This is a genomic window from Flavobacterium sp. MEB061 (assembly GCF_000834715.1).
GTDB lineage: Bacteria > Bacteroidota > Bacteroidia > Flavobacteriales > Flavobacteriaceae > Flavobacterium > Flavobacterium pectinovorum.
In genome coordinates, this window is sequence record NZ_JXQR01000059.1 from 173,015 (window position 1) to 230,685 (window position 57,671).

Genomic DNA, 57,671 nt, shown 5'->3' on the forward strand with positions numbered 1-57,671 from the left:
GCTTTTGCGCCTAAATATACTTTAGGAAATGTGTCTGAACTTTTAAACAAATCATTCAAACAACAGGATCAAAGTTATTATTGGAACATTAAAAACTATCTGACTTATAATAAAACGCTAAATGAAAATCACAATTTTACTTTCTTATTAGGTCAGGAAGCTCAGGAAAGCCGTTATGAATATTTAAGCGGTTACAGAACGGGTGAGTTTTTAAATAAGAATTTTACGAACTTAAACATTGGCGATATTGATACTGCACTTAACGGAAATGGTTCTGGCAGATGGTCGATGGCATCTTATATTTCGAGATTAAACTATAGTTTTTCTGACAGATATTCTTTCTCGGCTTCTTTAAGAGCAGATGCTTCGTCAAATTTTGGTCCTAACAACAAATGGGGATATTTTCCATCATTTTCAGGAGGTTGGACAGTAAGCAACGAAAAGTTCTTTGAGCCTTTATCAAAGACTATAAATTATTTAAAATTCAGGGCAGGTTATGGTCTTGTTGGAAATCAAAATATTCCGGCAAACAGATATCAAACTATACTATCGTTACTTTCATCCCCGTTTGGAGGTGTTTCGCCAACAATTGATAATTTAGGTAATCCGGATATTAAATGGGAATCTCTTAAATCTTTCAACGCTGGTTTTGAATTAGGATTATTTGATAACAGAGTAAAAATAGATTTTGACTATTATGTTAAGAATTCATCCGATTTCCTGACTAAACAAATCAACGATGAATCAAATCAAAGTGCACTTAATTACTACCTCAACACAGGTGAAATTGTAACTAAAGGAGTTGAATTTACATTGAATACGAGAAATATTGTTACCGAAAATTTCACCTGGGACAGTACTATTATTTTATCTAAATACAATAATGAGCTGACCAGTTTTCAGGGTCAGGGCAAATCTTTGTTAGGAAAAGTACAATTTGATTTGTATAACGTTACCAGAACTACAGAAGGACAGCCGGTAGGACAATTTTATGGATATGTTACCGATGGATTATTTAAAAATGCTGCCGAATTAGCCGCAGGACCAACTCAGGAAACAGGAACAGGAATTGGAGATATTCGCTTTAAAGATCTTAACAGCGATGGAAAAATTGATAGTAAAGATCAAACGGCCATAGGAGATGCAATTCCTGATTTTACGTATGCATTTACCAATAACTTTAAATATAAAAACATCAGTTTATCTGTTGTTTTAACAGGAAGCCAGGGTAACCAGATCTACAACTTTACACGTCATTATACAGATGGTATTTATCCGGGATTTGGAGATCGTTTCGGAAACGTTAGTACTGAGGCGCTGCAGGCTTTTGAACCTGGTGTAAATGAAAATACTGATGTTCCGAGAATCACACTTAATGATCCAAACGGTAATGGCAGAATTTCGAATCGATTTGTTGAAGACGGTTCTTATTTAAGAATTCAGAATGTTTCCCTGAGCTATGATTTACCAGAAAAAATATTCGAAAACTCTATTTTTTCTAAAGTAAGATTGTACGCAAATGTTCAAAATTTATACACGTTTACTAAATACTCCGGTTTTGACCCTGCCCTTGGAAATTTAGATCAAAATATAACCCTGAGCGGTATTGATTTAGGAAGATATCCTGTGCCAAGAACAATTTCTATGGGAGTGAATTTAGAATTCTAAAATTGATAAAAAACACATTTAACTTAATGATTCATAATCGTTAACATAAAAAAAAGTAGTTATGAAAAAACTTTTTAAACTTTTTATGATGGGAATGCTAATACCATTGCTGTCTTTATTTTCCTGTTCAGATGATTTTTTGGATGCACCATCTGAAAATCAATTAACCCCGGCAGATTTACCCGAAGGAGTTACCGCTTTTGACGGAATCGCTGAGAGTTTGTACTTTAAGCCGTGGTTTACTTTTAATGATAAATTCCTGATTGCTGTAGGAGATATGTATGCGGGAAATGCCTTTTCGTTTGATGGTGCTTATGCGCAATTTAAAGATGCACAAGTAACCTCGCAAAACCCAATTCTGACAGAAGGATATGTTTCGTTATTTTCGGTTGTCGATCAATCCAATAATTTAATGAGTCTGGTTGAAGAAAGAAAAAGCGAATTGCCTGATGCATCTTATAAAAAAGCGATTGCAATATCCAGATTTATGAGAGCCAATGCGTATTTCTATCTCGTGAGAACTTTTGGTGCTGTGCCTATTATTAGTAAAGCAGGTTCTGCTGCACAGCCAAAAAGAAATCTCGTTGCTGATGTGTATAAATTCATAAAACAGGATTTGGAATATGCTGTTGAAAATTTACCTGAAAAACCATTAAAAAAAGGGTATGTTACTAAATATGTTGCGATGGGGATTCTTGCAAAAGTGCATTTAACCTTAAATGAATACGGAGAAAGTTTAGCCTTAACGCAGCAAATTATTGGAAACCAATATAAGTTAATCCAGGAATACGGAAACTTATTTAGCAGCCCTGAAAATAATAATAGCGCAGAGAGTATGTTTGCCCTTCAATGGAAAGCGATTGCTACAGAATGGGGAACACAAAATACCAATCAGGCCTATATAGTTCCGGGAGGTACAGGTATAACGGGTGGTGGTGACGGCTGGGGAGTTTACCTGCCTTCTATCTCACTACAAGCAGGATTTGAGCCAAAAGATACCAGAAAAAAGAACACGATTATGACTGATGGTGACTTTTATCCTGAATTATTAAAAAATCAAGGTGGTTTCACATACAAAAAAATCCTTTCTTCTACAGGAGCTAATTTCAGAAAATACATTGTAGGTTCTGCAGCCGAAAGAAACGATGTGTTTTTTATGAGAACATCACAAAACACGATTATACTAAGATATTCTGATGTTTTATTAATGCATGCCGAAGCGATTTTGGCCGGAGCAGGTTCTACTACTTCTGCAGATGCTTTAATCGCTTTTAATGAAGTGAGATCAAGAGCCGGATTACCAGCTAAAACAATACTTACAAGAGATGATCTGTTTAATGAAAGAAGAGTTGAATTTGCACTTGAAGGACAATATTTCTTTGATTTAAAACGCCGTGGTATTGCTGAAGCTACAGCAATTATTTCACAGCAGGAAGTTGGTTTTTATTCTGATGATGCCAGAACACAGTTGGTTTCCAGAAAGATAACTCCGGCAAACAATTATTTTGAATTGCCATTACCTCAATCTGCTATTGATACTAATCCATCATTATTAGAACCGCCGGTTCCTTTTAACTTCAATTAATTTTTATACTATGATCAATAAAATAAAATATAGAATTATAATTCTTTTGGCTCTGGTTTCTTTTACAGCTTGCCAAAATGATGATAATAGTACTGTTGCAACTATAGATGCAATGGTTGCTGAACCCGGAGATTTACTTAATCAGGCTTTCCCGTCAAATAAAGTCAGGGTCGAAGGTGAAGGTTTAGCGGGATTAAAAAAGATTACGCTGGATAATAAAATTAATATCAGTTTTAATCCTAATCATAATTCAGATAAAGCGTTTATTTTTACTGTTCCATTTGATGACAAACTAGGAAGCCGATTTGGTGTACAACCCATTACATTTGAAACTGCTACTGGTTCTTTTACAAAAGAAATTGAAATTTTACAGCCTGTTCCTACCATTACAAAAACAATTCCTGAAATAGCAACTCCGGGATCTCCGCTTGAAATTGAAGGTACATGGTTTTATAATATTTCTTCGATAACCTTAGACGGAAAAGCAATAAATTATACTTCAAAATCATCTTCTTCAATTATTATCGGTGTGCCTGAAGATGCAGTCTTTGGCTCAGAGTTAGTACTTACAACGCCAGGAGGTATAGCAAAAAAAGTAATACAGATTCCTCCTCCTGTTACTCCGGAAGTTATTGTTATCGTGTCTGATTTTGACGGAAACGGTGTCAGAACAAGTTGGAATTCTTATGGCGATATCGATACTTTTAACGCAAATACTACAGGTGGCCCAACAGGTAATTACGCAACACTTGCATGGACTGGTTCAACTGCCAACGGTTACAACGGAAGCAGCGCCGGAGGGGGAACTAGTTTTCTAAGTGCATCAAACACTGATGCTGCAAAAACTTTTATAGATATTGATGTAAGTGCCAATGTCGCAGGCGCTCAATTTGCCATACAATTAAACACCATTGATGGTAAGGATTATGGTTATAATTTTAAAGTAACCGATACAAATTGGACAACAAAAACCATAACCTTAGCTGATTTTAAAGATAATTATGGCTTTGGACTGCCTGCCACTACGCTGGACGCTTCTAAAGTTAACGAAATCAAAGTAGGAATTGTACAGAGTGATACGCCAAATCCTAGTGTAATAAAATTTGATAATATTAAAATTCGTTACGAATAATTGAGGATTGTTTGCTTTAACAAAAAAGAGGCTGTCATTAAAGCAGCCTCTTTATACAAGTAAATTATAACATAAATAATAAAGAAAATATAATAAGAGTATTTCAAAGATATTCTATAATAAAAAAACAGTATGAAAATTAAATTTTTACTAGTGCTCAGCAGTATCTTCTTTTTTTTAACTGCCTGTTCTAAAGATGACAATGAAACTGTTGAAACTTTAGAAAATCCAGTTGCAAACGCACCAAAAGATGTGAATGACAATGGTTTTAAAGCTAAATGGAATTATGTTTCCAATTCTAAAAGCTACCTTTTGGATGTTTCTACAACCGAAAATTTTACAGCATTTGTACCCAATTACAATGCAAAAGAAGTGACTGATTTAAATGAAGTTGTAGTTGGTTTAACAGGAGGCACGCAATATTATTACAGAGTAAGAGCGAAATCAGAAACAGAGATTTCAGATTATTCAAATGTTATTAGTGTTGTAACTACTGGCTCTAACGGTATTCCTGAAGATCCTACTTTTTTAAAAGTAAAAGTCAATAAAGTAGCAAATCCATTTTTTGTTGGTATGGCAATAAAGGCTTCGCAATTAACCAGCGGAAGCCCTTATGATGTTATTTTGAAAAATGAGTTTAGCAGTATTTCTGCCGAATATGAAATGAAAATGGATCAAATTTCTACTGCAAGCGGTGTTTATAACTGGACGGTGGCTGATCAAATTGTTGCTTACGGAAATTCAAATGGCATCAATGTTCACGGTCATGCTTTAGTATGGCATAATTCAGTACCAAAATGGTTAACCGATTTTTCAGGTACTGATGCTGAATTTGCTGCAGAAGTAAAAAAATATATTACGGATGTTGTTACGCATTATGCCGGAAAAGTAAAATCCTGGGATGTGGTTAATGAATCTGTAGATGACAATGGAGGCAATATGCGAAATACTATTTTTCTTAGACGAATGGGCCCTAATTATGTAAAAGATTGTTTTCAATGGGCAAGAAATGCAGCAACTGCGGCAGGTGACACCAACTTATTATTGTTTTATAATGATTATGCAACATCTACAAATATCCCAAAACAAGATAAAGTTTTTAGCATTATAGATGATTTAAAAACAAGTAAACTTATTGATGGTGTTGGTTTTCAAATGCATAATACTTATTTAAGCCCAACAAAAACTCAAATCGAAACAGATATTAACAGAGCTGTCTCAAAGGGTCTGAAAATTCACGTTTCAGAATTAGACATTCAAGTCAATCCATTTAATGACATTTCTACTTTTACAAATGAAAGAAGGTTAGCCCAAAAAGCAAAATACAAGGAAATGGTAAAAATCTATAATGCAATTCCGGCAGCAAATAAATACGCTTTAACGATTTGGGGAATGAAGGATAATGAATCCTGGATTCCGTATAGTACAGATCTGAATCATGTTGGAAATGACTGGCCTTTATTGTATGACTCCAATTTTGCTATCAAAAGTTCGCATACCGGATTTCTGGAAGGTTTAGATTAAATTTTAAAGCATAATACTTTACTATACTATTAATATAACCACAAAAAATTATGAAAAAATTAAATTTATTATCATTAGCATTATCCTGTGTTTTAGGATTTGCATCCTGCTCAGATAGTACAAATCCTGTATTGGCAGAAGAGCAATTGTCAAGTGTAAATACGGCTCCAAGTACAGGCAAAATAGCCGCTGCACCCTGGGTGAAACAATTTGAAGACACATTCAATGTAGGCTCTAATTTGTCACAATGGACAAAAGAACAGCGATCGGATTATAATTCCTGGTATTGTGACTATAATAGTTCGGTACCTACCACACAATGGAGAGATGGAAAACAATGTTTAGAAATCAAAACAACCAAGTTAAGTGCTACCAAATATCAATCTGGTTTCATTAGTTCTCATTACCAATACAAACCGGAAAACAATACAGAGTATATGCTTTCTGCTAATATTAAATTAATAGCGATGGAGGGCGGAACCTACAAATCTTTCTCAGATACTTACGGTGCATGGCCGGCCTTTTGGTCTGTACAGCAAAACGCATGGCCAACTAAGGGAGAAATTGATATTCTGGAAGGGTACTCTTTTGCACCAAATGCGAGCCGTTATACTTCAAATATTTTTTATGGAACTTCTTCCGGAAACAATTTATTAGGAAACACTGCCGAAAGAAACTATCCCGGTAGTTTTAATTTAAACGGAAATAACGGATGGCATTTATATGAATCCTTCTGGAAAATGCAAAACAATGTTGTCACGGTAACCATAAAAGTTGACAATGTAACTGTTGCAACATACACGAACAGTAGTGTAGCCAATCTTAATTTAAATAATTTTGGAACACATTCGATTATTTTCAATATGAATGTGGGTTCTAAAGACTCTAATTTTATAGACCCTAATAAAATTAACTTATTTTCATCTGTAATGATGTGGGTAGATGATGTTACGGTTTACAAAAGACCACTCTAAAATTATATCGCAATCAATAACACAAAAGCTTCAGAGAAATCTGAAGCTTTTTTTATGTTCATCTTTTTTTATAATATTCATTCATAATATACCAAGCCTTCTTTTTTTCTCCTTTTTCAGATAACAATCCTTTTCTATTGTATCCTTTTTGATAGACCTGATTCATTCTGCCCAATGATTTATAATCAAATAATAGCAATGGCGAGATGCCGCATAAGTTTGGAATTGTCTTAAACATTTCAATTTGATCGATATAAACCTGTTTCTGATATTCTTCTGTCCAGCCAGAAGCTTCATCTGTAGGCCCTGCATTACTTCCATAAAGAGCTTCTGCGCCAAACTCTGAAATAAATACTGGTTTATCGGGATAACTAAAATTCCATTTTACATCTGATGGTTTACCTTGCCAGGGATTATACCAACCGATGTATTCATTAATACAAATGAGATCAGAATATTCATAGAGCTGATCTGACACATTGAATGCGTTATTGGTGTAAGATTGTGTATTGGCAACATGGCTGATTAATCGGGTTGAATCAATGGCCCTGCATTTTTGAGTTAGTTCAACAAGTGCATTATTTCGGTTTGGTGTACCCGGATAGGTTTCATTTGAAAGACTCCAGATCACAACCCCACAGCGATTTTTGTCCCGATGAATCATTTCTTTTAACATTGTTTCCATTTTTTTTGGAACGAGACTGTCCGAAAATTGAATATGCTGGTATATGGGAAGTTCGCTCCACACCATTAGTCCCAATTTTTCAGCCTCTTTAATCATGTTTTCATTGTGCGGATAATGCGCCAGACGAACAAGATTACAGCCTAATTCTTTTGCGGAATTCAATAACAGCAAGGCATCCTCTTTTGAATATGCTCTGGTTCCTTTATTTGGATTTTCTTCGTGGATATTAACGCTCTTCAGGAAAATTGACTTTTTATTCAGCAATACTTTATTTCCTTGCACCTCAATACATCTGAATCCTATTGTATCAACAATGGTATCTGTTTCAGCTTCAATGATTACTTTGTAGAGCTTAGGATTTTCAGGAGACCAAAGCTTTAGATTTGAATCAAACTCTAAACTGGCGCGCCCTTTACTATCTGATTCCGTTTTGTAAGTTTTGTTGAGTTCAGGAATTTTTATTTTAATTTTTTGTTTTACGTTGCTTCCATTTAGCTGAACCCATCCCAATACCTTATTCAGGCTTCCTTTTTTTAACTGTACAGCATAATCTTCTATAAATGTTTTACTGGTTTCAATCAAATTAACGTCACGGGTAATACCTCCATAATTGAACCAGTCGTATCCTACACCGGGCAAACCATTCTGCAAACGCACATTATCTGCTTTAACGATTAGTGAATTTTGTCCTTCTTTTACTTTGCCCGTAATTTCGAACTGAAAAGGAGTAAATCCGCCTTCGTGGCTTCCTATTTTTTCACCGTTAAGATATACGTCTGCCAAATAATTTACCGATCCGAAGTTCAGAAACAGCCTTTTTTCATTATTAGATTTATAATCGAATACTTTTTTGTACCAAACAATACCTTCAAAATAAGTCAGTTCGCATAATTGTGAGTTAAAGTCGCCTGGTACTTTTAGCATTGGTCCGCCATCAAAGGAATACTCCACAAAGTCGGTTTTGCTTTTTGGTTTTTTTTCCAGCCAGACCTGCTTCCACTCTCCTATTCTTGTAGGATCAAGAATAACCTGCCACTGGCCATTTAAACTTGACAAGTGTCGCGACTCAACATTGACCATTGCTGTTTGAGCCTGTAAATAATTGCCCAGAAACAGCATAATCAGAACCAATAATCTAGTTTTTTTAAACACTATTTTCCGCGCTTTTTTATTCATAATTTAATTGCTTTAAATGCTTATTACAGGTATAGTTATAGTAAATATATAAAATCTATTGACTAATGAACATGGTACGGAATAGATTTAGTGGTCGGAAATATTTACTGGAGTTTTGGTGTAAATCCGCAAGCTAATTTAATTTTTGAGGTACCCAATAAATTTGTACCAAAATAAAACAGCCCAATTCTTTCGAATTGGGCTGTTTTAAAATTACATGGATATTATTAAAAATTCGCTTCTTCTGTTTAAAAGATGTTCTTCCTCACTACATTTTACACCATCTTTACATCTGTTAAGTAATTTGCTTTCGCCATATCCTTTTCCTTTTAATCGATTAGCGGAAATGCCTTTTTTTACAAGCCACGCCATAATAGATTTTGCTCTTTTATCAGATAAAACCATATTTGATTTTACAGATGATCTGCTGTCTGTATGCGAACGAATATCTATTTTCATTTTTGGATATTCCTGCATTACGGCAAATATTTTCTCTAATTCAATTGCTGCTTTATCTGTAATATTCCATTTTCCTAAATCGAAATATATCATCGAAATATTTAGCGTTTTGGCCAAATCTGTTCCAATTGCAATTGGTTTTACTTCTTTAATTTCTATTTTTTCTTTTTCTAAAGTAAAATCTAACTTATTATCAACAGCGTATGAAATCGTAACCTGATTTTCTTTTATTGGATAACCTTCTCCAATTACACGAACTGTATAGGCTTTGTTGCAGTTAACTTTGAAAAAATAGCTGCCGTCTTTACCTGTAAGTACTTCTTCTAAAACCTGAAGCTTTTCATCAAGCAAAACTACTTTTACATTTTCTAAAACAGTATTAGAATTACCATCAGAAACAGTTCCTTTTAAAGTTCTTTCGCAAACTAATTTCCTTGTCTCGGTAAATTTATAAATATCATCATAGCCCATTCCTCCTTTTTTATTAGAAGAAAAATATCCATTACGTGTATTGCTGTCAATGATAAAAGCAAAATCATCAAATTTGGTATTTACCGGTTCACCGATATTCTGCACTTTGTCAAAAGTTCCGTTGTCCAGTATTTTTGAAACAAATATGTCCAGTCCGCCAAGTCCGGGACGCCCGTCGGTTGCAAAGTACAATTCGTTATCTCCTGAAATAAAAGGAAAAGTTTCTCTTCCTTCCGTATTAATATTGGATCCCAGATTTTCGGGTTTTCCAAATGTTCCATCGTTATTAATTGTTACGCTGTATAAATCAGACTGACCTAAACTTCCCGGCATATCTGATGCAAAAAATAATTGCTTTTCATCTAAACTTAACGCCGGATGAGCTGTACTATAAGCGTCGCTGTTAAAAGGTAATTCTGTAATATTATCCCATTTACCATTTAAGAAACTAGCCTTATACAGTTTTAATAAGGTAATATTCTTGTCGTCTTTTCCTCGTTTTCCATCCAAAAAATTATTTCTTGTAAAATACATCGTCTTGCCATCTTTTGTAAAAACAGGAGTCGATTCATTAAATTTTGAATTAACATTTGTATTAAGCAAAACCGGAGTGCCAAGATTACCGTCTGGCTGAATGGCTGCAGTATATAAATTTGTAAAAGCTCTGTTTGTCCATAAAAATGTCTTTCCTTCTTTCTTTCTAATTTTACGTGCAGAACCAAATATTAAATTATTATTTAAAACAGCACTTCCAAAATCTGATTGTTCTGTATTAATGTTTGTATTTACAATTTCAAATCGGCCAGAGTTTAATTTGATCTGCTCTAAATAATTTCTGTTATTTTCAAATAAAATTCCTCTGGTATCTGTATTTACTTTTTTATTGAATTCGTCAAGCATTTTATCTGCTTTTGCGTAATCTCCTACTGCTTTAAGAGACTGTGCATATCTGTACAAATATTCCGGTTCCTGCTTGGGATTCAGAAAGAAAAGTTCATCATAAGAAACGACTGCTTTTGTTAATTCAGCATTAAAGTAATAAGCATTACCTAATCTCTGAAACATTTTTTCGTCTTTATATCCTTTAGCGGCAAGTTTTTCGTAAATCGAAATTGCATCTGCATAGGCATAATTATCATATTGCTTTTCTGCTTTTTGCAAAAGTGCCTTTTGAGCCATTCCGCTAAAAAAGCAAAAAGACATTAGTACGGTATAAATTATATTTTTTATTTTCATGACTAGAAAAATCTTGGTGATGTTATTCGGCTATACTTATTCAAAAACTCAAAACGCAGGAATATTTCATGCGATCCTGAATTGTAGTTCACTAACTTAGTTGTTTCGCGATCGTAGGCATAACCCAGATATAAACTGTCTGTGATCTGAAATCCGGCCAGCGCACTTACTGCAGCACTCCATCTGTACGAAACACCAACAACAAACTTGTCATTAAACATGAAATTTGCCGAAGCATCAACCTGAAACGGTGAACCTTCTATCATCTTAGCCAAAACTGCGGGTTTGAACTTTATTTGCTCATAATGATCCAGATTAAATACATATCCGGCAATCAAATAGTAGTTTATCTGCTCTTTATAAATTGCAGTTTCATTATCATCGTAACGATTTGTTTCTATAAAATTGGGTACCGATAAACCAACATATCCTTTGTCTGAATGCAAGTATACACCAGCACCAACATTAGGTGAAAATTTATTTTTAAAATCCTGAAATTGCGGATCTCCCTGATTTTCCGGGTTTAACTTTGTAGGATCCAGTTTGAATAAATTTGCTGATCCTTTTATACCAAAAGAAAGTTTGGCTGTAGCCGATGTTGGGATAGAATACGAAAAATCTGCTGATATGTTGTTTTCATTTGTAGGACCAATTTTGTCATTTACTAATGAAACTCCAAGTCCTACATTATTACCTACAGGTGTATTTACAGAAAAACTGCTTGTTTCGGGTGCACCATCTAACCCAACCCACTGTGTACGATAAAGTCCTAAAACACTTATGACTCCTCTTGAACCCGCGTAAGCCGGATTTATACTAATGGTATTATACATATATTGTGTAAACTGCGCATCTTGCTGAGCAAAACTTGCAACCGAACAAAACAATAAAACTAAAACTAATTTTCTCATTTATTTTATTTTTAAAATAATGGCTTAGCTTTCACTAAGCCATTTAATTTGTATAGTATGTTACTTGGTAAGGTATAAATACCCAGCCTCTTGCTGTAGGTTAGATTGCTTATCTTTATATCTAATGATGTAATAATAAGTACCTTCAGGTAATCCGTTTGAGTCTTTAATAGTAGCGCGACCTTCTGAAACACCTCTAAAAGCAATGTCTGCATTGTTATAATGTTCTCTTTCGAATACTAAAACGCCCCAACGGTTGAAGATCTGTACGCTATTGTCAGGATAACATTCTAAGCCCTGAATGTAGAATCTTTCGTTTTGATTATCTCCATTTGCAGAAACAGCATTAAAGATTTTAATCACACAACCACCTAATTCTAAAATAGTTGGTTTATCTCCTTCAGTATCACTAGAATCTGATTTATCCGAAACAATTATTCCGCTTTTCGTCGTACCTGATGCTGTTGCCTGATTGCTTATGCTTCCAGAATCAACATCTGCCTGAGATAAAGTATAGGTTCCTGTTATTGAAGAGTTATCAGTTTCTCCAACTGCCAGATTAATAGGACCTCCGTTCATAACAATTCCAGGTAAAGGATCTGAAACCATTATTTTTTCAAGAGCAACATTTCCTTTGTTTGTTATTGCAAAATTATAGGTTAAAGTCTCTCCGGCTTCAGCAAATCCATTTCCATTATCATCATTCAATACAACCGTTTTTACTATTGCAATTGCAGGAATTTCAACAAAAATCTTAACCGTGGCAGTAGTACAATTTGATCCATTGGCTACTTCGCATATTTGATACGTTAGTGTATGCTCTCCTCCTTTTGTACCTGGTGCTATATTGATTGTACCATCATTATTAAGGGTAATTCCTGTTGGCCAGTCAATACCTTTTACTATAACATCTGAAGGTTTAACAGGAACACCGTTTAAGGTATCATTATCTAAAACATTGATTACTTCTAATGAACCATTAAGTCCGTCAGCAAGCGTTACCTCATCTTCATTACCTGCGTGAATTCCGAATGTTGGCATCGCGTTACAACCAGCTGATGCTGCAGGATAATTAACTACAACAGATTGTGTAGGATTTAATGTAAACTGCATGGTAACGGCAGGTCTTGTTAATTCAAACCCGTCATTTCCTTGTATCCATTGTCCGTTTACCAATACCCATCCCGGCCAGTCTGTTGGTTTATTATTACTATCAACGACTGCTCCCGGCCATAAAACAGTACCACTTAATGGCATATTATTTTGGGTTGCCACAATGTTGTTAGCACTGTCTATCCAATTAATAGTTAATAATCCTGTTGGTGTAAAATTATCTGCAACAACATTATAAGAAACATACGGAGCATTATTATCACAATAACTATTTGCCGTTATTGTCATAGTAGGCGCTACAACCGAAACTGTAACGGTAGCAGGACTACAGTTTGAAGGATTCGCTTTTTCGCAAATTTCGTATGTTAAAGTATAGTTTCCAGCCGGAGCATTTGGAATCAATTCTACAGTTCCATCAGGTTTTAATGTAATTGTTCCTGTTGGATCAGGAGTCAATTCATGTAAATCAACATCTGTAGGTATTAGGGGATTATTGTTTAAAGTATCATTATCAAATACATTTACAATTGTAACTGTTTTATCAATTCCTACTACAGGATTTACCGGATCATTTACGGCATTCAAAATTGTTTTTTCAACCACAATTGTTATTATTGCCGGCGTTGCATCAATGGAACCGTTATTATCTGTTGCTGTAAAAGTAAAAGTTTCGTTCCCTGAAAATGCTCCGCTAGGATCGTATGTAAGCATACTAACTTCTAAAGGTGTCAATACCTGATTTACCGTTACAGGTGTTCCTGATAGTGCTAAAGTTCCATTAGCTGGTAATGTCAGGATTGTATAACTTACAACAGTTCCATCTGTATCTGTTGCTGTTAAAGGATTGATCGCTGTTGCTCCTGCTGTTGACGGGATACCAGCATTAGTATCGTCGTTTGCAACTGGTGCATTATTTCCAACAGGAATTGTAATTGTTCCCGCTGATAAATCTATCGCACCAAGGTCATCTGTTGCCGTAAAAGTAAAGGTATCGTTGCCTGTAAATGTTCCGCTTGGTTCATAAGTAAGCATGCTTGCTTCTAAAGGCGTCAAAATCTGATTTACGGTAACCGGAACCCCTGCTAATGCTAAAATTCCATGAGATGGTAATGTTAAAACTGTATAGTTTGATATCGTTCCGTCAATATCTGTCGCGCTTAATACGTTTAGGGCTGTAGCTCCTGCCGTTGATGAAATTGGGGTATTTATATCATCAGCTGCAGTCGGACTATCATTTACAGCATTAACTGTTACAAGCTGGTTTGCCGTAGCAGTTCCGCCATTTCCATCACTGATCAGGTAAGGAATACTAATGGCTATTGCTGAATTGAAATTTGCCGATGGTGTGAAAGTAATCACACCTGCAGCTGAGATATTTACTGTTCCGTTAGTTACAGGAATTGTTTGTGCGCCACCTGTAAGTATTGTTCCGCCAATTGAAGTGATACTCAATGTATCGCCGTCAAGATCCGAATCCAATGCCAATGGGTTTAAGGTTACTGTAGCATCTTCTGCAACAGTATAAACGTCATTTACCGCTACCGGATTATCATTTACTGCCGTAACTGTAATTAATTGATTTGCTGTAGCAGTTCCACCATGACCATCGCTGATTACATAAGGAATACTAATAGCCGTAGCCGAATTAAAGTTTGCCGATGGTGTGAAAGTAATCACGCCTGCAGCTGAGATATTTACTGTTCCGTTTGTTACAGGAATTGTTTGTGCACCACCTGTAAGAGTTGTTCCGCCAATTGAAGTGATACTCAACGTATCGCCATCAAGATCAGAATCCAACGCTAATGGATTTAAAGTTACCGTAGCATCTTCTGCAATAGTATAAATGTCATCTACCGCTACCGGATTATCATTTACTGCCGTAACTGTAATTAATTGATTTGCCGTGTCAGTTCCGCCATGACCATCATTGATTACGTAAGGAATACTAATAGCCGTAGCTGAATTAAAGTTTGCCGATGGTGTGAAAGTAATCACGCCTACAGCTGAGATATTTACTGTTCCGTTAGTAACGGTAATTGTTTGAGTTGTTCCGGTAAGAGTTGTTCCATTAATTGAAGTAATACTCAAAGTATCGCCATCAAGATCCGAATCCAACGCTAATGGATTTAAGGTTACTGTCGCATCTTCTGCAACAGTATAAATGTCATCTACCGCTACAGGATTATCATTTACTGCCGTAACTGTAATCAATTGATTTGCTGTAGCTGTTCCGCCATGACCATCATTGATTACGTAAGGAATACTGATAACCGTAGCCGAATTAAAGTTTGCCGATGGTGTGAAAGTAATCACGCCCGCAGCTGAGATATTTACTGTTCCGTTTGTAACGGTAATTGTTTGTACGCCACCAGTAAGAGTTGTTCCATTAATTGAAGTAATGCTCAACGTATCGCCGTCAAGATCCGAATCCAATGCCAATGGATTTAGAGTTACTGTCGCATCTTCTGCAACAGTATAAATGTCATCTACCGCTACCGGATTATCATTTACTGCTGCCACAACAAAAGTAATATCTGCATTATCACACAATCCGAAAGGATCACATAAAGTATAAGTTATTATTGCTGTTCCGTTATAATTATCTGCAGGATTAAAAGTTACAATTCCTGTAGATGGGTTTAATGTCCAAACACCTTTAGCATCAGAATACGTTGTTTGAATACCTGGCAAAGCAGGATCTAAATCTACTGTAAATTGCACAACTCCATTTACGGGAGCAATCGGGTTACCATCTGGATCAGTATCATTAGAAAGTACATTCACCGTACCATTAGCTCCATCTTCATTTAAAGGAGAAGCACTAAGATCATCATCAATAGCCACTGGTGCATGATTTACTGTTGGTGTAGCAGATTCTGAATTATTTCCAGGTGTTGGATCATTCTGTTCTCCTGTAATACTGGCTGTATTGGCATAAGAGCCCGTAGCATTTACTTTTGCAACAATTGTAAGTGTTGCATTTGCTCCATTGGCAAGGTTTCCAATGGTCCAGTCTGGTGCTAACCATGTTCCTGTTGAAGGTGTTGCGCTAACAAAGGTATAACCTGCCGGAAGTGTATCGGTTACTTTAACTCCCGTAGCATTGCTTGGTCCTGAGTTAGAAGCTGTGATAGTAAATGTAACGTTGTCACCAACATTATGAGTACCAGTGCTTGCTGTTTTGGTTACCAAAAGATTAGTATCAACTACAGGTGTTGCAGTTGCTGTATTATTTGCAGAATTAGTATCAGGATCATTACCTGAAATAATAGCCGTATTCGCATACGGTCCTGAAGCATTAACTGTAGCTACAATTGATAAGGTGGCACTTTCTCCATTAATAAGGCTGCCAACAGTCCAATTTGGTGCTGACCATGTTCCTACTGATGGTGTTGCACTTACAAAAGTATAACCAGCAGGAAGAACGTCATTTACATTAACTCCTGTAGCCTTATAAGGTCCTTTATTAGTTGTCGTAATTGTGAATACGCAATTATTACCAACACTTGCATTAATATTATCAACTGTTTTTGTAACCTCTAAATCTATAGGACAAAGAGCCGCTTCAAAATTTTTAGTAGTAACTGAAGTACCTCCACACTCAGTGGTTACGGAGTATTGAACCACTACGGTACCGGCTGATGTAAAACTCAAAGTATTTCCTGTAAGGCTTCCCGGACCGCTTACTATACTTAATGTACCTCCGGCGGGAGTTGGATTTAGCAAAACAGGATCGCCAACGCAATATTTTGAACCAGGTCCACCTCCTGTTGAGATAGGCTGGATAACAGGATTTGACTCTGCACCGCAAATTTGTACAGCTGCAGTAGCAAAATTATAAGATTTTTCGTCACTGGTACCATTAGAACCATTACCCATACTTCCTCTTATTCTATGACCAACATAACCAAAATTAGTCTGACAGCTTTTAACTATCATTGATGTATGCCCTCCTGTTTCAACAGCAAGAATTTTATCTGCAACGGTTAGTCCGGCTGGAATTGACGGATTACTTGGATCTGAAGCAGTACCAAGCAAAAAGTTATTACTTTGTCCAAAAGCATATAAATTTTTATTGCTGTTAATCACGTTAACACTGCCATATAAATTATCATGCTCCTGTACGCTGAACCATTTAATATCATCCATATTCTCCATAAGTGGGCCCGTAACAGATGTATATCGGGGCTGAACCCATCCTAATCTATCAATAGTTGTCCAGTCTCCCAATTGTCTGTTTGTATTTTCACCTACAGCATACATGTTACCGTCGGTCGCTAAAATATAATAAGATCTTTCGGTACCGCTTCCAGATGAACCAATCATTTTTGGTGTTCCACCAGGCAGTGCCATTTGTATAGCTCTTGTCTGGCTCGGAATTATAGCTGTATTATCTCCTAATAATACATTCACTCCCCATACATAGACTGTACCATCTGATTTTAAAGCCATAAGTCCGTCATAATTTCCTCTACAGACTACTACATCACTTAAAAATGGATTACCTGTCTCATTAGTTGTAACTTTATACCAGGTGGTTGCATTTCCTGCTCCCCCATTACCTCGAACACTTGCGGTTTGTGAAATTACCCAAACATCTCCACTACAGGTCGTAATGGCTAATGTCTTGTAGGTTGCAAACAGCATTTTAACATCTCCGGGAGTTACTCCTGTTGGTAAACCATTTGCATTTCCACCAATAGTAATTTTTTGAAAAGCAGTTCCTGAAGTAATTGACCCGTCAAGAACAATTCCTTCTTTTGACCATGCATACAAACCATCTGTAGCTAAAACAATACCCTGAACATTATTCGCAGAAATACTTCCTAATCCGACCTTTAAAGGCGTTGCAGTTGTTAAAGCAGGAAAATTTGCTACATTTATTGTTAGTGGCGAAAGTACATCTGCAAGTCCATCATTTCCAATATCTTCTCCCCATACCTGAAAAGAACCATCTGAAGTTCTTACTACTGTTGTATGAAAACTAGAAACAAAATTATCATACTCTATAGTGGCTGCATTGTTATTTGAATCGCTTCCAAAATTCGATAAATCAGTATTTGAGCATCCAACAATGGGCGTCGAACACTGGGCATTGGAAACCTGATTGAATATAAACAACAAAAAAAACAAGAAGATTGTTTTTTTGAAATTCAATATTTTATTTAGTGTAAAGTAGTTTTTTATCATAAGTTATCTTATTATTTTATTTTCTCAGAAAGATTGTAAGTCTGCACCTGATTATTGAAATCATAGAAATCAAACATCAGATAAGCTTCTTTGTCTGCTTTTCCTGAAATTTTATATTTCAATAATTGAATTTTGTTATTTAAGACAATCTCAGTATTCACAGGTTTAGCTGCCAAAGCAACCCCAATACCGTTAACTGACAGTCCCGGCGCCGGTAATTTTGTGATCGAATTATCTTTTGATATAACTTTTGCGGGAACAGTAATTATTAAATCTGAATAGTTTCTGCCTTTTTGCAATTTCTCAGAAAACTGAATTTTAGAAAAATCGAAAACCAATTTAACAGGCTGCACTTTCACAAGTACTTTTTCGGGCATTGCCGGATGATTGCATTCATCTGGATTATGCTTTCTGTTTTCCGTAAAATTTATTTCATAATCTCCGGCCTGCTGGAATACATAATCGTTAATTTCATTACCCTGTAAAGAAACATTAATGTTGTTTTGAGAATTTGTAATCTTCCAAGATACATCTGAATCAAAATGTCCAAAATTCATTTTTTCATCAAATGAAATCACTGCATAAAATTGTTTGATTTCACCATTGATTTGGTTTTGAGCCTGAGATTGATGTATAAATAAGATTAAAAATAAAGAACAGACTAACTGTTTTCTAAGGTTGGAACAGATGTATTTCCAATAAATATTTCTGATCATAAGTGAAAATTTAGTTTAAAATAGCTTTATAGAATATGGCTGCGAAACTAAATTATTTGACCACCGAAAATTACCTTAAACCTTTACCAATTACGTAAAAAGAAAAACATCTATCATTCAAAAAACCTATAAACAACTAAAATACAGAACTTTACAAAAATAGTGTTATTTACACTTTTCATAGCTAATTCTTAATATCTGTATATAAGTTGCTCGTACAACTGTTATATTATGGATAAACCTCAAGAAAGAATCGTCCTAAAACGCGAGACAAGATGTATAAAATATATTTGTACGCCATCCTGATACAATAATATCTAAATTGAGATCAGGCAGGTACAAAGAGAAAATGATATTTTAATGCAACATTTTTTTAATTTTGCAAGTAAGATAACGAAGTTTAAAATGATGATGTAAAATGTTAATCCTTTTAGATTTTCAAAATAATTTGTATGCTGCTATTTTCTAACTTAACAATATAATATTGTTAGAATGCATATAAAATAGTGTTATAAAGAAAATAATTGCTTATCTTAAAATTTAAAATATCCACCTAGAAATCTATTATACTTTAATTTCCATACTTATTTATATGCACCTAAAATCTTTTCTCCTACTGCTATTAATTGCTGTTTCTTCCTATACAGGTTTTTCTCAATCAAAATACGATAGTGTTTTTTCTGAAACAGCACAAGTCCTTCTAAGTTCAAATCCAAAAAAAGCACTAAAAAATACCGATTATCTCTATAAAATATCAAGTAATAATGCAGAAAGAATTAAAGCCTGCATGCTTAGAGCAACACTTTTACGTCAATACGGTTTACGTAATGAAGCTATTTTATCCTTAAAACGTGCAGACAGTATAGTCACAATTGATAAAAATTACAATCTGCAGGCAAGAATAAATGGCTTTTTGTCAACGCTTTACCGTGAGAATGAAATTTATAGCCTTGGGAAAATTCATTTACAAAAAGCATTGGCTGTGAGTAAAAAAATAGAGGATAAAAATGAGATGTATAAATTTCAGGGAAATTTATCTCAGGAAATAGCCTACTATGAAATGTATGATAAAAAATACGCCAAGGCAATTGAACATCTTAAAAATGGAAATCAGTTATTTGAAAAGGCCAGTTCCAGTATTGACGAAAATTTTCAGTTTGCAGTGAATGACGAACTTATCGCAAAAAATTATCTTTCATTGCAAAAGATTGATTCTGCTATGATATTCTTTCAAAAAGCAATGACAGAACTTAATGCATCGCAGTCTTCTAACAGTCCGCTAAAAGGTTTTCTATATAATGGTCTTGCAAATGTTTATTACTCCAAGGCTGATTATAAAAATGCAATTTCAAATTATCAGAAAGCAGAACAAATTGCTAATGAATCAAATTTCTTCGCTTTAAAACAGGAAGTATACAGCTCTCTTTTGGAATTTTATAAAAAGACCGATAATAAAAAATACATTCTTTATAATGAAAAAAATCTGGAGCTACATAAAAATGAAGAGCATAGCCGAAAAATTATTGCAGATGATTTAATCAAATCACTCCGCAAAAAGCAAGTAGAAAACAAATCAGAATATCAAAAGACTACTTTAATAATTATAGGTATTTCCATTTTTATCATTATCCTCATCGTTTGCTTTAATTATTACAGAAGACAGCAGGACTATAAAAAATTCAAAAGTTTTATCAATAAAAGCCAGGAAATTCCAGAGGTTCAGATTGAAGAAAAACCAAAAAAGGAAATTGCCAGGGAATATATGTCAGAGGCTACTGAAAATACTATTCTGGAAAGTATAAAAGAATTTGAAAAATCACATTTTTATTTGAATAAAGATTTATCACTAAATTCTGTTGCGGCAGACCTTAATATCAATCATAGGTATTTGTCTTATGTTATAAATAAACATAAATCAAAAGATTTTGCCGGTTACATCAATGAGTTAAGAATTAATTATATAGTTGATCGTTTGAAAAATGACAGCAACTATTTAAAATATAAGATCAGTTATCTTGCAGATCAATCAGGGTTTTCATCACATAGCAGATTTACAATAACTTTTAAAAAAATCACAGGAGTTTCACCTTTAGACTTTATTACCTATTTGCAAAAGGAAAATTCTAAAAAATAAGCATTGTTTAATTCTGAAGATAATTTTTCTGTAGAAGTTAAAAAAGAAAAAGCCTTTAAATACAATATTTAAAGGCTTTTTTAAAATTTAAAACTCTATTATATTTTAAATCCTCCGGAAACTTCTATTCGTTGTGCGTTAATCCATTTGGAATCATCAGAACAAAGGAATGCTACCACACTTCCAATATCATCCGGCAAACCAACTCTTCCTAAAACTGTTTCTGAAGCTAAGTACGTATTCAAATCTGAAACATCACGAACAGCACCGCCTCCAAAATCTGTTTCAATGGCGCCTGGAGCAACAGAATTGACTCTTATTTTTCTGCTTCCCAATTCTAAAGCCTGATATCTTGATAATGAATAGACTGCCGCTTTCATTGCGCCATAAGCGGAATATCCTGCAAAAGAAAATCTTGCCAAACCAGAAGACGTGTTCACGACACTGCTTCCGTCATTTAATAATGGCAGCAATTTTTGTGTTAAGAAAAAAGGTCCTTTAAAATGGATATTTGTCATTGCATCCAAAGTTTCTTCTGTTGTGGTTTCAAAACTTTCATTGATTCCGATGCCTGCGTTGTTTACCAATGCATCCAATTTTGCCGAAGAAAATTGAGTTTCTAAAACATCTTTTACTTCAATTACAAATTGGTCAAAACCTGCCGTTGTTGAAATATCCAAAGACAAAGCAAACGCTTTTTTTCCTAGAGCTTCAATTTCTTTTACCACTTGGTCTGCAAATTCTTTTTTGGTTTGATAAGTAAGGATGATATCAAATCCTTTTTTCGCTAATTGCAAAGCCGAATCTTTTCCAAGTCCACGGCTTGCTCCTGTAACTAATGCAATTTTATTTTGATTATTTGACATTCTTATTGTTTTTATATTTGTTAGTATTTTAAAAATTAATCATTACAGAGTCCAGCCCATATAATTTCACTTATACCGCCAAGATCTATTTCTTTATAACTTATGAGATATGTTGTTAATTTAGCCTGCTTCCTCTAAATTCATTTGGTGTGCTGCCTACTTCTTTTTTAAACAGACGTGAAAAATAAGTTGTATTTTCAAAACCAAGTAAGTGCGAAATTTCAGAAATATTCAATTCCCCTTCGGTCAATAAGTTTTTTGCCTCACCAATCAAAAAAAGATGAATAAGCTCTAAAGCCGTCTTTCCTGTTTCTTGTTTGAGCAAATCGGTTAAATAGCGCGAAGATATATTTAGCTTCTCTGACATAAGGGATACGGTTGGCAATCCAATGTTTTTTGTTTTTCTTTCTTCAAAATTAGCAGCCAGCAGTGCATTAAACTTTGTGACTGTAGAACCGGTTAGTTGTTTACGGTTAATAAACTGTCTTTTATAAAAACGCTGTGCATATTTAAGCATAGAATCCAGATGACTTACAATAATAGCTTTGCTTAGTTCGTCAGTATTATTATGGTATTCTTTTTCAATGCTGAAATACAAATTCCAGATAATATCTTCTTCTGCAGGTGAAAGATGCAATGCCTCATTGACCTCATAATCAAAATAACCATATTTCCTGATTTCGTTGTAAAGCATTGTTCCCGGTAAAAAATCTTCATGAATAATAATCAGGAATCCCTTTTCCTCTAGTTCCACATTTTTAAAAACCACTTTCTGCTGAGGCTTTACAAACGACATTGAACCAAGGTCATGGTCATATTTTGTTTTTCCATACAACATACTGCCGGATTTCAATTTTTTAAATCCGATGATATAAAATTCTGAAGAAAATTCGAGAATATTACTACCGTTGCATGTACCACGTTCACCGTAAGCCACACTAAAAAGCGGATTTTCCGGAGGTTTTACACCAAGAGCTTCATGCAGATCGCTAATTTTTTTGAAATGTCTCATTGTTCTCAATTAAAAAAAGAATCGGGTTATTTAGATTCGGGTAGGTGTGTTTTACCAATAATAAGCAGTTTTTCACAATAGTAACCTTGGCAGATTTTCTGAATCCAGAAAACTAAGCATTAGAACCAATAGATTTGATGGAAATTCTGTTGTAAGTTGGGTTAATGTTTCAGCGTTGTGAACAGCTGCAACTACATTATCCCGACATTGTAAAAATGCTTCTGTCCAATCCTCCCGAATCCGCGGGATGCACCTGTTATAAAAATTGTTTTTGCCATTATTTTATCTTTAATATTATAATGACAAAGTTCTGCTAATCAGTAATAGCTATTGTGATACAAAAGTAGGCAATAATGAAACGTTTTTACGAAATTCTGTCAGGGTTCGAACTCGAAACTTGTAACAGATATCAAAACAATTTCCTTGATATTCATTAGATTGCAATTGTAAATTGACTTACCAAGATTGTTTAAAATAGATCTTTCCTGGTCAAAAAGGGAAGATCTATTTATAATCGTTTTTTTTTTAAACAGACTTAGGATTTTTTTGAAACAATCCTCTATTATATTCCACTATATCCTGATGAGATGGATAAGATGGCAGCGAAGAAAGATCAGCAATAGCTTTATCTCTTAACAAAGGTGCTTCCTCTTTTACGGCATTAGAAAGTGCCTGTTTTAATTCTTCTGCAGTAAGTTCCGTGCAGTATGCAGGTGTTCCGGGCTGATGTCTCCAGGATTCAGAAAGATTACCAGAGTCAACTGCATCAAAACCGGCATCATTAATTAATCCTTCAATTATTTTTTTTGCTTTTAAATCATCACCTGCAACAGCCATCGCTATTCTGTCTTTAGCACCAGGTTCTTTTCCTCCGTTTGCTAATGTTTCTGCCAATAAATTGTTGAAGGCTTTGATTACTGGTCTTCCTAGTTGCTCAGATACCCAAACACTTTCTACTTTTCCGTTTTTGATCTCTTCAATATCGGCATCACGAAAAGGATAATAATTTGATGTATCAACCACAATTACATTTTCGGGAACGTTTGCTAATAAATCTTTAGGCAAAGTTGGGATTGCTACTGTTGGCACTGATAAAATGATGACATCTACATTTTTTACAACATCTTTAATCGTTGCAGCTACAACACCTAATTCTCCAGCAAGAGCGTTTAATTTATCAGCATCTCCTGAATTAGTAATTTTCACGTTGTGCTCCGCTGCTGCCATTTTTTTTGCGATTGTACCGCCGATTGCGCCGGTACCTATTATTCCTATTTTCATTTTATGTAAATTTTAGTTGTTATAATTTGCAATTCATAATTTGCAAATTTTGAAGAGATTATGTTGCAAAATTAACTCAAAATTACTTTCCTTTGTATAGTCCTTTCCCAAAGGAAAGCGAAATAAATAATTGTATGATGTCAAAAAAGAAACCTTATTGTGAATGCCTAAATACCGTCAAGCCAGTGCGTGACACATTGGAAGTAATAAATGGAAAGTGGAAATTATCCATCATTATTTCTGTAGGTGTAGGTAACAGCCGATTTACAGAAATTCAAGAGAGCATTCCTGGTTTGACCCCAAAAGTGCTTTCTAAAGAACTTAAGGAACTTGAGCAACACCAACTTATTAAAAGAGTTATAACAAACGATTATCCCGTCAAAATATCGTATTGTCTGGAACCTTATGCAGATACATTAACACCAATTATCTACGCTATGAAAGATTGGGGATTAAACCACAAAAAGAAAATTTTTCAGGAAGTTAATCCTGTATAAGTTTAAATAGCAGATAATATTTTTCTTTTTAAAAGTTCCGCATCGGCACTAATTAAACCTTTTTTACATTTTAAGCATTATTTACATCTTCAAGTTTATTGATACAAATTTGAAGGTCTTTTTAGACACTTAAATATTTATTTCTACGAAAATACTCCCTTTCTCCCGCTTATTCTTTTATAAGCACACTTATTACTTGGCACCAAAATCAGGCTGCACAATCAGAATTATGGTACTATTTTTTGTAAATTATTTTTTTTTTGAAGTAATAAAATACTTAACTAAAACGTTATAAAACAATACGTTAAGTTAATTTATTTTTGAATTATTTCCCTTTTGAATTAAAAAAAATAAAAAAATCCATGACCGCTATTAATGCCGTAATCCTATCACATGAAAAAGAAACTCTGATGATTTTAAAGAAATTTGCAGAAGAGAACTATATGATTGTGCAAATAATTGGGGCTGCACCATGTATAAAGGATGGCATTGTATTGATTAAATCAAAGAAACCGGATGCTGTTTTTTTGAATATTGAACTTGAAGACGATTCTTTTTTTGAAATGCTCGAACAATTAGAATTCAGCATTCCAAAACTCGTATTTATTTCCACACACAAAGAGTATGCTATAAAAGCTTTTAAACATAATGCAGTTGACTTTTTATTAAAACCAATTGACTTTAATTCCATCATAATAGCGATATATAAAGTTATTAAAAGAATAGAAATGGAGCGCGCTTTTCAAAATCAAAAAATCAACAACATTACTACTTTAAACCCGGTAAATCAAACAAATGACTATGTCGCAGTTGCATCTTTAGAAAAAATAGAACTTATACCTATGACCGAAATTATTTTTTGCAAAGCAGATGGAAAATATACTGTTTTTGTCCTTTCTAATGGAAATAAAATAATGTCAAGCAGAAACCTCGGGGAATACAGTTCAATTCTCGACAACAGTTATTTTTTTAGAATCCATAATTCTTACATTATTAATCTGCGGCATATCTCGAAAATTTTAAAGAAAGACGGGTATTTCTGTGAACTTTCCAATGGAGCAATTTTGCCGGTTGCCAAAAGAAGACAAGATGATTTTAACAAATTTATAAAACTTAAGGAATAACAAATAACTCATTAGTTTTAAGTTAATTCCAACGAAGACCAACATACCAGATAATAGAATGAAAAGCAATCTGCCAAAAGAAAAAAATGATAATAATATGTGTGGTTTTAACGAACCACTACATGAACTTGGTAAAATTTTGGACTTTTCAATGGATCTGATTTGTTCTTGTGATAACGAAGGAAAGTTTGTCTGGGTAAATAAAGCCTCAGAGCGTATTTTATGTTACCAATCTGAAGAATTAATTGGCAAAAAATACACTGACTTCGTATCTCATGAGGATAATGATAATGGAATAAATGAAGATTTTGATTTTAAAAGCGGATCGCATGTACCTATTATATTTGAAAAAAAGTTTTTAGACAAAAACGGAAATATTGTTTATTTGCAATGGTCGGCGGTATGGGATGATGCAAAAAATTTATGCTACTGCATAGGCAGGGATATTACGGAGAGAAAAAATATAGAAAAAGCTTTTGAAATTGAGCGATTACGATTCTATAATTTATATTCGCAGGCACCTTCCTGTATAGGAATTTTAAAAGGACCAAACCATGTCTATGAATTGGCAAATGAGCTTTATTTGCAATTAATTGATAAAAGAGATATCATTGGTAAGACGGTAAAAGAAGTTTTACCGGAACTTGAAACGCAAGGATTTTTTGAAATATTGGATACTGTCTATCAAACAGGTGAAACCTTTACTGCCAATGAAATGCTCGTAAAACTTGATCGAGATGGTGACGGAAAACTAATAGATGTCTATTTAAATTTTATTTATCAGGCACATAAGGATGCCAATAATAATATTGACGGTATTCTTTTTTTTGGAAATGATGTAACAGAGCAGGTTTTATCACGGAAAAAAATTGAAGAAAGTGAAAAAATGTATCGGGATCTAATCCATAAATTACCTGTTGCAACGTACTCTTGTGATGTTGATGGTCGAATAGTGCTCTATAATAAGGCTGCAGTTGCCTTATGGGGAAGAGAGCCTGAATTAGGAAAAGATTTGTGGCATCATTCCTGGAATATTAACGATGATAAAAAAAGCTCAGCGACGCTCAATTTATGTTCGATGGCTAAAGCCCTAAAAGAAGGTGACCCTATCTTTAAAGAGGAAATAATCATCAAGCGCCCTGATGGAGATAAGCGTTGGGTCTTGCCGTACCCCGTTCCTTTTCGTGATACTGAAGGTCAGATAACCGGAGCTGTTATTGTATTAGCTGATATTACGGAAATGAAACAGGCAGAAAAAAAACTGCGAAAAAGCGAAAAAAAATACAGGTACTTATTCGATAACAATCCAATGCCGATGTGGGTCATCGATTTAGTAACTTTTAAATTTCTCGACGTCAATAAAATGGCTATTATGAAATACGGATATAGCCGGGAAGAATTTCTTGCCATGACTGCTTTGGACATAAGACCAAACGATGAGAAAATTAGTTTTATAAAATCCAACGATATTTCGAAAATTAACGAGTCAAATTATAACAGGGGAAAATGGAATCATTTAAAGAAAGATGGAACTATTTTTACAGTTGAAATCATTGCACATGATATTATGTATGAGGGAACTCCTGCAAGATTAATTCTTTCCAATGACATTACAGATCGTACAAAAGCAGAAATAAACCTGGAAAAAAGAAATAGAGAACTCATCAAAACCAATTCAGAACTGGATCGATTTGTATACAGTGTATCCCACGATTTACGTTCGCCTCTGACTTCGATTCTTGGTCTTGTCAATTTTATTGAAACAGAAAGCCAGGAAACCGATACGCTTAAACATGCCAAATTGATTCGAAGCAGTATTAATCGTCTGGATGAATTTATTAAAAACATTTTAAATTATTCGCGAAACAACCGTACAGGACTTGAAGTACAACAGATTCCGCTAAATGAAATGGTGCTTGACATACTAGAATCACTTCAATGCATGAAAAATGCAAAAGGAATTCGTTATGAAGTTCAGATCAATGAACAGCAGCTTTTTTATACAGACAGGCTTCGCTTGGGTACCATTCTGAAAAATCTTATTTCTAATGCAATAAAATACCATAAAAAAGAGGAAACGGACAGATTTGTAAAAATAATTGGATATTCAGATCAGGAGAATCTGCATTTATCCATAATTGATAACGGAATCGGAATTGCTCCTGCATATCATCAAAAAATATTTGACATGTTTTTTCGACTCTCAGGCAAAGATGGCTCCGGTATAGGGTTATATATTGTAAAAGATGCCGTAGAAATGTTGCAGGGAACTATAGAAGTTCAGTCAGAGAAAGGGGCTGGAACCACATTTAATATCACACTAAAAAATTTGAAACCATGATGAAAGAACCAGACCCAAAGTTTGAAACTGTTATGATTATTGATGATAATCTGGTAGATTTATATATCATATCACGTATGATCACTAAAAATAATTTTGGCAAAAATGTTTTACATTACACGGAGGCAGAAGAAGCCATGAAATATCTGCAAGAGAATCAGGACAATGTTTCTAAGTTACCGCAAATAATTTTTGTAGATATCTATATGCCTCTAATGTCGGGATTTGAATTTCTGGAAGTATATGATACATTATCCGATGCATTAAAAAATCATTGTAAAACTTATGTTATATCATCAACAATCGATAACGAAGATATAGCCCGATCAAGCCGAAATAAAAATGTGGTTTGTTTTCATGTTAAACCGATTACTAAAGAATTTCTTGACCGGATTATTTAAGAATATTACTTTAAACTAAATATTAGAATTGACTATATCAACATTACAGGGTAATTTGGTAATGCTTTGCAGTTATTTAATTTGACTTTTTAACTGTAGTTTAAAAGTAAGCCATATTCTTCAAAATGCATTCAATTGCGCCTTGGCAACAAACTGCTAACATTCTTCCCACTACATTTTTTATTCTCAAAATCCATCCTGAGAATTTAGATACTATTTGCTTTTAATCCTTTTTACATAAATCATAGATATTATAAGTTTAATTAACCACTTCTTTTTAGAGTTTGGAGCTTTTTTCATCTAAACTGTGTTATAGCTTGGTGTTCCGTATGTTTTTTTGTAATAATCGTCTCATAATTATAAACGGTTATACTTTATAGATGCCAATTATTACTTCTCCCTTTTAATTCAAAATTCATTTTTTTTTATTTGTGCCCAACATACTGAAAAATAAGATCTTGAAATAAAGAATCTTACAAGATGATTTACGAATACTTTACTTAACCAATTACTTTACTATAATGAAAAAAACCCTTTTCTATTTATTTATTTTTATACCAATAATAGCGCTATCAGCCAATCCTCCTCCACCCGGTTTACCCGATGAACCAGTCGCAGCACCAATAAACTCAATGATCTTTTTACTATTCACAGCTGGTATTGCATTTGGTGGCTATACTATTTTTAAAAAGAAATAAGATGGACAGTTAAAATTCAAAACAATCTAAACTTTACTAATTAACCCAAAAGAAGTATGAAAAAAACTTTACTATTACTCTCTATTTTATTTTCTTTTAAAGGTTTTTCTCAAATATATGTTGGTGCCAATACACCTCTCTATGTTAAGAGTCAGGTACTCTATGTAGGTCAGAATATAAATCTGGCCGCTAATTCTAATCTTTATCTGAGAAACAATTCTCAGTTGGTTCAGGGAACAACAGGTACTTCTCAAAATACAGGAACAGGAATTGTATCGGTTTATCAGGAAGGAACCTCTGACAACTTTGATTATAATTACTGGTGTTCTCCTGTTGGAAATACTGCAGCTTCTACAGGAAATAATAACTTTGGAATTACATTATTACATCAGCCTACGACTGCAATTGCTTCTACTCCTGCAACTATACTGCCTATTGGGAGTTATAATGGCACTGCTAATCCGTTGCGTATAGCATCACATTGGGTTTATAAATTAACTAACGCCAACAATTATTCACAATGGGTACAAGTTGGAACCTCAGCTACGATTGCTCCCGGTGAAGGATTTACAATGAAAGGAACCAGCGGTTCTGACAGTACAGATCCGGAAGGAAGCGGTATTGTAAACAATCCCGGTACAGGCGCTCAAAGATATGATTTTAGAGGAAAACCAAATGACGGAAATATTACTGTTACAGTAGGCTCTAATGATGCGGCAACCTTAACAGGAAACCCTTATCCTTCTGCATTACATTTAAATGCTTTTCTTTTGGACCCGACAAATACTGCTGCTACGGGAATAGCCTATTTTTGGCAACAGGACAAAAGTGTGAATTCGCATAATCTCTCTGCCTACAGAGGAGGATATGCCGCGTATGCTCCAATTAGCCTGGCTTCAAACGGAATCTATACCGCAGCAACCTTTAAATCCTATAACAGCGACGGAACTGTAAATAATAATCCTCCAACTGGCACCAGTCCGGCTGTAGCAAGAAAATATCTTCCAATTGGTCAGGGTTTTTTGATAAATGGAGTTTCCAACGGAGTTGTTACATTTAGAAATTCGCATCGTATTTTTTACGCGGAAGGCAACAGTTTATCTCAATTTGAAAAACAAGTAAAAAAACTGGCTGCTAAAACAAATACTAATAATGGAGACAATACTTATATTCCTCCTCCACCTCCGCTTATGCCCTATTTTAAGCTGAACACTATAATAAACAATGAGTTTACAAGACAGCTTGCATTAGTTTTTGTTTCTGAAGCAACAGATGGCGTTGATAGAGGTATTGACGCCAAAAATATGGATGAAGATCTTCCTAATGACATTTCTTTCTGGATAGAAAATGGAAATTACGTAATTCAGGGACTTAAATTCGATTTATCTAAAAAAATTCCGCTTTGTGCAAAAGCGGCAGCAACTACCAAATTTAAATTTTATATCTCTGAAACTGTAGATATTGATAGTGAACAGCCCATTTATATATACGATGCACTTGATATGTCTTATCATAATATTAGAAATACTCCCTATGAAGCTGTAGTTGCACCCGGAAAATTTACAGAACGATTTAAAATAAGTTTTACTAATGGAACACTGGGAACAAGTGATGTTATCAAAAGTAACTTTCTTATTAGCCAGGACAATAAAAACCAGGTTTTAAAAGCAATGAATCCAAATAATGAGATCATGAAATCATTTGTGCTTTATGATATTCTTGGAAGAGCTGTGATTTCAAATCATAATTTAGGCGCTGAGCAGCACTTTAGTTTTTCGACTTCGGGATTGAGTTCCGGAGTGTATATCGCAACATTCTTAACGGCTGACGGTGCAAAAATTACTCAAAAAATTATTATTTCTAATTCTGGCAGTTAAATATAATTCATCAAAATTTTTACATACAATTTTAAAAATCTTCAATTAATACGAAACTATGATAATGACATCTACTCAAACAAATAATAAGATCATTCTATTAGTATTTTTTCTCTTTATAACCATTATTGGAAATGCTCAAATTGGTATCGGAACAGTGACACCAAACGCAAGTTCTGTGTTAGATATTTCTTCTGTAACTCAGGGAATGCTTGCGCCCCGCATGACAACTGCGCAGCGAACTGCAATAGCAAGCCCTGCCGAAAGCTTATTGGTTTATGATACAGACCTGAAATCATTTTATTATTATAGTGCAGCATCTTGGATTGCAATTAACAGCGGCGGGTCAAGGTTAAACTTTAAACGCATAAAATCGACCGATAATTTGGCAACTGTACTTGCAGCAGAATTAGCTGCCGGAGGTGGCGCCAAATATATACTGAACAGCAGTACATTATATGAAATAAATGGTACGGTAGTTTTTAATTTTCCAATTGATTTAAATGATGCCTATATACAGGGTTTGGATGCAAATGAAGACATTATTACTAAAACATCCGGAACTCTTTTTGACGGCAATAAAGGGGGAAGCATTAGAAATGTGACTATCCTGGCACCAAATACTACTGTATTTAATTTAAATGCTGCGTCATCAACCTCTTCCTTTCTACTTAGAGATACGATAATTGCAAACGCTGCAAGTGTGGGTACTATAGGAGGTTATGGATTAGTTTTCATGAGTATTGTTAATTATTCTGGAAATTTAAATGGTATTACTTACACGAATATAGGTCAGTTGCTATTGAGTAATCAGGCATGGTTTGTTAATAATGGCGGTACGTACGAAAAATTTACCGGAACATTTACCCTGATAGAAAAACAGGGCGGTTTCTCTTTTGTTGGCCCCGGAGCATACGGTCTGGATGTTTCTACAGCTGGTCTTACTATTACTGGCGATGCTGTTTTAGAATCTGTTGTTTATACTGGCGCAACTCCGGCTAATTTTGTAAAACCATATGCACCGGCATCAACCTATACTGGCTATAACTTTAGTAATGCATGGACAGTTCGGGCGGCAGGAATTCCTAATGAAGCTGATACCTATGCAACCGGAGATTTTTCTATGGATGCTGAAATTGGAGGAGCTATACCAATTAACTTAAGTGCTGCTACTCCGAGCAACATCTTAAGGATTTATTCAGCATCAATTCCAACTACTTCCAGCAACTTATTTCGATTTTCAGCTGATGGTACTTACAACAGATTAAGATATGTTGGTAAGAAAAAGAGAATCTTTCAAATATCAGGATCTGTCAACTTTCAGGTTCCATCAGCAGGAACTTACATTGTTCATTTGTATAAAAACGGCGTGGCAGTGCCTCAGTTTAAATTTTATGGCCGCGGAACTGCGGCAAATGATATTGTCGTAGCGCCTCTTGATGCCTCCATAGAATTAAATGCTAATGATTATATTGATTTTTATTTGCAAAGATACAGTGGAAATGACGGGGCTGATGTGCTTGTTTCAAACATGACAGTAATCGTTAAATAATTACACAATTTAACTCATTAAAATTTTTTAGTTAATATAAAATTGAAGATTACGTTTATTATGAATGCCCGCCTTGTATGTAAATATTTGGCGGGTTTTTCATTTAAAGACATTGCGACTTGATAATTATCGTCATATTTATAAATAAAATATCCAAAAGAACCTAATATTGTAATTCTGAAACATTCTTTTATATTTACGTAACAAAATGATGAAAACTTATAACTAGTTTCGTCAGAAATCTAAACCACCAATACTGATGTACGACAACCTAATGCTTTTGAAAAACATTGTGGATAATACCCCTTTGCCAATAGCTGTTTACACAGGAAATGAACTTAAAATAGAATTGGCTAATCCTGCCATGATTAAGGCATGGGGAAAAGGGACCGAGGTAATTGGTAAAAAATATCTTGAGGTCGTTCCCGAAATCGAAAACCAGCAGATTTTTGACCAGGCATTAAGGGTGTTTCAAACGGGAATTCCGTTTCATGCCAAAAACAAAAAAGTAGAGTTGGTAATCGACGACGTATTAAAAACATTTTATTTCAACTATAGTTTTATTCCTCTTTTTGATAATGAGAAAAAAATCTATGGCATAATGAATACAGGCGCAGATGTATCTGATCTTTACGAAGCACATAAAAAAATTCAAAGTTCAGATGAACGGCTCAGAATGGCTATTGAATCTTCTGGAATGGGAACTTATGAAATAGACCTTTCTACAAAAAAGATCAATACTAATGGAAATTTCAATACAATATGGTCCATTGACAAGGAAATTCCGAATGAGCAACTCATAGCAAAACTGCATCCAGAAGATCAGCTTCTTCGCGAAAAAGCACACCAGGAGGCACATATCACCGGAAAAATAAATTACGAAGCAAGAATTATAAATCAGGATCAGACCGTTAAGTGGATAAAGGTTAACGGTAAATTAATTAATGATCAGAACGGTATTCCAATTACTATTATTGGAATTGTTCAGGATATTGACCAGCAAAGACAATTTGAGCAGGAGTTAAAAAAACAAGTGGATGAAAGCACTCAGGAACTTAGAAGATCTAATGAAGATCTTATGCATTTTGCCAATATTGTAAGCCATGACCTTAAAGAACCTGTTCGAAAAATCAAAACTTTCATCAGTCTTTTAAGGAATAACTCCAGTGCCTATTTTAATGATATATCAAACAAGTATCTTACTAAGGTAGATCAGTCTGCTCAAAGAATGCAGACAATAATAGAAGGAATACTCGCGTATTCTACTCTGGATAAAAAAACTCAGTCTATAGAAAACATAAATCTTGATGAAGTAATTGAAAACATAAAAGTTGATCTTGAGCTCATCATAAAGGAAAAAGGCGCCATACTAATCAAAAGCGAGCTTCCTGAGATAGAAGGGGCTACAATTTTAATTCAGCAGCTGTTCTATAATTTGATACACAATGCCTTAAAATTTTCAAAAGCAGACCAACCGCCCAGAGTTACCATATCATCTCTTATTATAAACAAAGACCAAAGGGAGTTTGTTCAAATAAACATTAAGGACAATGGAATTGGGCTTGATTCAAGTCATTACGAAAGAATATTTAATGCTTTTGAAAGGCTGCATTCTAAAGATGAATATGAAGGAAACGGTCTTGGGCTGTCACTTTGCAAAAAAATTGTACTAAGACATGGCGGCACCATTACTGCTACAGGCGAAAAAGATAATGGGGCTGAATTTATAGTAACTCTGCCTTTAAAACAGACAGCAAATAGTATCTAGTCTTTTTCAGCAATTATATCAAACAAGATATTATTGATATATTCTTCATTATTATTTTACCTCAACAATCATTTCTACCTCTATTGCCATATTCTGTGGCAGTGTAAATACACCTACTGAAGTACGGGCATGTTTTCCCTGCTCGCCAAAAACTTCAATTAATAAATCTGAAAAACCATTCATAACTTTAGATTGCTCCGTAAAAGAATCAACAGTATGTACATAACCATTTACTTTGATTATCCTTTTTATTTTGTCCAGACTTCCAAAAGTCTGCTTAAGTATCGCCAGTTGATTTATAGCCGTTAACCTGGCGGCCTGATACCCTTCGTTGGTAGTTAAGTCCTGTCCTAATTTGCCGGTAATATATTTACCATCTGCTTTAAGCGGTCCTCTTCCCGAAAGGAAAACAAGATTTCCAACTCTTACCATATCCTGATAACTTCCTAACGATTCTGGTATTTGTGGCAACTCAATTCCCAACTGCTTTATTTTTTGCTCCGGAGTTTGTGCAAACAAATTAAAACTCAATAATACTAATACAAGGGCTGCTATATTTTTCATTGTTTCTTTTTATTTATTTTAAAAAAGAAAGCCATCTTTAAAAGACAGCTCCCTAATTTTGTTTTTATTTATTTTATGAATTTGATCAATTCGGCATTGAATTTTGAAAGTTCTTCAATAAACAAGGCATGACCGCTTTTCTCAAATGGAACCAAAGTTGAATTGGCAATTGATTTATGCATTTGCTCTGCTAATTCATAAGAACAGATTTTGTCTTGTGTTCCGTGAAGGATAAGAGTTGGTATTTTGATTTTTTTCAAATCTTCTCTTAAATCAGTATCACGAAGCGCTTTCATAGATTCTGCCATTGCATATGGAGAAGCCTGTGCCTGAATAGTTCCAAGCCATGCACCTTGTCCTGCAGATACGCTTGTTTCATTGGCCGGGAAAATTTTTCCGAAATTCTCAAACAATTGTGGTCTGTTAGTATTATTAAGGGCAATAAGTCCGTTTACATCTTCTTTTGTCCAAAAACCATAGTTAAAGTCGGCTCTTTTAGTCCATAACGGAGCTGCTGCACCAAACAAAGCCAGTTTTGAAACGTGGGCTGCATTGTATTTGGCTACATAATGAATCACTGTTGCGCCTCCCATAGAGAATCCACCGATGGTTGCTCCTTCAATTTTAAGCTTGTCCAGAATCACTTTGATATCATCTGCATAAACGTCGTAGTTATAAGTACCTCCCGGTTTGTCTGATAATCCAAAACCTCTTAAAGTAATTCCGATAACACGGTATCCTTTCTGGATAAGTTCTGCATATTGGTACTCGTACATGGCATCACTCAATGGCCATCCGTGAATTAGTACTACGGGTTTTCCTTCTCCTAAATCAGTAACATGCAATTTTACATTTTTTTCTACTTCAATATACTCTTCTCTTCCAAGGCTTGCCGGTTTTCTTTGGCTTTGAGAGAATGCAGTTGTTACTGCTAATAAAAAAATGGCGAAGCTTGTTGTTACGATTGTTTTTAAATTGGTTTTCATTTGTTTTGTGTTTTAATTGTTATTTTAAAATTTTGATTTTTTATTTCTGTCATTTCTTATTGACAGGACAAAATTGCGGCTTTCTTAATTATAAATCAAATTAATAATTTTTAGTATTTATAAATTTTACTTATAATTTATTTTTTCATTACCAGGACAGGTTTTCCTTTTTCTACTATATATGTTGCCAGTTCCGAAGCTTTTGCGTGGCTGTTATTTCTTGCAGAGTGCACTACGCCTGCCGGGATAAAAAGTACTTCTCCAGCCTTTAAAGTAACAGGAGACTGGCCTTCAACTTCATACTCTAGTACGCCATCAAGGACATAAATAACTTCCTCACCCGGGTGAGAGTGCTTTCCAAAAGCGGTATGAGCTTCAAAATCGATACGTGCCTGAACCGTTTCGTATCCTGGAACACTAAGATCATAACGTTGTAAATCAGTACGTTTTATTCCTGATTGCTGGGCAGAAGCAGTACTTGTAATAATTAATGCTAAAAAGCTAAGGGCAGAAACTGCGGTCGATGCAAAATTTAAAGTTTTCATGTTTTTAGTTTTATTTAATTTGTTGTTTTATTAATTTCCTTGTCAAAAGTACCAAGGCATTACCTGCATTGAAATGACAACATAGCCCGAATGGACAAACGGAGTAATGAAGTGGACAAAAGTGGAGTTATGAGTATTATGGAGTATAAAATCCTGTCGGGCTAGCTGTGATAAGACTCACCTTCTTTCCATATACCCATTATAGACAGAGAATCTGAAATATTTACAGTAGGATCACCTTTAACTAATAGTAAATCAGCTCTCATTCCTTCAGCAATTAATCCTCTGTCTGATAAATTAAATCTTTTGGAAGTTACTGATGTTGCAGATCTTAATGCCTCAATTGGGGTTAATCCGGCTTCTACCAAAAGCTGCATTTCATGATGAACGCTCACGCCGTGTGCAAGACCGCCTAAATGGGGCATTGGTACTGATACATCTGTTCCAACAAGTATATCTACGCCTGCATAGCGTAAATCCTTCACGTTATTAAAGTTATCTTCCATATTGCCTTCCGGAAAAGTATTGAAACAAGAACACATTGTCATTTTCCAGTCTTCATTCAATTTATTTTCAACTCTTTCATCATGGGCAACATGACAGGCAGAATTCCCTATAATTGATGAATTCAATACCAGACAAGGCGTTACAAAAATTTCCTTACTGGCAATAGATTCGATAAGATCTTGTGTCCAATCGGGTCTGTCAATAAATAAATGCGCCAGGCCATCTACACCAATTGCGACAGCTGTTTTCGCTGCTTCGGCTGTTAAAACATGCGCTATTGCAATTTTACCTAATTTATGAGCTTCGTCTACTGCCGCTTTTAATATGTGAGTTTCAATAACAGGCAAACCCGGTGCATTCATTACGGTTCCTTCCTCAATCATTATTTTGAAATAATCTGCACCATTATTTACCTGACGATTCACAAAATCTATCGCTCCTTCAAGTGAAGTAACATCGGGACCTAATTCCTCTTCTTCTTTCTGAGCCTGGTGCGCAGCTATAAATATGGCTTTTTCTTCTTCGCTCATTTTCTCCATTTCTTTTAACACAAACTCAGGAATTCCATTTCCTTTTGGAATCAGCTCGTCAGGATGACCGCCGGGAGCTGTCAGACCCATTCCCGCAGAACGAACATCAGCAGCACCGGTAATTCCTTTTAATTGCGTATCACGTCCTTTTTTGGTAAAACCTCCCATCATTTCTAACTCGGTGGTTATACCAAATTTTAATGCATCTTTTAAAAATTCAACTGATGTATGAACATGGGCATCTATTAAACCTGGCAAAAGGGTACATCCCGTTCCATCTATCACCTCATCTATATTCTGTGGCAATTCATCAGAAACGGAAACAATTACACCGTCTATAAAAACAACGTTTTTTTTACCAATCACATTTTTACCATCAAACACATTTGCATTTATGATGGCCTTACTTTTAGTATTAGTCATTTTGTAGTTTTTTAAATTATTTTTTGCCAAAATTATCTAATCAATAAGGGTTAAAATAGCTACATTTGGCATAAAAAAAGCTCTAAAAGGTCAAAATAAATGGAATTGAATGTTAGAAAGGAATTCGGTTTTTTAGCAGGTTTTGCTGATTTATTAGGTACCGAAGTAAAAAATGGAATATTAGTAATACCGGAAACTAAAGGCAAAGGATATTTAATGGGATTTAGATTAGACAATTCAATAAATATGCTTGTAAGTTTTTATGAGTTTAATGATAATCTGCTTGCCAAGAGATTTGGAGGTCAAAATACATTAAATAGAATTTTATTTTCTTTTAATAATATTTTTCCGGATGCTCATTCAAAAAATAAATATTCAAGAGAAGATTTGCCTTCGATACAAATTTTTAAAGGAAAACTAAATATTGAAACATTTTATCCGGGCAGAACCAAATTCAATTCTATTTTTATTGGAATTGATTCAGATCAATTAGCAAAAATTTTAGGGTTACATATTGATAATGAAATTTTTAAAAATATTATTGATAGCGAACAATCCATTCTTTTTGAAGAGTTAATTTCTCCAAAAATTCAACAAGTAGCTTTGGAAATTATTCAAACTGAAATTCGGGATTCTTTGAGTGATTTTTTCTTTAAAATTAAAGCCGAAGAATTAATATATCTCACTTTAAAAGAGCTTTTTAAAAGAGAAAATCCTACTACGCACGCCCTGAACCAAATCGATGTTCAAAAAATTTATAAAGTGAGAGACCTGATTTTAACCGATATTAATGAACCTCCGGTTATTAAAGATCTTGCTTCTCAAATAGGAATGAGCGAATCAAAGTTTAAAAGATTATTTAAACAAATATTTGGGGACAGTTTTTTCAGTTATTACCAAAAATTCAGGATGAAAGAAGCTGCACGATTACTAAAAGAAAACGAAATGTCTGTTTCACAAGTTGGTTTTAGTCTGGGATTTTCTAACTTAAGTCATTTTGCTAAAGTTTTTGAAGAGCATATTGGAATGAAGCCCAAATCTTTTCAAAAAAAGAAATGGATTCAGAATTAAACTGACACTTAATTTCTATTTGATTTAAAACAAATTTCAAGTGAAATTAAAATCAATCTCTCCTATTTATTACCACAAAAAAATAAAGAAAAGTAATCCAGATACAAAAGGTAAATAAGATTCTATTTACAGTGATTTGATCGTTATAGTTTTGTTTTTATTATTAAAAACAAAAATATGTCACTCAGATATTCACTCCTTTTGCTTGCCGTGATTACAAGCCCGGTTTTATTTTCACAAACAGTTTATCCAAAAATTACAGGCTATTTTGGGATAATGCATCCGGTGGTTACCTTTAGTGAACATGAAACTAATGTCAATTTTAGAGATTATTATGCTGTTGGTTTCCCGACCGGAATTAACATCTGGAAAAGTGAAAAAATCGGATTCTCTTTTGAAATAGTTCCCAACATAAAAGACGATCAGGGAACAGACAAAGTAACTAACTTATTATTTCATCCAGGTGTTCTTGTGGCTTTGGGCAATGGATATACTTTTGCGGGAAGGGCTGCTTTTGAAACCAGCGGCAGGTATGGTGTTACTCCGGTATTTAATAAAACCATCATAAAAAATAAAACCTGCAGTTACTATGCAGCCATACCATTGCCGGTTCGCTTTGGCAATGATCATCCGGTTTCTTTTACAATAGGTTTTCAATTTGGGATTGCTTTTTAAATACTAGTATCATGAGCGAAAATCGCTGCCGTAATTGGAGCTTTCGCAGGATCTGTAATTATCGTTGCAAAAAAGGAACATTACTAATATTCAAATCATTATAATAGCTATTGCAACTATTTTTTCTTTACTTTATATAAAAAAAAATCAAGAACCTTATTTTATCCTTATTGCTGCTGTTTTAGGGGTAATTATTACAATAGCTATCGTTTAAAAAAAGTAACATACTACTTTAGGTACGCTTTTTGTTTTACTATCATTATTAATAATTAAAAAAAACAAAATTATGAAATCATTAAAATATTTATTCATAGGTTTTTTCCTTTTGACTATTCATTTTTCAAATGCTCAAGTGAATGTTAATGTGAATATTGGTACACCTCCGGCATGGGGTCCAGTTGGTTATAGTGAGGCACGTTATTATTATTTGCCGGATCTTGAAACTTATTATGATGTAAACACTTCAAATTATATTTACATCAGTAACGGAAAATGGTTAAGAGCCAGAACATTGCCTTCTGTTTATAGAAACTACGATCTTTACAACGAATATAAAGTAGTATTAACAGACTACAGAGGAAATACCCCGTATGACAATTTTAAAACGCATAAAGTAAAATACGGAAAAGGTTATAAAGGGAAACCTCAAAAAACGATTGGACAAAAACCGGGAAAAGGAAATAATAAACAAGGAAAAGACAAAGGAAATAATGGCAACGGCCACGGAAACGGTAAAGGAAACGGAAAACACTAAAATTAAGAGGCTATTAAAAGCCTCTTTTTTTTATTTAGTAAATTCATTGGTTCTAAATTTATTTACTATTCTGGGTTGCTATGTTTTTATATTAATTTATGATAGTCTTTTCCAGATAGAATATTTTTATCGTCACTGTCTCAAATTAAACCATCAAGTTTTGTTCTATTAGTTCTTCAAAAGACTTATTTAATTCTTCCGTTTCATCATCATCGTGATAATATATCCAAACTTTATTATCTGGAGAAATAAACACCGGATCTCCATTTCCACTTATAGAAATAACATAACTCAATTGTATTAATTCGCACCTGTTATCTATCGAATAACTATTTCTAAAATCCTTTGTCAAATCTATTACTGTTTCCTCTGATAACATTTCACAGTTATTAAAACCATAAACTGGAAAACCTGTGTAACTGCCACCAAAAAGCCTTAAAAATTGAACATAGTCATTATCAAAATTTACATTAAGTTCCTTTTCAGCTTTTTTAATTATTTCTTCATTAACAGGTTTGCCTGCGAACAAATCATTATCAGACAATATCAATTTAATTTTACTTATTAACTCTTGTTTCATATCTCATTTTTCCTCTCTTTGCTTAATTTCTTTTAATATTGTATGATTTCTATATAAAAAGACTGCCTAAAAAATAATCCTCAAGCAGTCTTTTTATTACTATTTAATATCTAAAATATATTAATCTAACTCTGCCTTTGAAAACAAATCAAGTATCAATGTTTCATCCTCACAAGCCTCTTTAAATGATATAATAAATGCTTTAAACGCGTCTGTATCAGAAGAGTAGGCACAAAACATACTTCCTTCTGGATCAAACTTAACTATATTGATAAACTCAGGTTTTTTCTCCTCCAAAAAAACTTGTGCCAATGACGCCCAGTCATATCCATTTCCTTCAAACCCTTCATCTTCTCTTGTTTCGAAAATTTCCGTTTTGTAATCTCCTACGTTTAAACATACCGAAACACTTTTATCATGTTCAACCCAAAAAAACGGGGTAATTAATTCTTTGAAATTATTAATGTCCATAATTTACTATTCTTAAATAATCATTGAAAAATCTTTGCTTCTAATAGCATCTTCAATTCTTGTTGGGTGATGAACTACCCACCTTTTATATTTTTTAGCTTCATCTATACTTATGTTAGACTTATTACCACCTTTCCATAAAATTGGTGAATCATCATCCCCCATTTTAAAGGAGATAATTTTATAATTAGAGTCTTTTTCTTTATTATAGTTTTCTGTTTCAAAGATAAATCTCCATCTATTTTTACTAAATGCCATAGCTATATGAATAGGTTCAAATAATAAACCTGAATCCAATATTATTTTATTATTCTCGGGTATAGGTCCTGTATAATTAAAAATTTCAATTAAATTTCCAGATGACTTATCTGCTTCAATTAATCTTCCAAAAGCATATTCTAGATTAGAATCATACTTAGAGCGAGAGTAATTCTTTGTATTATCTTTAAAATCATTTGATAAAAACAATGGTAGACAAAATATATTTCCTTCTTTTTCTTCTAAATAATTCATGATTATTAATATTTTCACATTTCCAATATATGATTCCAAGCTCCTTTTCTATATACTGTTATCGTTTTTTGTTCTTCCTTTTCAGCATAACCTGAAAGTGCTATTCCAATTTGATCAAATATTAAAAAACCATATTTATAAACAGCACCATAATTTTGCTTAAGTATTTCGTGAAAAGTATCTGAAAAAACATCTAGATTTTCAAAAAATACCTGATCACTTTCCAGTATTGAAAATTCACTTAATTCATCATTTATAAATTTCATTGAAACCATTCCATCAATTATTTTCTTTCCTTTTTTGTTTTCGATTATTTGAATTTGATCATTCAAGTTTTTTTTTACTTCATCAAATGACATTCCTAATTTATAAGTTTCAGTTCCAATAAAAGGAAGTATATCTAATTTACACATATTACCATAAAATTATTTTTTAACAAATTAACCTGCGTCTTAGATATATTAATCTAACTTTCGTTGAAACAATCAAGTAAGTGATCTCGATAGCAATTTCTCAATTAATTCTGTATACATGTTTTTCGAATAATCACTTTTAGCGTCATTAATGCATTGCTCAAAAAAAACAATCGTTTCCTGTACATATTTATTCGGTAACTGGTTTAAGAAAAATTCGATTCTTTCTTTAAATGAGGTTTCGGAATCTTTTAAAGGTTTAATATTTTTAATAGACATAATATATTCCCATTTTTTTTCATACTTATCAAATTGAGGCAAGTATGGTAAAAAGAAAGATACATAAAGAGCAACTTCTTTTGCTTGAGCTTTTTCTAAAAAATAATTAAAGATTTCTTGGGATGATTCTAATTTGTATCTTTTTATCATATTTCCCAATGCAGAAACTACATAAACATTCATTTTTGTGTTTTCTGGATATTTATTTGCGATAGCAACTAAATTAGAAGCCAGCTTTTTATCAGATAACGTTTCTTCAAACCAAAATGATCCTTCATCTCTAGGTTTTTTCTCAAATTCCTTAACTATTTGGAAAACTTCTTGTTCAGTGTAAGATTTCCAATTATCTATTTGAGTTTTTAACTCTAAAATAATATCTAATTGTTTTTTTATTTTAGCACTAATTACTTTCTCCATATTAATGGCATTTTATTTCAAACATTAATTTTTAATTTTAAACTGAAAAAACGTAAAAAAATATTTTTTTAAACTGTTGGTTTTAAAACAACCCTCACTAAGTAAGTAGGCATAATTTATTTCCAATACTTCTCTAATTGTTTATAATTTCCAAACCAAAATTTAAAAGCCTCTTTATTTATTCCGTCTTTGCCTAACCAAAAATCGACAGGGTAATTCCAATCAGAACTATGAGTTTTCCTTGGGGCAACTGAAAGGTTTGTATATTTTTCTAATAAACCTTTGTATTTATCTGTTTCTAAAATACTACAATAACCTAGAGTTTCTAACAATACTTGTCTCTGTTCAACTGTTATTTTTAAACCTTTAATTTTTCCAATATTTTTAAGTACTGTCTTTTTTAATGTATCATTTTCTTCAGTATTTAAAATGATATCTAATATTTCAGAAAAAATACGAAAATCTTCATCTTTAACTTCTGCATTTTTTATCTCATTGCTATTAAATACATGCAAATAATTATAATAATTTGATAAGCCATGACCTATTAATCCTCCCTCATTTATACATAAGTATAGTATCTCTAAACTTTTTTCACTTAGCTCCTTCGGATAACCATAAGCAGTCGAACAAATCCCACATGGGGATTCCCGGGCTAAAATCTGATTTTCTCTTAAAATAAATTTATGATTAGGAAATGTTTGCATAATTGCATAAACAGGTAGCGCAGATCGCAATTCGCGTTTATTTGAACTAAAACTCGCTAAAAAAGAATCAACAATAATTTTTTTATCGCATTTTTCATATTCTTCAAATAATTTAATATTCCATATATCATGGACATTTTCTAACTCTTCTTGCATAATAATTATTTACAACCTTTATTTTTTTGTCAAACCCAATTCTTGAAGTGCGGTAATTCACTTAGTTTTTTATCGTAAGACTTAGTCTTTCTTTTCTTTTAGAGATAACTTTGTTTAATATCATAATCCGTTTCCATATCATATTTCCCTTTTCACTATAAGCCTTGTGCATTATGAACAATACAATCATAAATGTAATAAAAATACTATTTAAAACAAGAAAAATAGACTTTGATTTTATTAATTTAATCTATTGCAAAATATTTATAAAACAAAACAGGCAACTAAAAAAGTTGCCTGTTTTGTTTTAATCAGCTTAATATATTTTACCTCATTTTCTCTACCAATTAACTAAATTATTATTAAAACCTTTTGCTGTTGCAATTTTTTCAAAAGCATCATTTTCTGTTCTTGATTTACTTCTAAAATAAAAATTGATGAAATTTAATTTAGATAACTTAATTATATCTTCAAAATTTACAGAAGAATCTGTAATAGCAATTTTACTTAAATTACTCAATTTAAAAATCATTTCGATATCTTTTAATTTTTTGTTTGTTAGCAGTTGTATCTTAGTAACATTACTACTTACTTCAGGAAAAACTTCAATGTTAGTATTGTTTATTATTATAGTTTGCAAGTGTGTTAAATCTGTCAGAAAAGAAAAGTCTATGATTTTTTTACAGTTAACAAGTTCAACATTAACAATATTTGGATATTTTTCAACTAATAATTTTTCATTAATCAGTTCCTTAGAAATTTTTAGATGCTTTAAGTTTGGATTTACTTCAACTTTTGCCAGGTCTAATTTTTCTATTGCTAATTTTTCAAGATTAAAATTCTCCAGTAATTTATATTTCTTACTATCGCTTAATCCTTCGATTTCAAATATTTTTAAATTTTTAAACTTGTTTAAAACCTCTATATTAATGTTTTTATTATAGAATCCAGATATTTTAAAACTGTTTAAATCTGTAATATTTTGAACATTATTAATTTCTTCTAATTCTTTTGAAGAATTTGACAAAATTGATATACTATTAATATTATTTAAATAATTCAAAACATCTAAGTTTCTTTTCAAAACACTAGTAATTAATTTATTAGAATCACAAACTAGTACTAACTTTATAAATTCCCCTTCAATTTGACTATTTAATTCTACTAGAACTTCTTCTTTACATCCCTTTTCAATTGCAATTATTTTATCACTTAAAATTCGATTAAGATTATTTTTTAAATCGGTAATTTCAATATTATCTATATCCATATTTATTTTATTATTTACATTTTAACAAAGGTTGATAATGATCTTTAATTTTCTTATCTATAACATCCTCATAATTATCTCCAAAGGTATCCTTCAACCATTTTTCCCCCAAATCTCTACGGAATATTTTCTTTTTATCCCCATATCAACAGGTCTTTGTGCATTTGTTAAAGGATCTAATTCACCTTTATCTACCATTTTGTTCATTCTTTCATATGTAATTTGTTCAACTCCTTGAGCTGTATCTGTATTTGGAATATCTTTAAAAATATCAGTTGCAGTAGATTTGTTTCCATATCTTTCAGCAGCATTATTTTTTGCTTTACCGACATAGACTTCTGCATTTCTTAAATATACAGTTGAAAGACCAAAAATATCAATCCAGAAATTCGTGTCTCTAACATAAGAATAAAAAGCACTTCCACCTTCAAGTCCTATTGGGTCTTGACTCAAATATCTTCCCGTTTCAGGACTATAATAACGATGTCTATTATAATATAAACCCGTCTCTACATCCTCATATTGCCCTAACTGCCTAAACGGTATAAAACTTCGATCTCCTCTTAAGTTTCTTAAATCGCCATAAATATCATGATCAGTTTCCCAAACAAGATTTCCTAATTCATCATAGCATAAAAAACCTCGCCAATATCGCGAGGTTTTTATACTTTACTGATTTGCGTTGTACAGAAGAGTTTCGGACAATTAGGCGTAATCTATAACTAACGAGCTATATCCTTTTTCAAAAAAAACACTTTTCCCTATTCCTTTAAATGGATTATTACAAGATTTAATTAATATTCTTTTTATATTCTTATGTTCCAATATTTTTTCAACATTGATAACATTTTTAATATTTAATAAATTTAATTCTTCTAATTCTTCTAATTCAAGTAAAATAGTACAATCAAAGACAACAGAAATATTATTAATGTACAAGCTTTTTAGACTTTTAAATCCAATAATTTTTTCAATCAAAAAATTTTTATCAATACATGCAAACAATTCTAATGTCTCAATTTTATGATTAAAAAAGAAAGGGAAAATATCTATTTTTTTTGCATGCCCAAATATTAGATGTTTTAAATTATTTAATTTTGATAGTTCGCTAATTCTATTAGTATTCTTTTCCGCTGCTAAATCGTAATCTATCCATTCTATATTTGGAAAATTTAAAATATTGAACACATATGGTTTTACAAGTTCCGGAATTGCTAAATATTTTAAATCATTTAAAACTAAGTTACTTGGCCATTGGTGCTGGCTATCAAACTTAGATACAGGAGAAGTTAACTTTAAAACTTCAATACTTAGTGGTATTTCTATTTTATCTAACCAATCTATTGGAATAGTTAACGATTTTAAATTTAAAAGTTTTACAATAAAATCTGGATATTTTTTTATCTTATCCTCATCATTTGAAGTAATTGAAAAAGTAATTGTTCTAATATCTAAGTACTCTTTTTCATGTGGAAAATCTAGATATTGTCGATATTCCACATTTCCACCAAAATCTTGTTTTTCAATTGAAAAATACCAATTTGTACTATCTGCATTTATAATTGTTTTTTTAATTTGTGTGTACATATTATTTACATTTATTTTTAGTCCTTTTGAAGCTTTTTTTAAATCAATTATAGTTTTCATCGTATTTGTTTTTTCAAACTTAAAATTTAATAAAAACTAAAACTAGCTGTTAATGATCTGTATCTGCTAAAATAGGACATAAAAAACCTCGCAATCTGCGAGGTTTTTTTGTTTTTTATACTTTGCCGATTCGGAAAGAATTTCCGAGCGATCGAATTATTATGCAAAAATAATTTAAATCTATTAAGATAATATTTTTAATGATGGTAAATCAATCTCATTTTTCAATACCAAAATATACTTATCAAAGAACTCATCTAAAGAAGATGCTATTTTAACAGGTTCTTCATATTCAGGTTCACTACCAGATACAATTGATCCTTTATCTTCACCATTGAGCACTATTGCAACGTAAGCATATCCATTTTTAACACTCATCATAAACGGTAAATGATTGCTCCAAAAATTACTTACATATGCTTTTTGCTCCTCATCTTCTGCATATTCCATGCTATCTAATTCAAATTCATTCCAAGCAAATCCCTCACCTTCATTTGGCTTAGAGTAATCTTCTATAGAAAGAAACCAAACATTGTCTTCTTGATTTGCCAATGTTTTAAATGATTTTACAAATTCGACTAGGTCTTGATTTGTATTTAATAACCTACCATTAGCAATATTATTCAGATCAACTTCAATATCATTGTCTATTGATTCAAATTGCCAATCAAATTTTAATAGTTCTTGTATAAAATTATTGTATTTCATAATTGATTATTGACACTTAATTTTGTTTATTACTCTTTTTTGAAATCCTGTGGCTTTAGAATGATCAGGATTTTTTATTTTTCTAGTCTCATTTGTGATTGTAAGTTTTTGCCCCTCTGGACCTCCTAATGCTAAACCATGTGGATGGTGACCTCCGCTTTCTCCTGCTTTTGCTCTAATCAGATCGACTTCTTCCTTAGTTCTATAAAAAACATCTGCATTATCTGGGTCGATCCCTTGCCATTCAGGAGATGTTTTATACAAATCTCGGGCTTCTTGTAAAAGATCTGGATAATCTTTCAGCCATTCAGATAATGTTTTAATAATTACAAGTCCAAAAAAATCAAACTGGGAATTTGAATCAAATACGTATGCATAAAAATTCGGGTTATTTCCTGCAAGCCCTATCGGGTCCTGACTTATATATCCCCCAATATCAGGACTATAATATCTGAAACGATTATAATATAAACCCGTCTCTACATCCTCATATTGCCCTAACTGCCTAAACGGTATAAAACTTCGATCTCCTCTTAAGTTTCTTAAATCGCCATAAATATCATGATCAGTTTCCCAAACTAGCTCTCCCGATTCATTATATGCTTGGATTGGTCTGCCAATATAATCATTAATGATAGAAAATTTGTTGTTGCCAACAATCTTAGCACTTAGCACAAAACTTCCACCTTCATAGACCCAGGTAATGAGATTTTCGATTGGTTCCGGTTTATCGTAAACCAAATCATCGCCGTTAACAACAAGTTTAGGTCGATCTTTTAAATCGTATTTCCATTCATGAATAAGAACGTTTCATTCCAAGAATAGCACTTTACCTGATTTTAAATAACGAAATTTACTACAAAAAAATTAATAATAAATCATTTTGAAACTTTTATTAAATACAAAAAGCAGAGAATAATACCCTGCTTTTTATTTTATTTTATAATTATCATCTAATATTTTGACAAATTAAACAAATACTTATCATCTTCTCTAGGATCGATATAACCGTTAAATTCCTGAACTTTTTTAAACTCAAATGAGTAACCATAATTAGCCTCAGGATATTCTAACTTATTTTTTCTTTTATAACCAATTATATTTACTAGGTATTTTCCACTTTCTAAATTGAATTTAAATGAATCATATAAAACTTCACCATCTAATGTTTGATAGGAATTATATTTTTTTTCACCTAAATAATCATTAATTTCAAATGTTAACAAGTTCCCTGTTGAACCAACCCAAAAAGAATTATCATTTCCTATTTCTAAATTAAAACCATCAATGTTAAAAACTATATCCCAATTATTGTCAAAATTTTCATTCTCACCAATTTTAATTATATACTCTATTGAATCTATTGGCAAAATAGGCAACCAAACACCTTCCTCTAAAGATTTCAAATATAACTCGTGATTTTTTTGAAAAAACTCTAATATTTTTTTAGTTTTTATTTTATTTTCCTTTAAGAAATCCGTTAACTTATCAACTGATAATAAATAAATGCCATAATTTGACACATCTAATTTTTTCTCTATCATTAATACAATAAATCAATATTTAAAAGAGGTGTAGTCTCCTCGTATTTTTTTTCTTCTCTATAAATTAAAAAGGAACTTATAATTTTTTCTTGATCTTTATCTTCAAGATAAAAAGGTTCCATGCAAGCATAATTTCCTTTTCCATATAAAGGGATTGTTGGCCAATCTTTATTTAAACAAACAGGCCATTTACGCAATTCATGTCCTGGAATTATACTTAATTCTTTAAAAGATTCATCTAAATGATAAATACCTTTCCTTTCAAAAGACTTTCCAAGTAATTTTTTTGTTATTTCTAAATTTTCGGAACTATATATTGGGTATACATACGGATTTATACCCCAAACAATCATAATACTTCCATCCAAAAATAGTTTATCAATTATTTCAGTATTTGCAAACTCTTCTATTAAATCTAATTCAACATCACCATATTCTTGCAAAACAATTTTTTTCATCCTTTCAATATTCACCAGAATAAATCCTAAATGACTATATCCATCTAAATATTTTTTTATATTTAAAATTGGAGCTTTTGCCTCTTTATTTGTTTTAAAACTAATTAAGACTGTTACCATTTGAATTGGAACAGGCAATACTTGCAAAACCTCATAATTATTTACTGCTTTGTCTAAAAAAATTTTAGCTGTAAAACACGTCTCTTTCCCGGAAAAATTTAACCTAATGTCTTCTGTTAACAAATTATCAAAACTCTCAATTAAAATTTTTGATTCTTTATTAATTATTAAATCTTCAAAATTAACATCAAACAATTTCTCTCCAAATATGGAATCAGGAAAATTACCATCTGATTCTTCTATATTGAAAATATATTTAATATTATATTGACTCTCTAAATTAGTTTTAGATGTTAAGACATAAACTTCTTCATCAATAATTATCGATAAATTATCAATAAGGTTTTTACCTCCTCTACTTGTAATAATATGCACCTTATAATTTTTATTTACATTCAATTTTGAAATCCTTGTTTCTCAGCCCACGATTTAGTTAATTCCCTAAAAGTTATAAAAAAAACCTCACCGGAATGGCAAGGTTTCTCTTTTATGGTTGCCAATTCAATTTAGAAATTCGAAGCCCGGAGACATTCACATATTTCAATAGGCTTGCAGAGCGGGTACTTATCAATTTAATTTAAAAAAGTATTCTAAAAATTCATTAAAACTATTCCACTTCTTATCAAAATAATTATCATTTGATAATTCTTTCATATTTTCCCCTTCTATTAACTTAACACTATCATCTTCAATATCATACAACAAATAGTCATCCAATTCTAAATTATAAAGAGAAAAATATTTAGTATTTAAATTATCTTGTTTTCTTAAATGTTGAGTTACACTATTCTCAAAGTCAATTAAATCATTAGCAACATCCATGATAAAACCTTCTTTTCCAGAATATTCATCACTATATTTAATCATAAATTCTAAAAAACTAGAATTTGTTTTATCATTAAAGCCCAATGCTCTAAGATTGTTCTCGTGTTTGATTTGAAATTCTTTCAATGTCAAATCTGCATTCTTTTTTAAGTATTTTAAAATTTTTTCTGATAACATAAAATTGATTATTTACATTTAATTTTTCTTCTAGCTTTTTCAACTCTTGCTCTTTTCCTCCAATATGAACCTCTATCTATATCAAATGCATCTCTATCAACAGGGAAATGTGGATGCTTTCCGGTACCATCAACTTTATAAGGATGTAGAGCATTTGTTCTGTCAAATTTTTTATGCATAGAGTCAGATACTTCAAATAAAGGACCTTGTGCATTTTGCTTAGAATGATGCAGATTAATTGATTTACCATCACTCCCTAAAGGAGCAGTTCCTTTTGTTGCTCTCTGTAAATTTGTTCTCCCTTTATCATCTAATCTATCCCAATCTATATCTTGTTGATAAACAGTATATGTGTTTCCAGTCCCACTAGTAGGAGCCGTCCAGGTAATTGGATTAAATACATCTAAACCAAACACATCCACTTGGCTGTTTGCATTATATACATATCCATACAAATTTGGATTATTTCCTGCTATTCCAATAGGATCTTGAGATAAATAAGTTCCTGTATTGGGCGAATAATACCTAAACCTATTATAATATAACGAAGTCTCAATATCTTCATACTGCCCAAGCTGTCTAAAAGGTATAAAACTTCTATCTCCTTTTAGATTTCTTAAATCTCCATAAATATCATAATCAGTTTCCCAAACAAGATCGCCTTTTTCATTATAAGCTTGTATAGGACGACCAATATAATCATTAATTATAGAGATTTTTTCATCTCCCACTATTTTAGCTATTGGAACAAAGGTACCTTCCTGATAAACCCAGGTAACAAGATCCTCAACAGGTTCATGTTTATCGTAAACCAAATCATCACCATTAACGATAAGTTTAGGTCGATCTTTTAAATTGTACTTCCATTCGTGAATAAGAACATTTTCATCCCAAAAATACCTAAAAATTTCTTTGTTTGCAATTTTTGCCGTACGTCTTCCAAGTGCGTCGTATTCAAAACTTACTATTTTTCCATCTGGGTTGGTTACGCTTTCGAGCATTCCGTTTGCCAGCCAGGTATATGCGGTATCTCCCTCCTGCCACTGCTCATGTTCTTCTTGTAAACTTGCTTCTTCGGTTTTATTGCCTATAAGTTTATCAAAAAAGTTTGTTGCTTTTTCAAATTTTAAAGGTTCAATAATGTTTCTAGGACTTTTATGTATTAAATTCCCCAGTTTATCGTATTTGTAATAATATTTTTCGTCTTTCAAAAGCTTTCCGCCTTTGCCGTATTTACGGTCACTGCGGTCTATCGTTTTGTATAAATTACCCACTGCATCAGGGGTTTTGTACAGCTCTTCTTTTCCATCATAACTGGCTTTGGCAAGGTTTCCAAAATCATCATAATCAAAATAGGTCAAACTTTGGGTCATTTGGTTTACCGCGCTTCTTAATTGCTGGTTGGTGTCCCAGTTATAAAAACGCGCTCCGGTGCGTCTGCCATTGGCAAATACTTCCTGCTCCTTTTGCTTACCGCTGTTGTTGTAGCTGGTTTTTATGTGCAATCCGCCTGTGGCAAAACGCTCTATTTCCCTGCCCAGATCGTCACGTTTTAACGTAGTTTCCCAAGCCTGATGCTGTTCTTTTAGTTCACTGCTTTGCGCTTCTATGCGCTCGAGTTCTCCTTTTTGGTTGTAATGCGTGTTTATATCTGCGCCAAGACTGGTACTTAAATTGATCCGCTGTCCTAAAACATTGTAAGTTGATGTAAGGGTTATGCCGTTTTCGTTGGCATCGAGCTGTTGTTTTTGGGTTTCTTTTATGATGCGTCCCACAGCATCACGCTCAAAGTATATGCTTACGTTTTGGTTTACGGCTTCAATTAGTAATCCATTTTTATTGTAGGAGTAGGTTTCCCAGGTACCGTCATGATAATCGGCCCTGGTAATACGTCCTAAGGCATCCTGCTCGTATTCTGTAAATTTTCCGTCTCCGTGATCTATTCGGGTGACTTCTCCGGCAAGGTTGCGGCTGTATTTTTTTTCGATACCGTCAAAAGCGGTTTCTTTTACAATGTATCCGGCTTTGTTTCGAACAAAATAATAAGCTTCATGGTCTTCGTTTTTAATACCTACGAGCTGTTCCATCTTATCGTAGTCAAAACGTACTTTTACGCCGTTTTGTTCTCTCGTAGAAAGGCTTCCTAATGGTGTGTACGTAAACTTAATGCTGTTTTTATTGTCTTTTAAAGCTACCACATCATCATAACTATCGTAGCTAAACTGTATCACGTTGCTGTCTTTCTCTACAATTTGCCTTACTCTGTCCAGAGCGTCATAGCTGAAATAATCTGCCATTTGCATTGGGGTATAGATCGCCCGTACGCGACCACGATGGTCGTACTCCCATGTTTTTAGTTTCTTTTCGTTTTCGCGCCATTCAATAAGATTGTACTGCTCGTCGTAGATCAGTTCGAGTTCGTTATTATTCTTGGCAACCGTTGCTAAAAGTCCGTCAGTGTTATAGGTAAAGTGGGTACTGGTTTTATCCGGTGCAATTATCGTTTTTAGCTGGTGCGGGTTCTGGTCTTTGTATAAATATATTGTTTTTTGCCCTTCGGGATCTATGGCTATCGATGGGCGGTTCTGGTCATCATAAATCATCATTTCTTCGGTACCATCAGGATAGGTTGTGGCGATTTTATTGCCCATATCGTCGTAATTGAATCCCAGAATTCTTCCTTCCTGATCAATTTCGCGATAGAGTTCCATAAACTCTGTATAGTCATAAAAAACACTGTTGCCCATAGGGTCTTTTATCTGGGTTACCAACTGGTTGGGCTCATAACAATAAGTAGTTACCGCTCCGTTGGCATCCGTTACAAGGTTGTAGCCTTCTTCGGGATGGTATTCGAGCCAGCCTTCCTGCCATCCGCCGTCGCCCCAAGTGTGTACACAGCGGTTTTTAGTGTCATATTCCCAATAAAAAGTCTGCCCGTTACGATCGGTTTTCTCGACCATAAGATGGTTTTGGAATTTAATAACAGTTGGTTTACCCAAAGCATCTATAATGGCAGACATGTTTTGGTGCTCATCGTATTCATAAGCAATCAAAAGTTCGTCTCCTTCCGGGCCCTCTAGTTCTAATTTCTGGATGAGTCCGTTTATGGTACTTACTTTTATTTCTCTGCCTGCTGCATCGATAATTTTGTTCAGGCGATATCCTGTAAATTCAAAGATAATGCACAGTCCGTCGTGATTGGTAATTTGTGTAAGCTGGTATTTTTTACCGTCAAAAAGGGTAAAATCATAAAAAAGTTTGCTTTTATGGTCGTAGGCCTGATACCCGTCTGCGGTTCTTTTTAGGGTTGTTTTTTCCTGACGCAGGTAAAACTCTTCATCGGGCAGTAGTGACGGGAATGCCACAATTCTTCCATCATCCATGCGAAGTCCTAATGCATCATCTTCCGGATATAACTCAACGGCCCTGTCATATACACAATGCACGCCGTGACCAAGCCATCCGATATACTCTGAATCCGAGTACCAGCGACGTTCCCAATTAAGGACTATAGGACCGGTGATATCAAAATCACTTCCCTCGTAGATTACTGCTCCGTTGATAAGGTTTACGGGCTCAAAACCTGCCTGACACAAAAGCTTACTTAGCCAGTTGGGACCTACAGATCCTTTTAGAAGTTTATTGAATGCTTTTTTTCCATATTTCATCAGGGTACTAAATCCTATGCTGGCCAGTAATCCGGTTAACATACCTCCCCAATCTGGCGGATAAGGACCTCCTACCATTACCGGTTTTCCCGTTGGGATAGGAAGCGAAAATGAAGTTGGCGCAAAAAGCGTTGGTGCAAAAGGAAGCATTTTTTTGCCTATTTTGGTTTTTCCCAGCGACAGCGATAACGGAATCCCAATATCATTACAAGTCATCAGCATATGTCCTTTGGGACTCATTCTGGTACTATCTGAGAAAACAGTTTGGGAAGCAAAAAAGTTCATGCTTTCATGACCTATAATAGGCGTCATAAGCCATGGCGGGGTAAAAAGCGGAATGTGCACTAGCGGAATAATAATTCCTCCCGTGTCTGAGTTCCCTCTCTTAAAACCGTTGACATGTACACTGGTACCTAAAAAAGGAATATAATCGGCTGGATCAATAACAATACCTATGTAAGGATGAAACGGATTAAAAGGCGGCAGGGTAGTAAAATGGATATCTATCCCTACGACCATAGTCAAATGATTATCGGTCAATAACATAATTAATAGGTGTTGTTTAATTGATATTCCTCTTGTATTTGTTTTGCAATCTGTTTTGGATTGTCTTTCCAGTTTTTTCCAAAAATTGACTTCATTCTGTCCGAAATAGCTTCTTTTTCTGAATAATCAATTTTTGGGTCATTTTCTAAATAACTGTTGGCTATAAAGGTAAAATTGATGATTTTGAGTACTTCATCTGTCAAGGCATATCCGTATTCGAAAGCATCGTTTAAAATCTCAATATATTGTTGGTCTCTTTTTTTTGCAGCCAATAACAGTGCATAATTATAGCCATTTATTACCTGCATTTCCTGCTGGACTTCTTTGGCTATAACTGTTTGCTTTAAAAAATAATCTATAGCAGTATCGCGTTTCCCCATGATACTGTAATGTGAGCCTTTGTACATGAGCAGCTGCATCAAAATACCTGCAATATCTTGTTTGTCCTTATAAAGAGGTGTTGTTATTTTTATCCCTTTATCCAATAATTGATGAATAAGTTCCTGCTCATCTTTAAACTGAAATAAAAAACTGGCGTAAACAAGATAAGAGGAAGCCCAAAAACTGGTTTCTCCTGTACTCTTGCTTATGTCTATAAGCTCATCGCCCAGTTTTTTTACTTTTTCCTGCTTTTTATCTTTTGCCGCTTCGCCTATTTCAAATAAACATTTTCTATAGCGCACCTGCGGATCGTTTGGGTTTCCTTGTGTGGCTATTTCTTTGTACGCTTTATTTATTTCCTGATTAGGAATTTCTATTATAATTCCTTTTTCTTTTACTGAGGCAATCACTTCCTTATATTGTTGCCTTTCTTTATAATCAAGAAATAGGAATCCTATATTTTCAGGCAATAAAACTATTAGTTCTTTTATGCTTTCCTTTAGTAAATCAAGGCTGCTTACTTTTTTTATTAAAAAACTAACAATTAAAAGATTACCTGTTCTCGCTTCAAACTTTTTGAAACTTATAAGCATGTTGATGTAAAAATCTTTTAAGCCAGCAACACTTAATTTATCAATCTCCTGAAGAGCAGCTTTAAAAGAAGCAAAATCTTCCCAATTCCATCCAATGTTTTTTTTCAGGTCTTCATCAAAAGCCAGAATCCATTGTTCTATAATAGTGGTGTAAAAGTCTTTTTTATCATAAAAATCAATTGAAAAAGCTACAAACGAATCCTCTGATCTGCCGTAAGCGGAAGATTCTAACCGAATAAAACTATCAACCAATGGATAATCTTCGGTGTAACAAACCATACTAAACACTTGTACTTTTGGTTTGGCTGCTCTGGTCTTATTCCATATTTTTTGAATGTTTTCGACCCTTACAGCAATCGGATTGTGAGCGTTATTCATTTCTAATTTTTAATTTAAATTTACGATTCCGCCTTTAACGTTAGTCATAGTTTTACCATCTATATCAACGACCATTCCTTCTGCCAGAATTGTATTTTTTCCTTTAATATTAATACTTGGTGCTTCATCCGTAATTTGGGTATCACTTTTAACGGTCACTTCATCTGTCCCGGAAACGAGTACTTTTTTACTGTCAACATTTACTTCATTTACTCCGCTAATGCTTACTTTTTCATCAGCAATAAGGTTTATTTCTTTTGATTGTATATCGACCTTATTTGGGGCATAAATAGTCATTGTTCCGTCTCCGTTTAGCATTATCATATTACCACTTGGATCTGTTGCCGTAAAGGTGTTTTTTTCTTCATCGAGAACAAGCGAAGTTCCGCCTCTTGTGGCAAAGCTTCTTTTGTTATTGTCTTTTCCGCCGCCGCCGCCGCTTTTTCCGTGAAAAACACTTCCTAAAATAAAAGGTCGGTTAGGGTCGCCATAACGAAAATGTACCATTACATGATCGCCTACATCCGGAATAAATACCATTCCTCGATTCGTTCCTACTTTATCGCTACTACCCGCATCCGGCGTCATGACACGCAGCCAGGCGGTTTTCATTTGAGTACCTTGCTGCCAAAGCATCTGAACTCTCACTCTTCCTTTATTTTGAGGATCTGTATTGCTTTCTACTACAGCTTGCTGTGTTTGCGCAATTGGATATGCAACATCCGGTTCCGGCAAGCTCAGTACTTTTGAAGGTATGGCTCTGAAATTATTTTCATATTCTCCCAAATGTGTTGCATAATGACTAATTTCGGTAATTATAAAAGAACCTACTTCTTGTGTCAACATACTTGAGTTTTCTAAAACACTTGATTGTATGGTAACAATGCTTCCTACTTTTAGTTTTGAGTTTTTTGTAGTTGCTGAGACATAATTAGTATTCGCTGCTGCACTTTCCTGTTTCTTTTTTAAGAAGGATTCTAAAACCAAATCATCACCGGTACTCACTATACCATGCGTAAACGCAGGTGTTGCAAACACTTCTTTTGAGCTTGCAAATGCTTCATTACCTAATTTTGGCAATCCGCTTACTGTGTCTTTTGATTTTGCAGTGTAGCGTTTATCAGCACCTTCATTGTATGTAAAAGCACTAAATTTATTAGGTACTGCCTGCACAGATATTTTTAGTTTGGAAATATCACTATTGTAAGTTAACGATATAGGACTATCAAAGCTTTTAGGTTTGCCGAATATTAACTTTTCACCATCATAATACAGCCACTCATTATATTGTTTTGCTAATCTCTGGATGAACTGAAAATCTGTTTCGAGGTATTGATTCTGATAATCCATCTTACTGGTATATTCAGGATTGAT

At 33.5% G+C, this 57,671-nt stretch carries 45 protein-coding genes (2 of these 45 running past the window's edge); 16 read left to right on the forward strand and 29 right to left on the reverse strand.

Annotation, left to right across the window (positions count from 1 at the left end):
* The 5 genes from RT99_RS20725 to RT99_RS20745 all read left to right on the forward strand — a co-directional run.
* Positions 1–1,668: the 3' portion of a TonB-dependent receptor gene (locus tag RT99_RS20725; protein WP_242607232.1), read on the forward strand. The gene continues 1,386 nt to the left of window position 1, outside the view; 1,668 of the gene's 3,054 nt are visible here — the last part of the coding sequence; its start codon lies beyond the left edge, outside the window; its stop codon occupies positions 1,666–1,668.
* A gap of 61 nt (positions 1,669–1,729) precedes the next feature.
* Positions 1,730–3,253, forward strand: a complete 1,524-nt coding sequence (locus RT99_RS20730; RefSeq protein WP_042566649.1) for a RagB/SusD family nutrient uptake outer membrane protein — start codon at positions 1,730–1,732, stop codon at positions 3,251–3,253.
* 10 nt (positions 3,254–3,263) lie between these two features.
* Positions 3,264–4,385 (forward strand): hypothetical protein, encoded by a 1,122-nt coding sequence (locus RT99_RS20735; protein ID WP_042566650.1) that lies wholly within the window; start codon positions 3,264–3,266, stop codon positions 4,383–4,385.
* Between the two features lie 132 nt (positions 4,386–4,517).
* Positions 4,518–5,909, forward strand: coding sequence for an endo-1,4-beta-xylanase (locus RT99_RS20740; protein WP_042566651.1), 1,392 nt, complete (start codon positions 4,518–4,520; stop codon positions 5,907–5,909).
* Between the two features lie 50 nt (positions 5,910–5,959).
* Positions 5,960–6,883 (forward strand): glycoside hydrolase, encoded by a 924-nt coding sequence (locus RT99_RS20745; RefSeq protein WP_042566652.1) that lies wholly within the window; start codon positions 5,960–5,962, stop codon positions 6,881–6,883.
* A gap of 58 nt (positions 6,884–6,941) precedes the next feature.
* Here the strand turns inward: RT99_RS20745 and RT99_RS20750 are convergent, their stop codons facing one another.
* The 5 genes from RT99_RS20750 to RT99_RS20770 form a co-directional block, all read right to left on the reverse strand.
* On the reverse strand, positions 6,942–8,744 hold the full coding sequence (locus tag RT99_RS20750; RefSeq protein WP_042566653.1) for a glycoside hydrolase family 2 protein: 1,803 nt from the start codon (positions 8,742–8,744) through the stop codon (positions 6,942–6,944).
* Positions 8,745–8,957: 213 nt separating this feature from the next.
* Positions 8,958–10,910, reverse strand: coding sequence for an OmpA family protein (locus RT99_RS20755; RefSeq protein ID WP_042566654.1), 1,953 nt, complete (start codon positions 10,908–10,910; stop codon positions 8,958–8,960).
* A gap of 2 nt (positions 10,911–10,912) precedes the next feature.
* A complete protein-coding gene (locus RT99_RS20760) occupies positions 10,913–11,821 on the reverse strand; it encodes a type IX secretion system membrane protein PorP/SprF (protein WP_042566655.1) in 909 nt (302 codons plus the stop codon).
* Positions 11,822–11,881: 60 nt separating this feature from the next.
* Positions 11,882–18,124, reverse strand: a complete 6,243-nt coding sequence (locus RT99_RS20765; RefSeq protein ID WP_082036995.1) for an Ig-like domain-containing protein — start codon at positions 18,122–18,124, stop codon at positions 11,882–11,884.
* An 11-nt stretch (positions 18,125–18,135) separates the two neighbouring features.
* A complete protein-coding gene (locus RT99_RS20770; protein ID WP_042566657.1) occupies positions 18,136–18,840 on the reverse strand; it encodes a hypothetical protein in 705 nt (234 codons plus the stop codon).
* A gap of 592 nt (positions 18,841–19,432) precedes the next feature.
* On the opposite strand from RT99_RS20770, the gene RT99_RS20775 reads away from it, so the two are divergent.
* A complete protein-coding gene (locus tag RT99_RS20775) occupies positions 19,433–20,974 on the forward strand; it encodes a helix-turn-helix domain-containing protein (RefSeq protein WP_042566658.1) in 1,542 nt (513 codons plus the stop codon).
* A 98-nt stretch (positions 20,975–21,072) separates the two neighbouring features.
* Here the strand turns inward: RT99_RS20775 and RT99_RS20780 are convergent, their stop codons facing one another.
* From RT99_RS20780 to RT99_RS20790, 3 genes are all read right to left on the reverse strand, one after another.
* Complete coding sequence (locus tag RT99_RS20780; protein ID WP_042566659.1) at positions 21,073–21,840, reverse strand: SDR family NAD(P)-dependent oxidoreductase; 768 nt, start codon at positions 21,838–21,840, stop codon at positions 21,073–21,075.
* A 115-nt stretch (positions 21,841–21,955) separates the two neighbouring features.
* Positions 21,956–22,852, reverse strand: a complete 897-nt coding sequence (locus RT99_RS20785; RefSeq protein ID WP_042566660.1) for an AraC family transcriptional regulator — start codon at positions 22,850–22,852, stop codon at positions 21,956–21,958.
* Between the two features lie 525 nt (positions 22,853–23,377).
* The gene (locus RT99_RS20790) at positions 23,378–24,133 is read right to left on the reverse strand and encodes an NADPH-dependent F420 reductase (protein ID WP_042566661.1); all 756 of its coding nucleotides are present in this window, start codon (positions 24,131–24,133) and stop codon (positions 23,378–23,380) included.
* A gap of 185 nt (positions 24,134–24,318) precedes the next feature.
* Here RT99_RS20790 and RT99_RS20795 point away from each other — a divergent pair, with 185 nt between their 5' ends.
* From RT99_RS20795 to RT99_RS20825, 7 genes are all read left to right on the forward strand, one after another.
* Positions 24,319–24,630 carry a helix-turn-helix domain-containing protein gene (locus tag RT99_RS20795; protein WP_242607233.1) on the forward strand — a complete coding sequence of 104 codons (312 nt, stop codon included), beginning with the start codon at positions 24,319–24,321 and terminating at the stop codon, positions 24,628–24,630.
* Between the two features lie 362 nt (positions 24,631–24,992).
* Positions 24,993–25,754, forward strand: a complete 762-nt coding sequence (locus tag RT99_RS20800) for a LytTR family DNA-binding domain-containing protein (protein ID WP_042566663.1) — start codon at positions 24,993–24,995, stop codon at positions 25,752–25,754.
* Positions 25,755–25,812: 58 nt separating this feature from the next.
* The gene (locus RT99_RS20805; protein WP_042566664.1) at positions 25,813–28,095 is read left to right on the forward strand and encodes a PAS domain S-box protein; all 2,283 of its coding nucleotides are present in this window, start codon (positions 25,813–25,815) and stop codon (positions 28,093–28,095) included.
* A complete protein-coding gene (locus RT99_RS20810; RefSeq protein ID WP_052483746.1) occupies positions 28,092–28,496 on the forward strand; it encodes a response regulator in 405 nt (134 codons plus the stop codon). The genes RT99_RS20805 and RT99_RS20810 overlap by 4 nt, the downstream gene beginning before the upstream one ends.
* 754 nt (positions 28,497–29,250) lie before the next feature.
* Positions 29,251–31,071 (forward strand): T9SS type A sorting domain-containing protein, encoded by a 1,821-nt coding sequence (locus RT99_RS20815; protein ID WP_042566665.1) that lies wholly within the window; start codon positions 29,251–29,253, stop codon positions 31,069–31,071.
* Between the two features lie 64 nt (positions 31,072–31,135).
* Positions 31,136–32,623, forward strand: coding sequence for a hypothetical protein (locus RT99_RS20820; RefSeq protein WP_117614831.1), 1,488 nt, complete (start codon positions 31,136–31,138; stop codon positions 32,621–32,623).
* Positions 32,624–32,882: 259 nt separating this feature from the next.
* On the forward strand, positions 32,883–34,391 hold the full coding sequence (locus RT99_RS20825; RefSeq protein ID WP_052483747.1) for an ATP-binding protein: 1,509 nt from the start codon (positions 32,883–32,885) through the stop codon (positions 34,389–34,391).
* Between the two features lie 51 nt (positions 34,392–34,442).
* Here RT99_RS20825 and RT99_RS20830 read toward each other — a convergent pair whose 3' ends face one another.
* The 4 genes from RT99_RS20830 to RT99_RS20845 form a co-directional block, all read right to left on the reverse strand.
* Positions 34,443–34,955 (reverse strand): RidA family protein, encoded by a 513-nt coding sequence (locus RT99_RS20830; protein WP_042566667.1) that lies wholly within the window; start codon positions 34,953–34,955, stop codon positions 34,443–34,445.
* A 68-nt stretch (positions 34,956–35,023) separates the two neighbouring features.
* On the reverse strand, positions 35,024–35,941 hold the full coding sequence (locus tag RT99_RS20835; RefSeq protein WP_052483748.1) for an alpha/beta fold hydrolase: 918 nt from the start codon (positions 35,939–35,941) through the stop codon (positions 35,024–35,026).
* Positions 35,942–36,078: 137 nt separating this feature from the next.
* Positions 36,079–36,486: a cupin domain-containing protein gene (locus RT99_RS20840; protein WP_042566668.1), complete on the reverse strand. Its 408-nt coding sequence runs from the start codon at positions 36,484–36,486 to the stop codon at positions 36,079–36,081.
* Between the two features lie 161 nt (positions 36,487–36,647).
* A complete protein-coding gene (locus RT99_RS20845; RefSeq protein ID WP_042566741.1) occupies positions 36,648–37,946 on the reverse strand; it encodes an amidohydrolase family protein in 1,299 nt (432 codons plus the stop codon).
* A gap of 99 nt (positions 37,947–38,045) precedes the next feature.
* Here RT99_RS20845 and RT99_RS20850 point away from each other — a divergent pair, with 99 nt between their 5' ends.
* The 3 genes from RT99_RS20850 to RT99_RS20860 all read left to right on the forward strand — a co-directional run bounded on the left by RT99_RS20850 (position 38,046) and on the right by RT99_RS20860 (position 40,446).
* On the forward strand, positions 38,046–39,017 hold the full coding sequence (locus tag RT99_RS20850) for a helix-turn-helix transcriptional regulator (protein WP_042566669.1): 972 nt from the start codon (positions 38,046–38,048) through the stop codon (positions 39,015–39,017).
* A 177-nt stretch (positions 39,018–39,194) separates the two neighbouring features.
* The gene (locus RT99_RS20855) at positions 39,195–39,692 is read left to right on the forward strand and encodes a hypothetical protein (RefSeq protein WP_042566670.1); all 498 of its coding nucleotides are present in this window, start codon (positions 39,195–39,197) and stop codon (positions 39,690–39,692) included.
* Between the two features lie 286 nt (positions 39,693–39,978).
* Positions 39,979–40,446: a hypothetical protein gene (locus RT99_RS20860; RefSeq protein ID WP_042566671.1), complete on the forward strand. Its 468-nt coding sequence runs from the start codon at positions 39,979–39,981 to the stop codon at positions 40,444–40,446.
* Positions 40,447–40,591: 145 nt separating this feature from the next.
* On the opposite strand, the gene RT99_RS20865 is transcribed toward RT99_RS20860, so the two are convergent.
* From RT99_RS20865 to RT99_RS20945, 17 genes are all read right to left on the reverse strand, one after another.
* Entirely contained in the window at positions 40,592–41,026 is a 435-nt protein-coding gene (locus tag RT99_RS20865) for an SMI1/KNR4 family protein (protein WP_042566672.1), read from the reverse strand.
* 120 nt (positions 41,027–41,146) lie between these two features.
* On the reverse strand, positions 41,147–41,497 hold the full coding sequence (locus RT99_RS20870; RefSeq protein ID WP_042566673.1) for an immunity 51 family protein: 351 nt from the start codon (positions 41,495–41,497) through the stop codon (positions 41,147–41,149).
* 12 nt (positions 41,498–41,509) lie between these two features.
* On the reverse strand, positions 41,510–42,010 hold the full coding sequence (locus RT99_RS20875) for an Imm26 family immunity protein (RefSeq protein ID WP_042566674.1): 501 nt from the start codon (positions 42,008–42,010) through the stop codon (positions 41,510–41,512).
* A 14-nt stretch (positions 42,011–42,024) separates the two neighbouring features.
* On the reverse strand, positions 42,025–42,423 hold the full coding sequence (locus RT99_RS20880) for a hypothetical protein (protein WP_042566675.1): 399 nt from the start codon (positions 42,421–42,423) through the stop codon (positions 42,025–42,027).
* A gap of 72 nt (positions 42,424–42,495) precedes the next feature.
* Positions 42,496–43,119 carry a hypothetical protein gene (locus RT99_RS20885; RefSeq protein WP_042566676.1) on the reverse strand — a complete coding sequence of 208 codons (624 nt, stop codon included), beginning with the start codon at positions 43,117–43,119 and terminating at the stop codon, positions 42,496–42,498.
* Between the two features lie 116 nt (positions 43,120–43,235).
* The gene (locus RT99_RS20890) at positions 43,236–43,982 is read right to left on the reverse strand and encodes a hypothetical protein (RefSeq protein ID WP_042566677.1); all 747 of its coding nucleotides are present in this window, start codon (positions 43,980–43,982) and stop codon (positions 43,236–43,238) included.
* Positions 43,983–44,322: 340 nt separating this feature from the next.
* Positions 44,323–45,252 carry a hypothetical protein gene (locus RT99_RS20895; RefSeq protein WP_042566678.1) on the reverse strand — a complete coding sequence of 310 codons (930 nt, stop codon included), beginning with the start codon at positions 45,250–45,252 and terminating at the stop codon, positions 44,323–44,325.
* A 93-nt stretch (positions 45,253–45,345) separates the two neighbouring features.
* On the reverse strand, positions 45,346–45,918 hold the full coding sequence (locus RT99_RS25835) for an RHS repeat-associated core domain-containing protein (protein ID WP_082036996.1): 573 nt from the start codon (positions 45,916–45,918) through the stop codon (positions 45,346–45,348).
* Positions 45,919–45,957: 39 nt separating this feature from the next.
* Positions 45,958–46,899, reverse strand: a complete 942-nt coding sequence (locus RT99_RS20905; protein WP_042566679.1) for a hypothetical protein — start codon at positions 46,897–46,899, stop codon at positions 45,958–45,960.
* 183 nt (positions 46,900–47,082) lie between these two features.
* Positions 47,083–47,607: a hypothetical protein gene (locus RT99_RS20910; RefSeq protein ID WP_052483750.1), complete on the reverse strand. Its 525-nt coding sequence runs from the start codon at positions 47,605–47,607 to the stop codon at positions 47,083–47,085.
* A 6-nt stretch (positions 47,608–47,613) separates the two neighbouring features.
* The gene (locus RT99_RS25870) at positions 47,614–48,348 is read right to left on the reverse strand and encodes an RHS repeat domain-containing protein (protein ID WP_052483751.1); all 735 of its coding nucleotides are present in this window, start codon (positions 48,346–48,348) and stop codon (positions 47,614–47,616) included.
* 212 nt (positions 48,349–48,560) lie between these two features.
* Entirely contained in the window at positions 48,561–49,151 is a 591-nt protein-coding gene (locus tag RT99_RS20920) for a hypothetical protein (RefSeq protein ID WP_042566680.1), read from the reverse strand.
* A complete protein-coding gene (locus RT99_RS20925) occupies positions 49,151–50,128 on the reverse strand; it encodes a hypothetical protein (protein ID WP_042566681.1) in 978 nt (325 codons plus the stop codon). Before RT99_RS20925 ends, RT99_RS20920 begins: the two co-directional genes overlap by 1 nt.
* 168 nt (positions 50,129–50,296) lie before the next feature.
* The gene (locus RT99_RS20930) at positions 50,297–50,731 is read right to left on the reverse strand and encodes a hypothetical protein (protein ID WP_042566682.1); all 435 of its coding nucleotides are present in this window, start codon (positions 50,729–50,731) and stop codon (positions 50,297–50,299) included.
* An 8-nt stretch (positions 50,732–50,739) separates the two neighbouring features.
* Entirely contained in the window at positions 50,740–54,945 is a 4,206-nt protein-coding gene (locus RT99_RS20935) for an HNH/ENDO VII family nuclease (RefSeq protein WP_082036998.1), read from the reverse strand.
* Positions 54,946–54,947: 2 nt separating this feature from the next.
* Complete coding sequence (locus tag RT99_RS20940; RefSeq protein ID WP_042566683.1) at positions 54,948–56,297, reverse strand: hypothetical protein; 1,350 nt, start codon at positions 56,295–56,297, stop codon at positions 54,948–54,950.
* A 9-nt stretch (positions 56,298–56,306) separates the two neighbouring features.
* Positions 56,307–57,671, reverse strand: the 3' portion of a protein-coding gene (locus tag RT99_RS20945) for a type VI secretion system Vgr family protein (protein WP_042566684.1). Its footprint extends 405 nt past the window's final position; the window shows 1,365 of its 1,770 coding nt (coding positions 406–1,770); the start codon falls outside the window, past its right edge; it ends in the stop codon at positions 56,307–56,309.

Excerpts from the sequence above, each read along its gene's own strand:
- RT99_RS20850 (WP_042566669.1), top strand. The coding sequence starts at position 38,046 with ATGGAATTGAATGTTAGAAAGGAATTCGGTTTTTTAGCAGGTTTTGCT.
- RT99_RS20935 (WP_082036998.1), bottom strand. The coding sequence starts at position 54,945 with ATGTTATTGACCGATAATCATTTGACTATGGTCGTAGGGATAGATATC.
- RT99_RS20890 (WP_042566677.1), bottom strand. The coding sequence starts at position 43,982 with ATGCAAGAAGAGTTAGAAAATGTCCATGATATATGGAATATTAAATTA.
- RT99_RS20770 (WP_042566657.1), bottom strand. The coding sequence starts at position 18,840 with ATGATCAGAAATATTTATTGGAAATACATCTGTTCCAACCTTAGAAAA.
- RT99_RS20805 (WP_042566664.1), top strand. The coding sequence starts at position 25,813 with ATGAAAAGCAATCTGCCAAAAGAAAAAAATGATAATAATATGTGTGGT.
- RT99_RS20745 (WP_042566652.1), top strand. The coding sequence starts at position 5,960 with ATGAAAAAATTAAATTTATTATCATTAGCATTATCCTGTGTTTTAGGA.
- RT99_RS20875 (WP_042566674.1), bottom strand. The coding sequence starts at position 42,010 with ATGAATTATTTAGAAGAAAAAGAAGGAAATATATTTTGTCTACCATTG.
- RT99_RS20905 (WP_042566679.1), bottom strand. The coding sequence starts at position 46,899 with ATGAAAACTATAATTGATTTAAAAAAAGCTTCAAAAGGACTAAAAATA.
- RT99_RS20845 (WP_042566741.1), bottom strand. The coding sequence starts at position 37,946 with ATGACTAATACTAAAAGTAAGGCCATCATAAATGCAAATGTGTTTGAT.
- RT99_RS20835 (WP_052483748.1), bottom strand. The coding sequence starts at position 35,941 with ATGAAAACCAATTTAAAAACAATCGTAACAACAAGCTTCGCCATTTTT.
- RT99_RS20740 (WP_042566651.1), top strand. The coding sequence starts at position 4,518 with ATGAAAATTAAATTTTTACTAGTGCTCAGCAGTATCTTCTTTTTTTTA.
- RT99_RS20855 (WP_042566670.1), top strand. The coding sequence starts at position 39,195 with ATGTCACTCAGATATTCACTCCTTTTGCTTGCCGTGATTACAAGCCCG.
- RT99_RS20815 (WP_042566665.1), top strand. The coding sequence starts at position 29,251 with ATGAAAAAAACTTTACTATTACTCTCTATTTTATTTTCTTTTAAAGGT.
- RT99_RS20885 (WP_042566676.1), bottom strand. The coding sequence starts at position 43,119 with ATGGAGAAAGTAATTAGTGCTAAAATAAAAAAACAATTAGATATTATT.
- RT99_RS20880 (WP_042566675.1), bottom strand. The coding sequence starts at position 42,423 with ATGTGTAAATTAGATATACTTCCTTTTATTGGAACTGAAACTTATAAA.
- RT99_RS20895 (WP_042566678.1), bottom strand. The coding sequence starts at position 45,252 with ATGGATATAGATAATATTGAAATTACCGATTTAAAAAATAATCTTAAT.
- RT99_RS20840 (WP_042566668.1), bottom strand. The coding sequence starts at position 36,486 with ATGAAAACTTTAAATTTTGCATCGACCGCAGTTTCTGCCCTTAGCTTT.
- RT99_RS20750 (WP_042566653.1), bottom strand. The coding sequence starts at position 8,744 with ATGAATAAAAAAGCGCGGAAAATAGTGTTTAAAAAAACTAGATTATTG.
- RT99_RS20865 (WP_042566672.1), bottom strand. The coding sequence starts at position 41,026 with ATGAAACAAGAGTTAATAAGTAAAATTAAATTGATATTGTCTGATAAT.
- RT99_RS20735 (WP_042566650.1), top strand. The coding sequence starts at position 3,264 with ATGATCAATAAAATAAAATATAGAATTATAATTCTTTTGGCTCTGGTT.
- RT99_RS20930 (WP_042566682.1), bottom strand. The coding sequence starts at position 50,731 with ATGTTATCAGAAAAAATTTTAAAATACTTAAAAAAGAATGCAGATTTG.
- RT99_RS20825 (WP_052483747.1), top strand. The coding sequence starts at position 32,883 with ATGTACGACAACCTAATGCTTTTGAAAAACATTGTGGATAATACCCCT.
- RT99_RS20765 (WP_082036995.1), bottom strand. The coding sequence starts at position 18,124 with ATGATAAAAAACTACTTTACACTAAATAAAATATTGAATTTCAAAAAA.
- RT99_RS20870 (WP_042566673.1), bottom strand. The coding sequence starts at position 41,497 with ATGGACATTAATAATTTCAAAGAATTAATTACCCCGTTTTTTTGGGTT.
- RT99_RS20785 (WP_042566660.1), bottom strand. The coding sequence starts at position 22,852 with ATGAGACATTTCAAAAAAATTAGCGATCTGCATGAAGCTCTTGGTGTA.
- RT99_RS20755 (WP_042566654.1), bottom strand. The coding sequence starts at position 10,910 with ATGAAAATAAAAAATATAATTTATACCGTACTAATGTCTTTTTGCTTT.
- RT99_RS20790 (WP_042566661.1), bottom strand. The coding sequence starts at position 24,133 with ATGAAAATAGGAATAATAGGTACCGGCGCAATCGGCGGTACAATCGCA.
- RT99_RS20730 (WP_042566649.1), top strand. The coding sequence starts at position 1,730 with ATGAAAAAACTTTTTAAACTTTTTATGATGGGAATGCTAATACCATTG.
- RT99_RS20820 (WP_117614831.1), top strand. The coding sequence starts at position 31,136 with ATGACATCTACTCAAACAAATAATAAGATCATTCTATTAGTATTTTTT.
- RT99_RS20810 (WP_052483746.1), top strand. The coding sequence starts at position 28,092 with ATGATGAAAGAACCAGACCCAAAGTTTGAAACTGTTATGATTATTGAT.
- RT99_RS20910 (WP_052483750.1), bottom strand. The coding sequence starts at position 47,607 with ATGAAATACAATAATTTTATACAAGAACTATTAAAATTTGATTGGCAA.
- RT99_RS20830 (WP_042566667.1), bottom strand. The coding sequence starts at position 34,955 with ATGAAAAATATAGCAGCCCTTGTATTAGTATTATTGAGTTTTAATTTG.
- RT99_RS20800 (WP_042566663.1), top strand. The coding sequence starts at position 24,993 with ATGACCGCTATTAATGCCGTAATCCTATCACATGAAAAAGAAACTCTG.
- RT99_RS20920 (WP_042566680.1), bottom strand. The coding sequence starts at position 49,151 with ATGATAGAGAAAAAATTAGATGTGTCAAATTATGGCATTTATTTATTA.
- RT99_RS20940 (WP_042566683.1), bottom strand. The coding sequence starts at position 56,297 with ATGAATAACGCTCACAATCCGATTGCTGTAAGGGTCGAAAACATTCAA.
- RT99_RS20760 (WP_042566655.1), bottom strand. The coding sequence starts at position 11,821 with ATGAGAAAATTAGTTTTAGTTTTATTGTTTTGTTCGGTTGCAAGTTTT.
- RT99_RS20775 (WP_042566658.1), top strand. The coding sequence starts at position 19,433 with ATGCACCTAAAATCTTTTCTCCTACTGCTATTAATTGCTGTTTCTTCC.
- RT99_RS20780 (WP_042566659.1), bottom strand. The coding sequence starts at position 21,840 with ATGTCAAATAATCAAAATAAAATTGCATTAGTTACAGGAGCAAGCCGT.
- RT99_RS20860 (WP_042566671.1), top strand. The coding sequence starts at position 39,979 with ATGAAATCATTAAAATATTTATTCATAGGTTTTTTCCTTTTGACTATT.